Here is a 56,269-nt window from a genome sequence, read left to right on the forward strand (position 1 = left end):
GCCCAAGCCGCAGATCGCCATTCCGCCGCCGCCCAAACCCAAGCCGAAGCCCAAGCCGAAACCGCCCAAGCCGGTCGAGAAGCCGCCGGTGAAGCCGCAGCCCGAGCCGCAGCCGCCCCAGGAAGCGCCGCCGGCGCCGACCGCCGAGGTCGACGAGAAGGCCGCCGCTCCCGAGCAGGCCGCCGTCAGCACGCCGTCCAAGGCCGAGGTCACCTGGCAGAGCAAGCTGCTCAGCCACCTGAGCCGCTTCAAGCGCTATCCCGAGGATGCGCGCCGGCGCGGGTTCGAGGGCGTCAACCGCCTGCGTTTCGTGGTCGATGGCGAAGGCAAGGTGCTGTCCTATTCGCTGGTGGGCAACTCCGGGAGCGCGTCGATCGACCGGGCCACCCTGGAAATGATCCGCCGCGCCCAGCCGCTGCCGCCGCCGCCGACCGAGCTGCTGAAGAACGGCAGCCTGGAGGTGGTCGCGCCCTTCGTCTACTCCCTGGAGCGCAACCGTCGCTGAGTGACGCCGGCATCCGCTCCACGCGGATGCCGGGCGCAGCGCGGGCAGTGCCCGTGGGTGTTGGTTCCATTGAGTGCAGCCGCTATGCTGGGGGCACTCTAATGGAATTTCACTATGACACTCACCGAGCTGCGCTACATCGTCACCCTCGCCCAAGAACAGCACTTCGGACGCGCCGCCGAGCGCTGCCACGTCAGCCAGCCCACCCTGTCGGTCGGCGTGAAGAAGCTCGAGGACGAGCTGGGCGTGCTGATCTTCGAGCGCAGCAAGAGCGCCGTGCGCCTCACCCCGGTGGGCGAAGGCATCGTCGCCCAGGCACAAAAGGTCCTGGAGCAGGCCCAAGGCATCCGCGAACTGGCCCAGGCCGGCAAGAACCAACTCACCGCGCCGCTCAAGGTCGGCGCCATCTATACCGTCGGGCCCTACCTGTTCCCCCACCTGATCCCGCAGTTGCACCGGGTCGCCCCGCAGATGCCGCTGTACATCGAGGAGAACTTCACCCATGTGCTGCGCGACAAACTGCGCACCGGTGAACTCGACGCCATCATCATCGCCTTGCCGTTCAACGAGGCCGATGTCCTGACCAAGACGCTCTACGACGAGCCCTTCTACGTGCTGATGCCGGCCGGCCACAGCTGGACGGCGAAGAAGACCATCGATGCCGAGCTGCTCAACGACAAGAGCCTGCTGTTGCTCGGCGAAGGCCATTGCTTCCGCGATCAGGTGCTCGAGGCCTGCCCGGCCACCCGCAAGAGCGAAGACAGCGCCAAGCACACCACGGTGGAATCCAGCTCCCTGGAAACCATCCGGCACATGGTCGCCTCCGGGCTCGGCGTATCGATCCTGCCGTTCTCCGCGGTGGACAGCCACCATTACGCCCCCGGCGTGATCGAGATCCGCCCGCTGACCCCGCCGGTGCCCTACCGCACCGTGGCCATCGCCTGGCGCGCCAGCTTCCCGCGCCCGCGCGCCATCGAGGTGCTGGCCGACTCCATCCGCCTGTGCTCGGTGGCGCGCCAGCCGTCCCGGGAAGAACCGCAACCGGCATGACCGAACTGTCCCAGGTGTCCGTCACCGCGCTGAAAGGGGTCGGCGCGGCGCTGGCGGAGAAACTCGCCAAGGTCGGGCTGGAAACCCTGCAGGACGTGCTCTTCCACCTGCCGCTGCGTTACCAGGACCGTACCCGCATTCTGCCCATCGGCGCCTTGCGTCCGGGCCAGGACGCGGTGGTCGAGGGAATCGTGGCGGGCGCCGACGTGGTCATGGGCCGCCGGCGCAGCCTGTTGGTGCGCCTGCAGGACGGCAGCGGCACCCTCAGCCTGCGCTTCTATCATTTCAGCCAGGCGCAGAAGGACGGCCTGAAACGCGGTACCGCGCTGCGCTGCTATGGCGAGGTCCGCCCCGGCGCCTCCGGGCTGGAGATCTATCACCCGGAGTACCGCGCGCTGCACGGCGACGAACCGCCGGCGATGGAACAGACGCTGACGCCGATCTACCCGACCACCGAAGGCCTCACCCAATTGCGCCTGCGCCAGCTCAGCCAGCAGGCGCTGGCGCGGCTCGGGCCCCACAGCCTGCCGGACTGGCTGCCCGCCGAGCTGGCCCGGGATTACCGCCTGGGCCCGCTGGACGAAGCGATTCGCTACCTGCACCGGCCGCCCGCCGATGCCGACCTGGAAGAACTCGCCGAGGGCCGCCATTGGGCGCAGCACCGCCTGGCCTTCGAGGAGCTGCTCACCCACCAGCTGTCGCTGCAGCGCCTGCGCGAGAGCGTGCGCGCCCAGCAGGCGCCGGCCTTGCCGATGGCGCAGCGCCTGCCGCAACGCTTCCGCGACAATCTCGGCTTCGCCCCCACCGGCGCGCAGCAGCGGGTCGGCGCCGAGATCGCCTACGACCTCGCCCAGTCCGAACCCATGCTGCGCCTGGTGCAGGGCGACGTCGGCGCGGGCAAGACGGTGGTCGCCGCCTTCGCCGCCCTGCAAGCCCTGGAGGCGGGCTACCAAGTGGCGCTGATGGCGCCCACCGAGATCCTCGCCGAGCAGCACTTCATCAACTTCGGCCGCTGGCTGGAGCCGCTGGGTATCGAAGTCGCCTGGCTCGCCGGCAAGCTCAAGGGCAAGACCCGCGCCGCCGCCCTGGAGCGCATCGCTGGCGGCGCGCCCATGGTGGTCGGCACCCACGCGCTGTTCCAGGACGAGGTGCGCTTCCAGCGCTTGGCCTTGGTGATCATCGACGAACAGCACCGCTTTGGCGTGCAGCAACGCCTGGCCTTGCGCCGCAAGGGCATCGACGGCCGGCTCTGCCCGCACCAGTTGATCATGACCGCCACGCCCATCCCGCGGACCCTGGCGATGAGCGCCTACGCCGACCTGGACACCTCGATCCTCGACGAGCTGCCGCCCGGGCGCACCCCGGTGAACACCCTGCTGGTGGCCGACAGCCGCCGCATCGAGGTGATCGAGCGGGTGCGCGCCGCCTGCCGCGAGGGGCGCCAGGCCTACTGGGTGTGCACGCTGATCGAGGAATCCGAGGAGCTCACCTGCCAGGCCGCCGAGACCAGCTTCGAAGAACTCACCGCGGCGTTGGGGGAATTGCGCGTCGGCTTGATCCACGGGCGCATGAAGCCGGTCGAGAAGGCCGCGATCATGGCCGAGTTCAAGCAGGGCGCCCTGCAACTGCTGGTCGCCACCACAGTGATCGAGGTGGGGGTGGACGTGCCCAACGCCAGCCTGATGATCATCGAGAACCCGGAGCGCCTCGGCCTGGCGCAGCTGCACCAGTTGCGCGGGCGGGTCGGGCGCGGCAGCGCCGCCAGCCATTGCGTGCTGCTCTACCACGCGCCGCTGTCGCAGCTCGGCCGCGAGCGCCTGGGGATCATGCGCGAGACCTGCGACGGCTTCGTCATCGCCGAGAAGGACCTGGAGTTGCGCGGCCCCGGCGAAATGCTCGGCACCCGCCAGACCGGCCTGTTGCAATTCAAGGTGGCCGACCTGATGCGCGACGCCGACCTGTTGCCCGCGGTGCGCGACGCCGCGCAAACCCTGCTGGCGCGCTGGCCGCAGCACGTCAGCCCGCTGCTGGAACGCTGGCTGCGCCAGGGCCAGCAGTACGGGCAAGTGTGAACCGGATCACAGGGTAACCGTCAGTCGGTCGGTCGCGGCCAAGGTCGGCTGGTTATACTCCAGCCAAAGCCCGCTTCCCGGACTCTGCCCATGACCGAACCCGCCCTCGTTCCCGCTAGCGCGCAACCGCCCGCGGTGATCCTTCAGCTCCTGGAAAAGCTCGGCCTGAGCTATGCCATCCGTGTCGAACGCCACGAGGCGGCGGATCCCCGCCGCCTGCAGGCGGTGCTGCTCGACGACGCGGTCGGCGCCTTGCTGGTGCTCTACCCGCGCGACCAGTTGCTCGACCTCAACCGGCTGGCCGAACTGACCGGGCGCAAGCTCACCGCGGTCAAGCCGGAACGCCTGGAGCGCATGCTCGGCAAGCATGACCTGGGCGTCCTCCCCGGCCTGCCGCCGCTGACCAGCTCGCCGTGCCTGTACGACGAGCGCGTGTTGCAGCAGCCCAGCCTGCTGGTCGAGTCGGGGCAGCCCGGCGTGCTGCTGGAACTGTCCAGCGAGGACTATCGCTCGCTGCTCGGCAAGGCCAGCGCGGCGCGCTTCGGCGAACCCCTGAGCGCGATCCGCCTGAACCTCGACCGGCCGGACGACGACCGCGCGGAAATCACCCAGGCGGTCCAGGCCTTCACCGCCCGGCGCATCCAGCAGCGCCTCGAGGAGACCATCGAGATCCCGCCGCTGCCGGAAACCGCGCAGCGGATCATCAAGCTGCGGGTCGACCCCAATGCCACGGTGGACGACATCACCGGCGTGGTGGAGACCGACCCGGCCCTGGCCGCGCAGGTGGTGAGCTGGGCGGCCTCGCCCTACTACGCGGCGCCGGGCAAGATCCGCTCGGTGGAGGACGCCATCGTCCGCGTGCTCGGCTTCGACCTGGTGATCAACCTGGCCCTCGGCCTGGCCCTGGGCAAGACCCTCAGCCTACCGAAGGACCGGCCGCAGCAATCGACGCCCTACTGGCACCAGGCGATCTATACCGCCGCGGTCATCGAGGGCCTCACCCGCGCCATTCCCCGCGCCCAGCGGCCCGAGGCCGGCCTGACCTACCTCGCCGGCCTGCTGCACAACTTCGGCTATCTGGTCCTCGCGCACGTCTTCCCGCCGCATTTCTCGCTGATCTGCCGACACCTGGAGGTCAACCCCCACGTCAGCCACAGCTACGTCGAACAGCACCTGCTGGGCATCACCCGGGAACAGATCGGCGCCTGGCTGATGCGCTTCTGGGACATGCCGGACGAACTCTCCACCGCCCTGCGCTTCCAGCACGACCCGCACTACGAAGGCCCCCACGCGGTGTACCCGAACCTGGTGTGCCTGGCGGTCAACCTGCTGCGCGAGCGCGGCATCGGCAGCGGGCCGCGCATGCAGATCCCGGCGGCGCTCTACGAACGCCTGGAGCTGACCCCGGCGCGGGCGGACGAGGCGGTGAACAAGGTGCTCGAAGCGGAAGTGGCGTTGCGCGATCTGGCGACCCAGTTCAACGGTCACCCGGCCTGACGATCGTCGGGCCTTCTCAAGGCTCGGGCGCCTCCAACCGCGCGCGCCGCTCGGCGAACAGCGCGGGAATGGCGTCCAGGCTGGCATCCAACAGAGTCTTGACCGCCGGCTGCTCGTACAGCTCGGCGTAGGCCTGCAACTGGTCGCTGGGCACCTGCCGGTAGGCATACAGCATGAAGGATTCGACGGCCGAGGCGCTGGAAGTCTGCAAGGCTTCGGCCTGGGTGGCGGTGCGGGCGCTCAGGCTGGCTTCGTCGAGGGTCTCGCCGCGGCCATGGAGGGTCAGCAGCGCCTGGGTCTTGCCGACCTCGTAGCGCAGCAGCGCCGCCAGCCGGGTGGTGTGCGCCGCGCTGTCCAGCCGCCGCACCAGGGCCAGGCGCTCCGGGCGCGGCGGGCGCTCGCCGAGCTGGGCGCGGTAGGCGTTCAGGCCGTCGCCGTTGGCCTCGCCGACGCTGCGCTCGGCGTCGGTGAAGCGTTGCGCCAGCGGGCTGCCGAGCAGCCGTTCGGCCTCGCGCGCCTGGTCTTCCGGCAGCTTGGCGGCGACATCGCGGGCGAGGTCGCGGCACAGGCCGTCGGCGGCGAACAGTTCAGCCATCCGCGCCTGCTGCGCCTCGGGCAGGCCCCGCTGCACCAGCGGCGCGCTCTGGTCGCAGAGCAGGTCGAGACCGGCCAGGCGGAACAGCCGCTGGAAGGCGTCCGGAGCCGCCGGCTCGGCATGGGCGACGGCGCAGGCGAAGAACAGCGGGAACAGGGTGCGGGCACGCATGGCAGGGCCTTCCGTTGGGAAACCCGCCCAGCCTAGCGAAAGCGCCGGACGCCGGCCAGCCGGAGCGCGGCGAAGCGTGGACTAGGCGGCCTTTTTCTCCACCGGCTTTTTCTTCTTCGGCGCGAGAAACTTGGTCAGCCCCTGGAACCAGATCACCAGCGCCGGGTTGCCCTGGATCTGGATGTCCTTGTTCTGGATGCCCTGCATGAAGGCCAGTTGCTTGTTCTTCGCGGTGAAGGTGGCGAACCCATATGCCCCGTCCTTGAAGCCCAGGGCGAAGGCCGGCTCCGTGTAGGGGCCGCTTTTGCTCACTACGCGCTGGTCCTTGACGATGTAGTGGCGGGCGATGCGCCCGTCGAGGGTGTGGAGCTGGAACACCAGGTCCTTGCCCGCCAGTTGCTGCTGGAATGCGGGATCGACGCGGCTGGCCTTGGCCATCAGGCGGCCCATCATCCACAGGAGAAAACGAAATTTCATGCGCACGGCCTCACTGGAGGAAAGAAACGGCGGCGCATTGTAGCGGTTTGCGGACGGGACTACAGCGGGACCTGCATGGAGGTTCGGCGCAGGCTGGTGGTCGGCGGAACGAAAAAGGCACGACGGCGAGGTCGTGCCTTGGGTGCAGCGGAGCGCGCGCGTCCGCTCAGTTGACCGCGTCCTTCAGGGACTTGCCCGGCTTGAAGGCGACGGTGTTGCTGGCCTTGATCTTCACCGGTTCGCCGGTCTGCGGGTTCTTCCCGGTACGTGCGCCGCGATGGCGCTGAATGAAGGTGCCGAAGCCGACCAGGGTCACACTGTCCTTGCGGTTCAGCGCGCCGGTGATTTCTTCGAGCAGAGCGTTGAGTACCCGGTTGGCCTGATCCTTGGTGAGATCGGCTTTCTCGGCGATGACGGCGGCAAGTTCCGGTTTACGCATAGGTGCCTCTTTGACGGTTTGTTGTTGTTGTGTCCGTGCTGCCCATCCAGAACAGCGCCAGGGGCGCCGTAACAGCTCTGCGCTGCGGCAGACCCGGGCAGGATGGCACGGAGGCCGGGCAGGCGCCAGTCTCCAGGTCCCGTTTGCGGCCGGCCGGCCACGGCATTCAGGACAGAACCCAAGCCATTCATGCCAGCAGGGGCGGCAGCTCCCGGTTCAGTGCGAGTTTTTCCTGGGTCGCCGCCCCGGTGAGCGCGTAGCCCAGCAGGCGCCCTTCGTCGTCGCGGTACAGCGCCCTGACGTCCGCGCCGCCGCCGTCGACCTGCCAGGCGCCCCGACTGCCGGCGGGCGGCGGCGAGACCACCAGCGGGCAGGCCGGGGTTTTCACCGTCACCGGCATCGGCCCGTAGGCCACCGGGGTCGGCGTGCCGCTCAGGGTCCGTGCCAGGGCGCGGGCGCAGGTCATCAGCGGCATCACGTAGAGCAGGTTGAGCCCATCCACCTCGGCGCAGTCGCCGATGGCGTGGATGTTGGCGTGGGAGGTACGCAACAGGCGGTCGACCTGGATGCCGCGGTTGACCTGCAGGCCGGCCGCGGCGGCGAGGTCGGTGCGCGGGCGCAGGCCGATGGCGGACAGCACCAGGTCGCAGGAAATCCGCGTGCCGTCGGAGAGGTGCGCCTCCAGGCCCTCGGCGCGGCGCTCCAGGCTGCTCAGCACCGGGCCGAGGTGGAACGCCACGCCCAGGGCTTCCAGGCCGGCGCGCACCGCCATGGCGGCCGCCGCCGGCAGCAAGGTCGGCATGATCTGCTCGCAGGGCGCCACCACCGTCACCTCGAAGCCGCCCTGGCGCAGGTCGTTGGCGAACTCGCAGCCGATCAATCCGGCGCCGAGCACCAGCACCCGACGCTTGCCGCTGGCCGCGGCGCGAAAACCGGCGTAGTCCTGCAGGTCGTTGAGGGGGAATACCGCGTCGGCGGCGTCGCCTTGCAACGGCGCGCGGATCGGCTCGGCGCCCCAGGCCAGCACCAGGTCGCGGTAGGGCACGGCCTCTTCGCCGATCCACAGCTGGCGGTGACCGGGATCGATGCCGGTGACCCGGGTATGGGTGCGGATCTCCGCGCGCAACTGATCGGCCATGGCACCGGCCTCGGCCATGCACAGGCCGTCGGCATCCTTGTCCTTGCCGAAGCCGGTGGACAGCATCGGCTTCGAATAGGAGCGGCCGTCGTCGGCGCTGATCAGCAGCAGGGGCGTGTCGCCGTCCAGCTTGCGAAATTCCCGGGCCAGGTTATAGCCGGCCAGGCCGGTCCCGACGATCACCACAGGTGCATTCATCATCCACTCCCACAAGATCCGCTGCCGCGCGGGCGAAAACCCACGACCCTACCCCATGGCCAGGGGCGGCGCCAGGCGCGACGCCTCAGAACAGCTCGAGCTGGTCCGTCGCGCCGGGCGCCCGTGGCGCCGGGTCCGCCGGCGCGGGGGCGGCGGGACCCGCCAGGGCCAGGCGGCGCGCCAGGCCGGCGGCGCGCTCGGCGCGGCTGAGCACGGCCTCCTCCAGGCGCGCCGGCAGGCCCCAGACGTCCACCCGACGCTTGGCGCGGGTGATGCCGGTGTAGAACAGCGCGCGGGTCAGCAAGGGGCTGGGCTGTTCCGGCAGGACCAGCAGCACCTCGCGGAACTCCGAGCCCTGGCTTTTGTGCACGGTCATGGCGAAGGCGCTGTCGTGGCTCGGCAGCCGCGCCGGGGCGAAACGCCGGTGGCCCTGCTCGCCTTCGAAGAACACCGCCAGGCCGCGCTCGGTCGGCAGGCACAGGCCGACATCGCCGTTGAACAGGCCGAGGGCGTAGTCGTTCTGCCGCACCATCACCGCCCGCCCCGGATACCAGCGCTCGCGGCCGGCGACGCCCAGGCGGCGCTTGATCCGGGTTTCCAGGCCGTCGTTGAGCCCCGCCACGCCCCAGGGGCCTTCGCGCTGGGCGGTCAGCGCGCGGAAGTCGCCGAAGGCGGCGAAGGCGCGCGGCGGATCGCCCGCGCGGGCCGCCGCCAGATAGGGCGCATAGCCGGCGTCGAGGCGGTCGAGCAGGGCACCGCTGCCCGGCGCGGGATTCCAGCCGAGGTCTTCGCGGCCTTCGCGCAACAGGTCGATCACGCCCTGCGCGTCGCCGGCGTTGATCCGCCGGGCCAGCTCGCCGATCCCGCTGGCCTCGGCGAAACGGTGGCTGTGCACGAGCAGCACTACGGCATCCCCGAGCCGCGAGGTCGGCGTCTCCACCGGTACCTGCTGCCCGGTCAGGCGACGCAGGTCGGCCGCCGCCGCGGCGTCGAAGCCGCGCCCTTCGCAGAGTTCGGCGAAGACCGCGCCGGCTTCCACGGCGGCCAGTTGGTCCTTGTCGCCGAGCAGGATCAGCCGGGCGCCGGACGGTAGCGCGTCGAGCAGCTTGGCCATCAGCGCCAGGTCGACCATCGAGGCTTCGTCCACCACCAGCACGTCCAACGCCAGCGGGTTGCCGGCGTGATGGCGCACCTGCGGGCTGTCGCCGCGGCTGCCGAGCAAACGGTGCAAGGTGCGCGCCTCCTCCGGCAGGGCCGCGCGCACCGCCTCGTCCACCGGCAGCGTCGCCTTGGCCGCGCGGATCGCCTCGGCCATCCGCGCCGCCGCCTTGCCGGTGGGCGCGCCGAGGCCGATGGCCAGGGGCCGCTCGCTCGGCTGCTCCAGCAGCGCGGCGAGCAGCCGCACCACCGTGGTGGTCTTGCCGGTGCCGGGGCCGCCGGAGATCACCGCCAGGTTGCGCCGCACCGCCTGGGCCGCGGCCAGGCGCTGCCAGTCGGGTTGCTCGACATTGCCGGCGAACAGCCGGGCCAGGGATTCGCCCAGGCGCGCCTCGTCCACCGGCGGGCGTTCGCCGCTGCGCCGCAGCAATTGCTCGGCCAGGGCGGTTTCGTAGGCGTGGTAGCGCGCCAGGTAGAGCCGTGTGTCGTCGAGGATCAACGGCGCGAAACCGCCCGCCGGCGCCACCAGCGGCGAGGCCCGCAGCACCGCCAGCCAATCGTCCAGGGCCGGCAGGCACAGGCCCTCGCCGTCCTCGTCGAATACCCGCTGCCCGGCCAGCCGCGCCAGCGGCAGGCACACGTCGCCCTCGGCCAGGGCCGCGCAGCACAGCGCCGCGGCGGCCAGCAAGGGCAGCGGGGCCTGGGGGTCGAGCCGGCGCAGGCTGTCGACGAAGGCCCGCTCCAGGGCGCCCAGGCTCAGCTCGGCGAGGTTCATCGGGGGCCTCCGTGGCCGGTCTCGAACAGGCGGTCCAGGGCGTCCAGCAAGGCGTCGTCCGGGCGATGGAAATACACCCCGGCCTCGGGCATGCCCCGCAGGAACAGGTAGTAGGCGCCGCCCAGTTGCGCGTCCTGGAAGTCCGCCAGGCGCAGGCGCAGGAAGCGCCGCAGCGCCACCAGGTAGATCAGGTATTGCAGGTGATAGTGCTCGGCGGCGATGGCCTGCTCCAGGCGCTCGCCGCGGTAGTGACCGGCGTCCGGCCCGAGCCAGTTGGACTTGTAGTCGGCGATGTACCAGCGCCCCTCATGTTCGAAGGTCAGGTCGATGAAGCCCTTCATGAAGCCGCGCAGGCTGTCGAACTCCAGGCGTTCGGCGGCCAGGCGCATGGGGTCCGGCAGGCCGTGGGCCGGGTCGGCGAGCAGGGCGCGCAGGCCGAGCACGTCGAGGCCGGCCACCGGGAAGGTGAAGCCCAGCTCCGGCAGGCGCCGGCTCGGCTCGAGGCCGGACAGGCGCAGGCCGTGGCCGTCGAGGTCGGTGTCGAGCACCCGGCGCAGGTGGGCGCTGGCGATCTCCGTCCAGCTCTCGGGCAGACCGTGGCCTTTCAGGTGCAGTTCCACCAGGGCCGGCAACTCGTCCTCGCCGCGCACCCAGCTTTCGAGGATGGCGTGCAGGCAGGTGCCGGCGCGGGCGCCGCGGGGGAAGGCGAAGAAGCCCTCGCCCGGCTCGATCGCTGCAGGCACCACGAAGGCGTCGCGGTCCGGTGCCTCCATGTGCATGCCGGCGGCCAGCCCGGAGAAGCTGCCGATGCGCCAGGCGCTGTAGAGCGCGCGATCCAGCAGGGCCAGGGGCGCCGGTGGCGCGGCGCGGGACTCGCCCTGGGCACGGGCCTCGTCCTGCAGCGGCGCGACCACCGCCATCTGGCCCTCGCTGGTGGCCGCCAGGCGCTCCAGTTCCTCGCGCAGCACGGCGCCGTCGCGGTCCGCCAGGTGCGCGGCCAGTTCGTCGAGCAGCGCCTCGCCGGGCAGGTGCCGGCCGTGCAGCAGCCAGGCCAGGGCGCTGCTGTGCAGGCCTTCCTCGGGCAGGCCGCCATCGGCCTTCGCCTTGGGCGCGGCGATCGGTCCCCAGTGCAGCCAGAGCCGGTCGCGGGCCCGGGTCAGGGCCACGTAGGTCAGCCGCAGGCGCTCGGCGAAACGCTCACGGCGGGCGCCGAGGCGATGGGTGTCGAGGTTTTCGCCGCCGAAGTCCAGCAGCGGCGTGCCGTCCTCGGCGTGGCAGGTGATGTCTTCCTCGCGGCGCAACAGCGCGCCGTCCCACAGGTAGGGACAGAACACCAGGGGGTACTCGAGCCCCTTGCTGGTATGCACGGTGACGATCTGCACCCGCTCGGCATCGCTTTCCAGGCGCAGCAGCGCATCCTCGCCGTGGGCGTCGCTGGCGCGCTGGGCGTTGAACCAGGCCAGCAGCGGTTCCAGCCCCGGCCGCGCCAGGCTTTCCGCCTGCAGCAGTTCGGCCAGGTGCAGCAGGTTGGTCAGGCGGCGTTCGCCGTCCGGCAGGGCGATCAGCCGCTCGGCGACCCCCTGCTCGTCGAGCCAGGCGCGGAAAGCGCGCATGAAGCCCTGTTGCTGCCAGAGCTGGTGGTAGCGCTCGGCGCTCTCCCGCTCGGCGTCCCAGGCCTGCTCGTCGTCCTGGCAACGCGCCAGGTGCGCGCCGTCGCGACCCAGCAGGCGGCTGGCCAGGGCGTAGCGCAGCACCCCTTCGCGGCCCGGCTCGGCATAGGCGGCGAGCACCGCGGCCAAGGCTTCGGCTTCTTCGCTGTGCCACACGCTGTCGCGGCCGCGGCGCACGCTGGGTACGCCCCGCGCGCCCAGCTCGGCGGCCACCGCCGAAGCCTGGCGGTGGCTGGCCACCAGCACGGCGATATGGCCGCCCTTGAGCGGCGTGCGCTGCCCCGCGTCCTCGAAATAGGCCGCGCCCTCGGCGCTGGCGGCGAGCAGCGCGGCGATGCGCCGGGCGGTGTCGCGGGCCACCCGTTCGCCGGCCTCGCCCTTGCCCAGGGGGTCGTCGCCGAGCCAGACCAGCTCCAGCGGCGCGCCCTCTTCCGGCAACACCAGGCGGGCGCGGGCGCGGTCGCTGGCGCCCACCGGTGGGTATTCCAGGCCGGGCTCGGCGAACGGCAGCGGACGGTCGAACAGGCGGTTCAGCGCGGCGATCAACTGCGGGGTGGAACGGTGGTTGACCGCCAGGCTGTACTGGCGCGCGGCTTCTTCGCGGGCCTTGAGGTAGGTGGCCAAATCGGCGCCGCGGAAGGCGTAGATGGCCTGCTTGGGATCGCCGACGAAGCACAGGTCGCCGGCCTCGGCGTAGATCCGCCGGAAGATCCGGTACTGCACCGGATCGGTGTCCTGGAACTCGTCGATCAGCGCCACCGGGTAGCGCCCGCGCAGGGTCGCCGCCAGGTCCTCGCCGGCCGCTCCGTGCAGGGCGTCGTCGAGGCGGTTGAGCAGATCGTCGAAGGCCAGCAGGCGCTGCGCCGCCTTGCGCGCCGGCAGCTCCAGGTTGAGCGCGTCGAGCAGGCGCACCTGCAGGGCGATCAGCCGCGCCGCGCCCACCGGCTCGGCCTCGGCAAGGGCCTCGAGCAGCCCCTGGAAGGCATCCGCGGGCGCCGCCAAGGGCACCTCGCATCCCTTGCGAGTGGCCTTTTCCAGCGCCGCGCGGGCGAGCTTTTCCAGGCCGGCGGGGGCCGCGAACAAGGCCGCCGGATCGGCGAAATAGCCCTCCAGCTCGCCCTGCCAGAGGCGCAGCTTGAGCGCGTCGTAGCTGCGTTTGTTGAGGCCGTCGAAGGCGCACAGCGCGTCCAGCCAGGCGTCGCCCTCGGCGTGCCAGGCGTCCCGCGCGCGCGTCCAGGCGCCTTCCACGGCGGACAGGTCGCCCTGCCCGGCCTCGCGCGGCTCGATGCGCAGGTAGGGCTTGCCCAGGTGTCCGCGCAGGCGCTGGCGCAGCCACAACGGGGTAATTCGCCGCTGGGCGAGGAAGCGCGCCCAGGCCGGCTCGGCCTCGGCCAGCTCACGTCGCCAGAGGTCGGCGAGCAGGGCGTCGAGCACCTCGCGGTCGTCGCTGGTCAGTTCGCTGTCGAAGTCGCCGCCGGCCTCGAAGGCCGCATCCTGCAGGGCGCGCTGGCAGAAGCCGTGGATGGTGAAGATCGCCGCCTCGTCGAACCCGTGCACCGCCAGCAACAAACGCCGGTGCGCCTCCTCGCCGGGGTAGCGGGCGTGCAGCCGGGCGATCAGCGGGTCCGCCGCCGTGCCGCCCTCGTAGACCGCCAGCAGCGCCGCCAGCCGCGCGCGGATGCGCTCGCGCAACTCGGCGGTGGCCGCGGTGGTGTAGGTCACCACCAGGATCTGCCCCACCGACAACTGCCGTTCCAGCAGCAGGCGCGCGTACAGCGCGGTGAGCGTCCAGGTCTTGCCGGTGCCGGCGCTGGCCTCGATCAGCGAGCGACCGTCGAACGGCGAATCGAGCAGGTCGAGGCTCATGACTCCTCCTCCTCGTCCGCCGCCAGGGCGTCCAGCGCCGGGCCGAGCAGCTCCAGGGCGAGCCGTTCGAAACGCTCGTCCAGCGGGTCGCGGTCGCGGAAGGCCAGGGCGTACCAGGGGTCCTGGGATTCCCCGGCGAAGTGGTCGTTGCCCTCCCAGATCACCCGCGCCTTGGCGCGGGCGGCGTCGAGCGGCTGCTTACGCCCGGGCTTGCGCCAGCCGCTGGCGAAGGCGCGGCTCGTGCGGGTGAGCAACGGCAGCGGCGCGCACAGCGCGTCGCGATAGGCCAGCAACCAGGGTTCCAGGCGCGCCGCAGCGTCGTCCAGGGGCCCCAGGCGCCAGTCGCCGGCGGGAGACATCAGCCGGCTGTGGCGGGCGATGCCGGGGGGCGCGACCAGGTTGAGCAGCAGGTGGCGCAGCCAGAACGGCGCCAGCTCCCAATCGCCAAGGGCGTTCAACCGCCAGTCGAACAGGCCTTCGGCGGTGACCCCGTCGAGCCAGCCGTGCAGGCGCACGCCGGCCAGTTCGAGGTCCACCGGCAGCGGTTGCGGGATGTCCGCCGGGCGCGCCGCCAGCAGCTTCGGCGCGAAGGCCCGCACCGGGCCGCGCAACTGGCCCCACAGGGCATGCCCCAGCTCGCCGGCCGGCAGCCAGCCGGCGGCGCGGGCGATCTCGCGCTCCTGCTGCTCCGACCAGCCGCGCTCCACCGCGTCCAGGCTGAGCTGGCGCAGGCCGCGCAGGGCCGGGCGCTCCAGGGCGAAGGGCTCGTCGAGGGGCAGGGCTTCCTCGCTGTCCGGCAGGCGCAGACCGAGGCGCTGCTCGAGGAGGAAACGCGACGGGTTGCGGAAGCACTGGATCAGCAGCGACGGCTCCAGGGTCGACCAATCGCCCTCGGGCGCGGCCAGGGCCTCGGCGAAGGGCGCGTCGGGCGGCCGTGGCGCGGCGGCGAGGCGCTGGGCGGCGCGATGCCAGGGCGCGGCGAATCCGAGGAAGCCGCCGCCGGCGAAGTTGCCGGGGGCGAAGGGTTGCAGCGGGTGGGCGAAGCTCAGGCGCTGGCTGGCGCGGCCGCGCGTGGCGTCCTCGGCGGCGGTCATGTCGATGCTTTCCAACAGTTCGCTGACCAGCACCGAGGGCGGCAGCGCCGCGTTGTCCCGGGGGTCGCGGCCGACGTAGCTGAGGTAGAGGCCGTCGCGGGCCGAGAGCAGGGTTTCCAGCAGCAGGTAGCGGTCGTCCAGGCGCCGCGCGCGATCGCCGCGGCGCGGATGGCGTGCGATCAGGTCGAAGCCGGCGGCCGGGGTCCGCCGCGGGAAGGCGCCGTCGTCCAGGCCGAGCAGGCAGACCTGACGGAACGGCAGGCTGCGCATCGGCACCATGGTGCAGAAGGTCACCGCGCCGGTGAGGAAGCCGGAGGCGCCGCCGCCCTGGTCGAGGGCCGCGAGCAGGTGCTGGCGCACCAGTTCCAATTCCAGCGGGCGACGGATGCCGGCGGCCTCGGCCTGCTCGCGCAGGGCGCCGCAGGCCTGGGACAGCAGCAACAAGGTGTCGCCGGCCTCGCGTTCGTCGAACAGCAGGTCGATCAGCCCTTGCAGGGTATCCGCCCACTCGTGCAAGGGCCGCGGCCGCGCCAGGTCGGTGGCCAGCGCGGCGAGGCGCTGGACGAAGGCCGCCAGTCGCCCGAGCAATTGCCCGCGGGCGCCTTCCAGGGCATCCAGGGGCCAGACGCCGCCGAGCAGCGGCGGCGCAGCGCCGGCCAGGCGCGGCGGCGCAGCGAAGCCCAGCAGCAGGCGGTCCAGCCCCTGGCGCCAGCCGAAGGCCTCGTCGGACGGTAGGCCCAGGCGTTCGCGGTGCTGGGCGTCGCGGCCCCAGCGCACGCCGGCGTCGCGCAGCCAGTCGCGCAGCAGCGGCAGGTCATCCGCCTCGATCCCGGCGCGCGCGGCCAGGGCCGGCTGTTCCAGCCAGGCCAGCAGTTCCTCGGCACCGAAGCGGCTGTCCGGCAGGCCGAGCAGGGCGATGAACGCCTCCACCAGCGGCAGCTCGGCGCGCAGGCTGCGGTCGGCCAGGCTGTAGGGGATGTGCGGGGTGGCGCGGGTCGCGGCGTCGCGGCTGGCGAACACCGCTTCGATGTAGGGGGCATAGCGCTCGATATCGGGGGTCAGCACCACCACCTGGTCGGGGCTCAGGCTGGGGTCGGCCCGGAAGCGCGCGAGCAACTGGTCGTGCAGTACCTCCACCTCGCGCAGGGCCGAGTGGCAGGCGTGCACCTCCAGGGAGCGGTCGTCGTCGCGCAGGGCGATGCGCTCCCCGGGCAGGCGCGTGCGCAGGCGCAGGATGTCGTTCTGGATCGCGTGCAACAGGCTGTCGTCGCGCAGGTCGGGGTCTTCGGCGTAGAGCCCGATGTCCTGGCCGCCCTCGGCGGACACCAGGGCGAACAACGCATCGAAGAAATCGCGACCCTGCTTGCCGAGGCTGGCCAGCAGCGGATGGCCGACGTCCAGGTACCAGGCGTCCACCCCTTCGGCGAACAGGCCCGGGGAATCGGGACCCGACTCGGACGGCGACCGCGAGGCGATCGCCGAGGCCCCGCCGGCGTCGCGCCGGGCCAGCTCGCGGATGTCGCGGATCTCGCCCCAGGCCTCGCGGCTGGGGTTGAGGGTGAAGAGCACCACCTCGGTGTGCCGCGCCAGCCCTTCGAGCACCCGCAAGTGATGGGGCGGCAGGCTGCTGATGCCGAACACCACCAGCCGCTCGGGCAGGCCGTCCAGCGGCGCGTCGTCGTGCAAGCGCGCCAGCAGGTCGCCGAGCAGGCGCGCGCGGTGCGGGTGGCCATCGGCGGTCAGTTCGCGCCAGAGCAACGCCTGCCAGGCTTCGTCGGGCCCCAGGTCGAGGTGCTCGCCGCGCTCCCAGGCGGCCAGCCAGTCGTCGCGGTACAGCAGGTACTGGTCGAACACGTCGGCGATGCGCGCGGCCAGGGACAGCCGCCGGCGCGCGTCGCCGCCGTCCAGGTAGCGGGCCAGGCGCGGGGTGCGCTGCAGGTTGTCGGCTTCGCACAGCCAATCGTACAGCCGCCAGGTCAGGGTCACCGGGTTGAACGCCGACTGCGGCGGCAACGCGCCGAGCACCTGGCGGGTCAAGTCCCAGACGAAACGCGCCGGCAGGTGGATCTCCAGTTGCATGGCGATGCCCTGGCGGCGCGCCAGCTGCAGGGTCAGCCAGCGGCCCATGCCCTGGCTCGGCACCACCACCCGCGCCGGCGCCAGCGGGTCGCGCTGGGGCTGTGCGAGCAGCGCGCAGGCCAGCTCGCCGAGGCTTTCCAGATCGTTGGCGTGGTAGAGGTTGAGCATCGCGGCGCCGCGGGGAAGGATCGAAGCGCAAGGGTAACAAGAAGCACCGCCGCGCGCCGCCCCGGCGCTTCCCCGTGCCCGACGGCACGGCCGCCGCGCCAGCTACGCTGAGGGAAAGCCGCCAGGGATGGATCGGTCACGCCGGCGAACTCGCGATTGCAATTCGAGACAAATATGACAATCGTGTGACATCCATCCGTACCCCGTCCGTCCCATGGGCGTTCGTCGCGGCTCTATCCTCGTCAGTCCGGAGGGCCACCCATGCTGACCTTGCTCAACCTGCTCTCTGCCGTCGCCCTGCTGGTGTGGGGGACGCACATCGTGCGCACCGGCATCCTGCGGGTCTACGGCGCCAACCTGCGGCGCCTGCTCAGCCGCAGCGTCGAACGCAAACCGCTGGCCTTCATCGCCGGGCTCGGGGTCACCGCCCTGGTGCAGAGCAGCAACGCCACCGCCTTGCTCGCCACCTCCTTCGTCGCCCAGGGGCTGATGGCGCTGTCGCCGGCGCTGACGGTGATGCTCGGCGCCGACGTCGGCACCGCGCTGATGGCGCGGGTGCTGACCCTCGACCTGTCCTGGCTGTCGCCGCTGCTGATCTTCTTCGGCGTGATGCTGTTCCTGTCGCGCAAGCAGACCCGCGTCGGCCAGCTCGGCCGGGTGGCCATCGGCCTCGGCCTGATCATCCTGGCGCTGCAACTGATCGTCGCCGCCGCCACGCCGATGACCGAGGCCAAAGGCGTGCAGGTGCTGTTCTCCTCGCTGACCGGCGACGAGCTGCTGGACGCCCTGACCGGCGCGCTGTTCGCGATGATTTCCTACTCCAGCCTGGCCGCGGTGCTGCTCACCTCGACCCTCGCCGCGTCCAAGGTGATCTCCCTGAAGGTCGCGCTGTGCCTGGTGGTCGGCGCCAACCTGGGCAGCGGCGTGCTGGCGATGATCAGCGCCACCGGGCAGAACGCCGCCGGCCGCCGGGTGGCGCTGGGCAGCCTGCTGTTCAAGGTGGCCGGCTGCGTGCTGGTGCTGCCGCTGGTGCAACCCCTGGCGAGCTGGATGGAGCACTGGCCGATCAGCACCCAGGAACTGGTGATCGCCTTCCACGTGCTCTACAACCTGGTGCGCTGCACCCTGTGCATGCCGCTGACCGCGCCGATGGCGCGCTTCTGCACCTGGCTGCTGCCCGACCGGGTGCTGCCCGATGCCGTGGCGCGGCCGCGCCACCTCGACCCGGCGGCCCTCGATACCCCGAGCCTGGCGCTGGCCAACGCGGTGCGCGAGACCCTGCGCATGGGCGATATCGTCGAACAGATGCTGAACAACCTGCTGCAAGTGATCCAGAGCGGCGACGTGCTGCTGGGCAAGGAAATCCGCCGCCAGGACGACGACGTCGACGCCCTCTACACCGCGATCAAGCTCTACCTGGCGCGGATGCCCCGGGAAGACCTGGGCGAGCGCGACAGCCGGCGCTGGGCGGAAATCATCGAGCTGACGATCAACCTGGAGCAGGCCGGCGACCTGGTGGAGCACATGCTCAGCACCGTGCAGGATAAGAAAACCTCCCGCGGGCGCTCCTTCTCCGCCAGCGGCCTGGAGGAAATCTCGGTGCTGCACGGGCAGTTGCTGGCCAACCTGCGCCTGGCCCTCTCGGTGTTCCTCAACGGCGACGTGGAAGGCGCCAAGCGCCTGCGCCGCGCCAAGCAGCGCTTCCGCCTGCAGGAACGCCGCTTCGCCCATGCCCACGTCGATCGGCTGCACCAACAGATGGTGCAGAGCATCGAGACCAGTTCGCTGCACCTGGACCTGATCAGCGACATGAAGCGCCTGAATTCGCTGTTCTGCGCCATCGCCTACGCCGTGCTGGACAACCCGGACGCCCCGGCGGCGGTGGGCGAGGAGCATTCCACCGAGGACGGCCTGGGCGAGGCGCGCCTGGGCGACACCTGAGGCCCGCGCGGCGGCGCATTTGCCTCCCGCGGCGCCGCTGACCCATCATGGGCGATCCTTCTTCCGACGAGCGCCTGCCCATGGACACCGCCACGCCCACCCGCGAGCCCCTGGACATCCACGCCCTGCTGCGCGTGCTCGCCGAGCGCGAAGGCTCGGACATGTTCTTCAGCGTCGGCGCCCCGCCGCACATCAAGCTCGATGGGCAGAACCAGCCGCTCGACCTGCCGCCGCTAACCCCGCCCCAGTTGCGGCAGATGGCCGACGCATTGATGAGCGAGGACCAGCGCGCCGAGTTCGCCCGCGAACTGGAGCTGGACCTGGCGGTGGGGGTGCCCCAGGTCGGGCGCTTCCGGGTGAACATCTACCGCCAGCGCGGCGAAGTCGGCATGGTGGTGCGCCACGTGAAGAGCCGGATTCCGCCGATCGCCGAGCTGGGTCTGCCGCCGGCGCTGGAAAAGCTCGCGCTGTTCGACCGCGGCCTGATCCTGGTGGTGGGCGCGGCCGGCTCGGGCAAGTCCACCACCCTCGCTGCCATGCTCGACCACCGCAACGCCCGGCGCAGCGGGCATATCGTCTGCATCGAGGACCCGATCGAGTTCATCCACCGGCACAAGCGTTCGCTGATCGACCAGCGCGAGGTCGGCCTCGACACCCACAGTTTCGCCGCGGCCCTGCGCAACGTGCTGCGCGAGGCGCCGGACGTGATCATGCTCGGCGAGATACGCGACCTGGAAAGCATGCAGCACGCCCTGCACTACGCCGAGACCGGCCACCTGTGCATCGCCACCCTGCACGCCACCAGCAGCACCCAGGCCATCGAGCGCATCGTGCATTTCTTCCCGGAGAACGCGCGCCCGCAGGTGCTCGCCGACGTCGCCCAGAACCTCCTGGCGGTGATCGCCCAGCGCCTGGTGCCGGGGCGCGAACGCAAGCGGGTGGTGGCGGTGGAGCTGCTGCTGGGCACCCCATACCTGCGCGACCTGATCAAGCGCGACGAACTCACCGCCCTCAAGGACGCCATCGGCCAGGCGCCGGAGCAGGGCCTGCAGACCTTCGACCAGCACCTGTTCGCGCTCTTCGAGGCCGGCCATATCACCCTGGAGCAGGCGCTCAAGCACGCCGACTCGCGCACCGACCTGTCGCTGAAGGTCCGCCTGGAGGGGCGCGCCGGCGACGAAGCCGAGGCATCGGGCAGCGGGCTCGACCTGTAGATGGCGGCGCAGGCGGCCGGCGAGGCCGGCGCTTCCATCGGTCGATTCGCCGGCCGGCGCCGTGCGCGGCGGCCGGGAAACCCGCTATGCTGGCCGCCTTCAACCGCTCGTCGCCCGCACCCCATGCGTTATCTGCTTAGCCTGCTGCTCCTGCTGACCCTTCCCCTGCATGCCGAAGACCGTCTCCAGGCGGAAGGCTATCTGCTGGAAAACGGTCTGCAGGTGCTGCTCAAGCCGACCGCGCAACGCGGGCACGTGTCGATCCGCCTGGTGGTGGGCGTGGGTTTCGACGATTTCTCCTGCGCCGACCAGGAACTCCCGCACCTCCTCGAACACCTGTTCTTCAGCGGCCTGGACGGCGGCGACGAGGCCGAGCTGGAAACCCGCATGCAGGCCCTCGGCGGCGAATGGAACGCCTTCACCGGCGAAAGCGACACCGCCTACCTGATCGAGGCGCCCGCCGAGCGCCAGCGCCAGGCCCTCGACCTGCTGCTCGACGTGCTCCAGCGCACCCGCCTCACCGACGCCAACGTCGCCGAGGTCAAGCGCATCGTGCAGCGGGAGAGCGGCGGCCATTATTCGCACCTGGAGCGCTGGCTCGACCGCCAGGACCTGGTGGGTCGCGAGGCCCACCAGCAGTTGGCGGTCGAACTCGGCCTGGCTTGCGCCGAGCGCCCGCAGGTGGCCAGCCTCGGCCGCGACCGCCTGGAGGCCCTGCGCCACGACTGGTACGTGCCGAACAACATGACCCTGATCCTGGTGGGCGACCTGGACCCCTTGCTGCCCGCGCACATCGAACGGCGCTTCAGCGACCTGGTGGAAGGCCCGCAGATGGAGCGCCGCGCGCTGCCCCACGTGCGCCACCAGGCTGCCCCGCGGCGGACCCTGCGCCAGGGCCTGTTCGGCGAAAGCGCCAAGCTGCACTGGATCTTCCGCGAACCTGCCCTGGACAGCGCCGACAACCCGACCTGGGAACTGCTGCGCGACTACCTGGAGTGGGCACTGTACCGGCGCCTGCGCATCGAGCGCGGGCTGTCCTACGGCCCCTGGAGCGAGCGCAGGGCCTACGGCGAGGAAAGCTTCATCAGCCTGAACGCCGACCTCGAGCGCGGCGACGTCGGCCGCGCCGAGCGGGTCATGGCCGAATTGCTCGACGAACTGCGCCGGGATGGTCTGGACCCCGCCACCTTCGAACGCCTCAAGGCCGCCGCCGTCGCCCGCCAGGCCTGGGCGATCCAGGGCGACAGCGACCTCGCCGATCATTACTGGTACGCCCTCGGCGACTTCGAGGACGGCCGCTTCGGCGACGACAAGGCCCGCCTCGGCGCGGTCAGCCTCGACCAGGCCAACCGGGCGATCCAGCGGCTGCTGGAACGACCCGGCTACCTGCGCATCGAGAAGCCCTGGCTGGGCTTCACCAGCCTCTACGGGCTGGCCGGCGGGCTGTCGCTGGTGATCCTGATGGGCTTGGCGCTGGGCCTGCGCGCCCGGCTGCGACGCGCGAACCGCGGCTGAGGCTGCCTCGGGGGTGCGCCTGGGACCGGGTGCCGACTTGGGCGTCGGCCCCGGATCGCCGGATACGGCGGCGCGGACCGCAACCGGCGGCCAGCCCTTTCAGCGGCGACGCGTCGCCCGCCGAATCGCCAACCAGGTCAGGATCGCCACCAGCACCAGCGACACGGCGAACATCAGCAGCAACTCCAGGTCGGCCACCTGCTCGCCGCTTCGCGTGCCATAGGCCTCGCTCAGCCAGGCGGCCAGGGAGGCGGGCGGCGTGGGCAACAGGTCGGGATGGCGGGCCCAGAAGGTGGTCAGCAGCAGGGCGGCCAGTACCGCCAGGACCGCGGTGACGAGCTTCTTCATTGCACGGCGATCCTTCCGCAGGCCTTGAGCGATGATTCCGGCACGACGATCTGCGCCAAGTCCTTGGTTACCCCGGCTGGCCATTCAGGCTGGACGTGCGTTCGATCATGTTTCCGCTTCCGTGCCGGTCGATCCGCGCAGGGTCATGCAGGACGACTGCGCGTTAGGCGACGCGCGACACATAATGGCGGCCAAGGCCTTGGCGGATCGACCTTTCGTCTGCCCGGCGCCGACTCACGGGGCCGTTCTCGCGGCGTCCCTGTCATAAAGGTTCCTATCCCGAGAGAGTGCCGCGCAGCCGATCATGACCCCCTCCGCCCTCGCCCCGTCGATCTGGAAAACCCGCGCCCTGGCGCTCTTCGCGCTGATCGAGCGCTATCCGCGGCTCATCGCCCTCTATGGGTTCGTCTCCGGGGTGGCGAGTTTCTTCATGGTGGACCGGGGCGCGCGACTGGCCACCCTGATCGCCGCGATCATGCTGGTGAGCTGGCTGCTCCTGCTGCTGGAAAGCCTGGTTCGCCGCCTGGTGGCGCGCCTGAGCGGCTGGGAGCTGCCGCCCCCGCTGCTGCGTTTCGCCACGCAACTGATTCACCAGGAAAGCCTGTTCTTCGTCCTGCCGTTCTTCCTGGTGACGACCAGCTGGAACAGCGGGCAGTCGCTGTTCACCGGGCTGCTGGTGGTGGCGGCGCTGGTGTCGGTGATCGACCCGCTGTATCACCAACGCCTGGCCAACCGGCGCTGGCTGTACCTGGCCTTCCATACCCTGACGCTGTTCGCGGTGCTGCTCACCGCCTTGCCGATCATCCTGCACCTGAGCACCGCGCAGAGTTACCCGCTGGCCCTGGGCATCGCCGTGCTGTTGTCGTTCGCCAGCCTCTACAGCGTGATGCGCGTGCGTCGCTGGCGCGGCCTGGCGTTGATCGGGCTGACGCTGTTGCTGGGCCTGGGCGGCTGGCTGGCGCGGGTCTGGGTGCCACCGGCCACCCTGTGGCTGACGGAGGTCGCGGTGACCACCCGGATGGACGACGGCAACCGCACCCCCGGCGACAGCGTGCACGACCTGGACATCGCGCAGCTCCGCGCCCAAGGCCTGTTCGCCTACACCGCGATCAACGCCCCGCGTGGGTTGAACGAGCGCATCTATCACGAGTGGTGGCACAACGGCGAGCCGATCGACCGCATCGCGCTGGACATCCACGGCGGGCGCAAGGCGGGCTATCGGGCCTGGACCCACAAGCAGAACTTCCCCGACGACGCCGAGGGCCGCTGGCAGGTGAAGGTGCTCACGGAGGCGGGGCAAATGATCGGCACCCTGCGCTTCCATGTCAGCGGTCCGAACGAAGCCGCCGACGACGCGGCCTCCAGCGACGACCACGCCGCCGCCGTCGTGCCGCTGCCTCAGCCGAAGAACCAGTAGCAGACCCCGATCGACGCCAGGACTCCGGCGAGGTCCGCCAACAGGGCGCAGCCGACGGCGTGGCGACCGCGCTGGATACCCACCGCGCCGAAGTACACGGCGAGTACGTAGAAGGTGGTCTCCGTGCTGCCCTGGACGGTGGCGGCGACCAGCGCGGGGAAACTGTCGACCCCCTGGCTCTGCATGGTCTCGATCAGCATCGCCCGCGCCGCGCTGCCGGAGAACGGCTTGACCAGCGCGGTGGGCAGGGCATCGACGAAGCGCGTGTCCCAGCCGAACCATTCGATCAGCGCGCGGATAGCGTCGAGCCCCAGATCCAGGGCGCCCGAGGCACGCAGCACGCCCACCGCGCAAAGCATGGCGATCAGATAGGGCAGCAACCCCTTGGCCACGTCGAAGCCTTCCTTGGCGCCGTCCACGAAGCTTTCGTAGACCGGCACTTTCCTCAGCGCGCCGGCAAGCAGGAACAGCAAGATCAGGCCGAACAGCACCAGGTTGCCCAGCAACGAGGACAAGGCCGCCAGGGCCGTGGCGGACAGCCCGGCGAGCACCGCCATGAAGCCGCCGAGCAGCAGCGCGCCCGGTACCAGGTAGGCCAGCACCCGCGGGTCCCACAGGCGCAGGCGCTGCATGAAGGCCACCGACAACAGGCCGACCAGGCTGGAAACGCTGGTGGCCAGCAGGATCGGCAGGAACACCAGGGTCGGGTCGTGGGCGCCCTGTTGCGCGCGGTACATGAAGATCGATACCGGCAGCAGGGTCAGCGAGGACGCGTTCAGCACCAGGAACAGGATCTGCGCATTGCTCGCGGTGTGGCCGAGGGGGTTGAGCTCCTGCAGGGCCTTCATGGCCTTCAGTCCGATGGGCGTGGCCGCGTTGTCCAGGCCCAGGCCGTTGGCGGCGAAATTCAGCGTGATCAGGCCGAGGGCGGGGTGGCCGGGCGGTACCTCCGGCATCAGCCGCGAGAACAGCGGGCCCAGCAGGCGCGCCATGACGTCCACCACGCCGGCACGCTCGGCGATGCGCAGGAAGCCGAGCCAGAGCGTGAGGGTGCCGAACAGCAGGACCATCACCTCCACCGACAGCTTGGCCATGGCGAACAGGCTTTCCACCATCGCCGCCCAGACGCCGGGATCGCCGCCGATCCAGCGCACCAGCGCGGAAATCGCCGCCACGGCGAAAAAACCCAGCCACAAGCCGTTGAGCATGAAGGTACCTCGCGAACGGAGAGGCCGGATGATAGCGGCGCCCACCGCCCCACGCCAGGAAGCCGGGGTGGAAGAAACTTTAGGCCGTCGGCGGGGGACGAACGCTCATCGCCCGCTGACGCAGGGGCGGAGGAAGGCGGCCGGGAAAATAGCCCTTTCGAACGCTTCCCGCCGCTCGTTCGACGACTGCTTCGACTCCGGAGACTCCCGATGAAAAAGATCCTGGTGCTGTATTACTCGATGTACGGCCATATCGAACGCATGGCGCAGGCCGTGGCCGAGGGCGCGCGCAGCGTGGAGGGCGTCGAGGTGACGCTCAAGCGAGTGGCCGAGACCATGCCGGAAGACGTCGCCCGTCAGGCCGGCGCCAAGCTCGACCAGGCCGCGCCCGTGGCGACGCCGCAAGAGCTGGCCGATTACGACGCGATCATCTTCGGCAGCCCGACCCGCTTCGGCAACATGACCGGGCAGATGCGCACCTTCCTCGACCAGACCGGCGGCCTCTGGGCCCAGGGCAAGCTGGTCGGCAAGATCGGCAGCGTGTTCACCAGCACCGGTACCGGCGGGGGTTCGGAGACCACCATCACTTCGTTCTGGAACACCCTGGCCCACCACGGCATGTTGATCGTGGGCACGCCCTACATCATCCCGGAGCTATCCGACATCAGCGAACCGCGCGGCGGCTCGCCCTATGGCGCCGCCACCCTGGCGGGGGCCGACGGTTCGCGCCTGCCCAGCGACAAAGAACTGGCCATCGCGCGGTTCCAGGGCAGCCATGTCGCCAAGCTGGCGGTACGCCTGCACTAGGCCGGAAAGCCATCGGTCGAACGATCGATCTGGAAGAGCTGAAAAGAAGGTCGGACGGAATCGCCCTGACCCTGCTGCGATCGGGGTTGGCGCTCGCCAACCCCGACAGCAGTGCCTGACCTGGCCCGCGCAGCGGAGGTACTCCCTGTACCCCTAGGTCGCTCCGAACGGATTCAGAACAACCCGGCCCCTTGGTCGGGTCCCCCACCGGGGACCTGGATTCCAAGCCGATTCAGTACCACTCCGGATCGGCTTTGAGACGTTCGTCGAGCACGCGCTTGACGTTCTCGTCGGGCTTGCCCAGCCAGCGGAAGTCGGCGTGCTTGCTGGGCGACTTGTCGGCGGGCAAGGCCTCCGGGATATGCACGTAGAGCGCGTAGGCCTCGTCCTTGTCCCAACTGAACGCCACATAGAGCTTCTGCGAAGCGCAATGCGGCGTGTCGCACAGGCTGCCCACCAGATACTTGTCGCCTTTGTCGTCGACCGCGGTCATCGGGCTGGCGGTACCCGACAGGTTCATCACCCAATCGGGCAAACGACTCTCCCGCTTGACCAGGGACTGCCATGTCGCGCGGTACTCGGCGTCGCTGCCGAGCAACTGGTTCAGTCGATACTGCCCGTCGTCGTTGGCAGCGTTCGCCTGTGCAGCCGTCCACGCGGCGAACAGCAGGAGCCCGCCGGTACGCCATTTCATCCGCAACTACCCGCGACGGCGGCCGAAGATGAAGGACAGTACGAAGAGCACCAGGAACAGGACGAAGAGGATTTTCGCGATACCGGCCGCGGTACCTGCGATGCCACCAAAGCCCAGGACGCCGGCGACGATTGCGATGACCAGGAAAGTCAGAGCCCAACTCAGCATGATGTATCTCCTTCAACGGTTTTATAGGTAACGCCTTGGCCTTGATGCCCGACAAGGCGTCGGGACAGGCCGGAAATCTTTTCGAACCTCAGAACACCCAGGTGTCCTGCCGTGGCTTGGCAACCCAGGCGACCGGGCTGGACGACCCGACCGTGTCGGCATCGGCCGACTTGGGCTCGGCGCGGCCCTGGCTTTCGCCCGGTACGAACGGCGTCGATACGGGCGGAAGCGTGGGCTGCATCGGTTGCACGGCATTGAGGCGACCATTCAACCGGTGTTCCACGAACACCAAGCTGACCAGCGCGACGATCACCAGAAGGATCCAGATGGAACGCTCGCTGATACGACGGCTTTTCATGGAGCACCTCACAGCGCATCGGCGCGTTCGAACGAAAACAAAGAATCTGTAAAAACCAATAGAAAGCCCTCGGAGCGGATCGGGGCGTCCCTGCCCCGGCTCGGTATTACTGCGCGTGTTTCAGGCTGCGCATGCGATCATGGCAAGCGCGAACCTTGGGCAGCTCGGCGACCAGCAGAGCGCGAACTTCCGGATCGGAGTTTTCCAAGGCGTCCTCGAAGGCATGCAGGATGCGGTCTTCGGCTTCTTCCAGCTGGGCCACGTAGGTGGCGTCTTCGTCGCTGGACATGCTGGCGCGGGTGTCGGCGTAGACCTGACGCAGCTTGCCGGTGAAGGTACCGCCGGTGGCCGGCTCGTCATGGTTGGCGGCGACCTTCACGGCCAGGGCCTGGATGACCTGGGTTTTCGCTTGAGCCATGTCGCGGAACAGGCTCTGCAGTTGCGGATTCTTCACTTCGTCGATGGCATGCTGGTAGAAGCGCTGGCCGTCGCGGGTGATTTCGATCAGTTCGTTGAGTTGCGAAGTGGTGCTGGACATAGTGATTCTCCGATAGGGGTGAAAAGCATTGACCGGTTTCGTTCATCCGGTGTCAGTACTCGATTGCGGCGAGCGTTTCGAATGGAATCCGGCCAGGCCGGAGATCATCGGCGATCCGCCGAACCGGCATCTCGCCGGTCGTTAGCCTAGCTATCGCAAGCCCTGTGCCAGATTTTTGCGTTTAATTTTTACCTTATTAATCAATGATTTGGGTTACAAACAGAAAGTCGCGCTACATGCACCCTGCAAGATCGGTGGAAAAGCACCATGCAACTTGCACGATATTTGTTTGACTAATCGTCACAGTTAGAAAACGGAGCACCGCACATGCAACCAGCCACTGAAAACCAGGGGCGTATCCTGCTGGTGGACGACGAATCCGCCATCCTCCGCACCTTCCGCTACTGCCTGGAGGACGAGGGCTACACCGTCGCCACCGCCGGTAGCGCGGCCCAGGCCGAGGCGCTGTTGCAACGTCAGGTGTTCGACCTGTGCTTCCTCGACCTGCGCCTGGGCGAGGAGAACGGCCTGGACGTGCTGGCCCAGATGCGTGTGCAGGCCCCCTGGATGCGGGTGGTGATCGTGACCGCCCACTCGGCCATCGACACCGCGGTGGACGCCATGCAGGCCGGCGCCGCCGACTACCTGGTGAAACCCTGCAGCCCCGACCAGTTGCGCCTGGCTGCGGCCAAGCAGCTGGAGGTGCGCCAGCTGACCGCCCGCCTGGAGGCGCTCGAAGGCGAAGTGCGCAAGCCCGGCGAAGGCATGGACTCCCACAGCCCGGCGATGATGGCGGTGCTGGAAACCGCTCGGCAGGTGGCGGTGACCGACGCCAATATCCTCATCCTGGGCGAGTCCGGCACCGGCAAGGGCGAGCTGTCGCGCGCGATCCACGGCTGGAGCAAGCGGGCGAAGAAGGCCTGCGTGACCATCAACTGCCCGTCGCTGTCCGCCGAACTGATGGAGAGCGAACTCTTCGGGCATACCCGCGGCGCCTTCACCGGCGCCTCGGAAAGCACCCTGGGCCGGGTCAGCCAGGCCGACGGCGGCACCCTGTTCCTCGACGAGATCGGCGACTTCCCCCTGGCGCTGCAACCCAAGCTGCTGCGTTTCATCCAGGACAAGGAATACGAACGCGTCGGCGACCCGGTGACCCGCCGCGCCGACGTGCGCATCCTCGCGGCGACCAACCTGAACCTCGAGGAAATGGTCCGCGCCGGCAAGTTCCGCGAAGACCTGCTCTATCGCCTCAACGTCATCACCCTCAAGCTGCCGCCGCTGCGCGAGCGCCCGGAGGACGTGATCGACCTGGCCGAGCGCTTCCTCGCCCGCTTCGTCAAGGACTACGCGCGCCCGGTACGCGGCTTCAGCGACAACGCCCGCGAGGCGCTGCTCGGCTACCGCTGGCCGGGCAACGTGCGCGAACTGCGCAACGTGATCGAGCGCGCCAGCATCATCTGCCCGCAGGAGCTGGTGGAAGTCAGCCACCTCGGCCTCGGCGGCGCCCCCAGCGAGAGCAACACCCCGCGCGTCGGCGCGTCCCTGAGCCTGGAGGAATTGGAGAAAGCCCACATCGCGGCGGTGATCGCCACCAGCGAAACCCTCGACGAGGCCGCCAAGACCCTGGGCATCGACGCCTCGACGCTCTATCGGAAACGTAAGCAGTACGGATTATGAGCGCCGCCATCGCGCTGCCGATGACGCTGCGCACTCGCCTTTTCCTGAGCATTTCGGCCCTGATCACGGTGGCGCTGTTCGGGCTGCTGCTGGGCCTGATCAGCGTCATGCAAATGGCCAAGTCCCAGGAGCAGTTGATCCGCTACAACTTCGTCACCTTCGAGATCAGCCAGAGCCTGCGCCAGCAACTGGGCGACCAACTGGTCAACCTGATGGCGCGGAACCCGCAGCCGCAGGCGCTGGAACAGTCCCAGGAGCACTTCCGCAAGACCCTGGTCGACGGCATCGCCACGGCCCCGAACGAACCGACACGGCAGCGCTACCAGCGCATTTCCGAGGAATACGAGGCGTTCCTCGCGGAGCTGGCGAAACCCGGCGCGGCGCGCTGGAGCCTGCAGGGCGACAATGACCTGAGCCAGGCTTTCGACACCCTCCGGCAGAGCATGCTGGAGGTGCATCGCCTGGCGCTGGACAACATCACCGAGGCGGAGGCCCGCGACCACGACCGCGCGTTCCTGATCGCCACCCTGCTCAGCGTGATGGGGATCGCCGTGCTGCTGATCGGCTTCGCCACCGCCCACGGCATCGCCCGCCGCTTCGGCGGCCCCATCGAAGCCCTGGCCAAGGCCGCCGACCAGATCGGCAAGGGCGACCTGCAGGTCAGCCTGCCCGACTCGCCAGTGCACGAGATGGACCTGCTCAGCCGGCGCTTCGGGCTGATGGCGGAGTCGCTGCGGGAACTGAAGACGGTCAACGTGGAAAAGCTGCTGGCCGAGCAGAAACGCCTGCAAGCGGTGCTCGACAGCATCGACGACGGCCTGCTCATCCTCGATCGCCTCGGCCAGGTGGAACACGCCAACCCGGTGGCCCGGCGCCAGCTCAACTGGAACGACGATCACCTCGGCCAACCGCTCGGCCTGGCCCTGGACCACCCGGAACTGGACGACCTGACCCGCCAGGTCCTCGGCGGCGCGCTGATCGACGAGGCGCCGCCCGACCTGGTCATCGAGGCGGAAGGCGAGACCCGCCTGTTGAGCTGGCGCCTGACCCCGGTCAACCTCGGCGAAGGGCGGCCCCTCGGCGCGGTGATGGTGCTGCGCGACGTCACCGAGCAGCGCGCCTTCGAGCGGGTGCGCAACGAATTCATGCTGCGCGCCTCCCACGAGCTGCGCACCCCGGTCACCGGCATGCAGATGGCCTTCGGCCTGCTCCGCGAGCGCCTGGTCTACCCGGAGGAATCCCGAGAAGCCGATCTGCTGGTGACGGTGGACGCGGAAATGCAGCGCCTGGTGCGGCTGATCACCGACCTGCTGAATTTCTCTCGCTACCAGAACGGCCTGCAATCCCTGGAAATGGCGCCCTGTGCCCTGGACACCCTGCTCGAGCAGGTGCGTGACCGGTTCGCCGGCCAGGCCACCGAGCGCTCGATCCACATCGAGATGGACCTGCACCAGCCGTTACCCCGGGTGAACCTCGATCGCGGACAGATCGAACGGGTCTTCGACAACCTGCTGGGCAATGCCCTGCGGCATACCCCCGACGGCGGCACCATCCGCTTGCAGGCCCGCCGCCATGGCGACCGGGTGATCATGAGCGTGGAAGACAACGGCGACGGCATCGCCACCAGCCAGCAGGCGCGGATCTTCGAGCCCTTCGTCCAGGTCAGCAGCAAGAAGGGCGGCGCCGGCCTGGGCCTGGCGCTGTGCAAGGAGATCGTGCAGTTGCACGGCGGCCGCATCGGCGTCTACTCGCGCCCCGGCCAGGGTGCGCAGTTCTACATGGCGCTGCCGCTCTAGGCCGGAAAGCGCGGGCGGGAACGCCTCACTTCCGGGTGTTCAGCACCAGCAGCAGCGCCGCAGTCTGCGCGTCGGGCTCGCCATCGTAGCGGGCCGGGCGGTATTTCATCTGGAACGCCGCCAGCACATTGCGCGTGGCTTGGTCCAGGGTGCCGTTCTGCTCCACCGCGTAGCCCTGGATCGCCAGTTGATGCTGGAACCAGAGCACGTTCGGCAGCTCCGCCGCCAGTAGCACCTGCTTGCGCGCCACCTCGCCGGCATCCGGCCAGGGAATCAGCCCCGCCTCGCCCAAGCGCTTCCAGGGAAACAACGGCCCCGGGTCGACCTTGCGCTGCGGGGCGATGTCCAGGTGCCCGATGATGCTTCCCAGGGGCAACTGGTGGCGCTTCACCAGGTCCTTGAGCAAGCCGATCAGCGCATCGATCTGGGCCTCGGCGAAGGGGTACCAGACCCGTCCGTCCGCCATGTCCTCGTAACCGCGGTTGACCAGCTCGATGCCGATGCTGCTGGCGTTCAGCCAGGTGCGGCCCTGCCACTCGCTCTCCCCCGCGTGCCAGGCGCGACGGTTCTCGTCCACCAGGCGATAGATCGTCGGCGGGTCTTCGTCGATCAGGTAATGGGCGCTGACGTCACCGTGGGTGAGCAGCGCCAGGGAGTGCAGGAAGTCGGTGGAGGTGTAGTGCAGCACGATGTACTGCACCCGGCTGTTCTGGTTGGCGGAGACGAAGCGGGTGTCGATCTGCGGCTGCTGGGCGCAACCGGCGATCAGGAGCAGCAGCAGACTGGACAGGAAACTTTTCATGGGGCGATGTGCAGCACGCTTTGCAGGTTGTCGAGGAGCATATCGATGCTCAGCATGATCAGCAGCATCCCGGTCAGGCGCTCGATCGCGGTCAACCCGCGCGGCCCCAGGAAGCGTTGCAGGAACGCCGCCTGCAACAGGATCAGCGCGGTCCCCGCCCAAGCCAGCAGCACCGCCAGGTACAGCTCCCAGAGCTCGCCCTGGTGGGTGTTGCGCAGGGTCATCAGCACCGCCAGCGCCGAGGGCCCGGCCACCGCCGGCGTGGCCAGCGGTACCAGCATCGGCTCGCCTTCCGGCAGGTCGCCGAGGACGCCTTGCGGGGTCGGGAAGATCAGCCGCAGGGCGATGATGAACAGGATGATGCCGCCGGCGATGGAGATCGCCTCGCGGGACAGGCTGAGGGCGCTGAGGATCTTCTCGCCGAAGGTCAGGAACAGCAGCAACAGGGCCAGGGCGAACAGCAGCTCGCGCAGGGCCACCTTCAGCCGGCGCTCCGGGGCGACGCCCTTGAGCGCCGCGAGGAAGATGGCGATGTTGCCGAAGGGGTCGGTGACCAGGAAGATCAGTACGGCGATGCCGAGGATGTCCATAACGCACTCTGGAAAACGAAATCCCGTTAGTCTACCGGCCGACGCGCGGAAACGCCCGTCCGCCCGCTTGCGCGGATAAAGCCTGACAGCGCGGTGGCCTGCCGGGTTATGGTTGACGGCAGAAGAAGAATCCGTCAGGAGAGCCCGCCATGCGCCGCCAGCTGCTCTGGTTCAAACAGGACCTGCGACTCGACGATCACCCCGCCGTACAGGCCGCGCTGGGGGCGGACCGCGTGCTGCCGGTGTTTATCCTCGATCCCCGCTGGTTGCAGGTCACGCCTTTCGGCACGCGCCCGCTGGGCGTGCATCGCGCCGGGTTCCTCCTGGAAAGCCTGCAGGCGCTGGATGGCGAGCTGCGCCGCCGCGACTCGCGCCTGCTGGTGCTGCACGGCGAAGCCGAGCGACTGATTCCCGAACTGGTGGCGAGCCTGGGCCTCGACGAGGTGCTGACCCTGGACGAGCTGGTGCCGGACGAACTCCAACGCCTCGCCCGGGTTCGCCAGGCCTTGGACATCCCGCTGCGCCTGCTGCCGGACAACGGCCTGCTGCGCGCCGACGAGCTGCCTTGCGCACCGAACCGCCTGCCCCAGACCTTCAGCCGCTTCCGCACGCTGATCGAGCGGCGGCTCCAGGTATTCCAGCCGCCGTCGGCGCCGGAACGTCTGCCGGCGCTGCCGGAAGGCAGCGAAGACTGGCTGCAGCCCTTACCGCTACTGGCCCAGTTGGGCCTGGGCGAGCCCCAGGGCCTCGCCTACAGCGGCTTCCCCTTCGCCGGCGGCGAGCCGGCCGCCCAGGCGCGCCTGCGCGACTACCTCTGGCAAGGCCAAGGCGTGGGCGATTACCAGGCCAGCCAGGAATGGCTGGGCCGCGAATCCTCCTCGAAACTCTCGCCCTGGCTCGCCCATGGCAGCCTCTCGCCGCGCCGGGTGGTGGCCGAGCTGCGCCGTTACGAGGCACAGCACGGGCGCAGCGAATCGACCCAGGCCTTCTGGAGCGCGCTGCTCTGGCGCGATTTCTTCCGCTGGGCGTTGCGCCGGCACGGCGAGGCCCTGTTCGCCCCCGGCGGGGTCAAGGCCACCGTCCGCGCCCCGCGCCAGGTGGACGAACGCTACAGCCGCTGGTGCCAGGGCCGCACCGGCATGCCGTTGGTGGATGCCTGCATGCGCGAACTGGCCGCCACCGGTTACCTGCCCCATCGCGGCCGGCAGGTGGCCGCCAGCTACCTGGTGAGCGACCTGCAGCAGGACTGGCGGCACGGCGCCGCCTGGTTCGCCGAGCACCTGATCGACCACGAGGACGCGAGCAACTGGGGGAACTGGGCGTACCTCGCCGGGGTGGCCAGCGATCCGCGGCGCCAGCAGGCGTTCAACGCGCTGCGCCAGGCACGTCGCTACGATCCCGACGCCACCTATGTCAGCCTGTGGCTGCCGGAATTGCGCACGCTGCCGGTAGCACTGCGCCACACGCCTTTCCAACTCTCCCCGTTGCAGTTGGACGCCATGCGCTACCCGCGCCTGGAACGGATTCCCGACGCCTGGCGGCCCTACCTCGGCGAAGCCGCCTGAGCGGACTCAGCCGAGCTCCAGGCGATCGCGCCCCTCGCGCTTGGCGCGGTACAGCGCCTGGTCGGCGCGCTCGAACACCGCTTCGCTGCCGTCGTCGGCGGTGAAGGCGGCCAATCCGGCGGAAAGGGTGATGGTGACCGGCTCGCCCTTGAAGTGGAACGGGCAGGCAGCCACCGCCTGGCGCAGGGTTTCCAGCAGCTGGATGCCGCCCTCCTGGGGCGTGCCGGGGATCAGCAGGACGAATTCCTCGCCGCCGAAGCGCGCGATGAAATCGGTTTTGCGGGTGCGCTTGGCCAACTCGCCGGCGATGATCTTCAACACCTTGTCGCCCGCCAAGTGGCCATAGTTGTCGTTGATCCGCTTGAAGTGATCGATGTCCATCACCGCCAGCAGCAAGTCGCCGCCATAGCGTTGCCAGCGCGCCACTTCCAGCTCCAGTCGCTCGCTCCAGGCGGCGCGGTTGGGCAGGCCGGTCAGCGGGTCGGACAAGGCTTTCTGCCGTTGCTCCTCCAGGTGCTCGCGGAACCCCTGGGCCTCGCGTTCCATCGACGCCACCCGCTCGACCATGCCTTGCAGGCGGGTGCCGACCTCCTGCTCGTGCTGGTCGCGCTGGCGCTGGTACTCGTTCACCGTGGTGAGCAACCCCTCGAGGCGCTGCTCGACGGTACGCTTGAGGTTCTCCAGGTCGCCGGCATCCAGCACGCTGCTCTGCAGGCCGCTGACCTGCTCGCGCAGTTCCAGGTCCAGCGCCCGCGCGCTTTTCAGCGAATCGGTGTAGCCCTCGTGGGCGGAGGTCAGGGAACCGAGGAAGGCCGCCAGGCGCTCGTTGAGCTGCTTGAGGTAGCCGGCGAACTCATGCTGGTCGCTGTCGGTGACCGCCAGCACCAGCACCGCCACGTCGTCGAGCACCGGCACCAGTTCGTACCAGTTCAAGCCGCCCTGGAGGCGCTGACGCAGGGCTTCACCCTGGGGCTTGTGGCGCTCGGGCAGGTCCAGTTCGTTGAGCAGCCCCAACAGGCTGTTGGCGACGTGCGGCGCGACCGCGCTGTAGCCGGGCTCCGGCAGGGCAGGCAAGGCGTATTCCGGGTCCGCCTGGCCGGTCAGCACGGCGGCGGCCAGCGGCAGGCTGTCCAGGGTGGGGAACGCCCCAGCGCCGGGCCTGCCCGGACGCGCCGCGGCCGGTCGCGGTGGCTCGGCGGTGGCGGCCGGCGTCTCCCCGAGGGCCAGCGTGGCTGCGGCGGGAACGTCCGCACTGGCCGCTACAGGTGCAGGTGCAGGTGCAGGTGCAGGTGCAGGTGCAGGTGCAGGTGCAGGTGCAGGTGCAGGTGCAGGTGCAGGTGCAGGTGCAGGTTGGGAGGGTACGGGGTCTGCCGGGATCGGCCACAAGGGCGACGGCTCGACCGGCTCATCTCGGCCCGCTTCGGCCTCCGGGCCGTCGGGCTGTCCTGCCGCGCCGTCGTCGGCGGGCTCGGCGTCCTCATCGCGCCCCGCGCCGAAGAGTCGCCTGAGCAAACCGGGACGCTCGGCCTCGCCGCTCTCGAGCACTTGCAGGGCCTTCTGCTGCAAGTCGCTCAACTCGCTGAGCAGGGCGGGGATTTCACGGACCTGGCTGGCGCGGCTGTCGATCCGCTTGGCGAACTGCTTGAGCGGTTTGCGCACCTCGCGCGGCAGGTCCAGCTTGAGCAGTTGCCCCGCCAGATTGTTCAGCGCCGCGACATTCTGCTCGGCGCGTTGCTGGCGGCGCTGCTCGGAGTCCAGCACGGCCTTTTCCAGGCGCGGGATCAACCCCGACAGGCCGGCATCCATCTTGTCGCCGCGTATCGTCTCGCGCAGTTCCTGCATGCACTGGTCGACCGCCTTGTCGCTGCCCTCGGCTGCCAGCGAGCTGCGCACCAGGCCGCGTTTGAGCAAGTCGAGACGGGCCTCCCAGCGGCGCTCGAGCTTTTCCTGCTCTTCGAGGCTCGTCAGGTATTTATCTTTCCAGCGCTGGGCGTCGTCGCTCATGGTGAAAGTTCGAAAACCGGTGGCGGGTAGCGGAATCAGCCTTGTAGCACAGGCAGCCGGTCGCCGCTCAATGCATCCGGCAAGCGGATGTCCACGGCCACCGGCAGGTGGTCGGAAATTGGCTGGCTGAGCACCTGCACGCGCTCCAGGGTGAGCCCCGGGCTGAGCAGGATGTGGTCGAGGCAACGCTGGGGCCGCCAGCTGGGGAACGTCGCTTCGACCTGGGGCGCCAGCAGGCCGAGATCGCGCAAGGGGGAATGTTCGAGCAGGTCCGTGGCATGGGTATTCATGTCGCCCATCAGGATCTGGTGGCGATAGCCGCCGATCAGGTCGCGGATGTAGGCGAGCTGGCGGGTTCGTACCCGGGCGCCGAGGGCCAGGTGCATCATCACCACCACCAACGCGTCCTCGCCTTCGCCGAGGCGCAGGAGGATGGCGCCCCGGCCGGAGGGACCGGGAAGCGGATGGTCTTCGAGAAGCGTGGGTTGCAGCCGGCTCAGCAGGCCGTTGCTGTGCTGGCCGAGGCGGCCGAGGTTGCGGTTGAGCTGCTGGTACCAGTAGGGAAACTCACCCAGGCGGGCGAGGTGTTCGACCTGATTGACGAAGCCCGAACGCAGGCTGCCGCCGTCCGCTTCCTGCAAAGCCACCAGGTCGTAGTCGCCCAGCAGCGCGCCGATCCGTTGCAGGTTGGTCGCCCGCCCCGCGGCCGGCAGCAGATGCTGCCAGCCGCGGGTCAGGTAATGGTGGTAGCGCGCGGTGCTGATGCCGACTTGGATGTTGAAACTCAACAGCCGCAGGCGTCCGTCCGGCGGCAGGCGGCTGACTTCGCCGCAATGCGGATTGACCTGCGCATCACGCAGTCCCGGCATCCGCACCCCACCGCCGCGGCGTAGCATGGTCAGCCTCAGTGGGCCGCGCGTTCTTTTTCGATCAGCTGGTTGGCCACGTCCAGCGCGCCGTCCGGGCCGCCGGCGGAGCCCAGGTCGAAGCGATACTTGCCGTTGACCACCAGGGTCGGCACGCCAGTGATCTGGTAGGCCTTGGCCAGGCTGCGGGCTTTCTCGACCTGGCCCTTGACCGCGAAGGAGTCGAAGGTCTTGAGGAAGGCGTCCTTGTCCACGCCCAGCGGGACGAGGAAGTCGGCGATCTGCTGGGGCGTGTTCAGGGGCTGCTTGCGTTCGTGCATGGCGTCGAAGATCGCCTTGTGCACCTTAGGTTCGATGCGCATCAGGTCGAGGGTGATGTAGGTCTGGCCATGGATGTCCCAGGCCCCGCCGAACATCGCCGGTACTCGCACGAAGTTGACGTCGGCGGGCAGTTTCTCGACCCAGGGGTTGAGCGTCGGCTCGAATTCGTAGCAGTGCGGGCAGCCGTACCAGAACAGTTCGACCACTTCGATCTTGCCGGGCTGGGCCACGGGAACTGGGCTCTTGAGTTCGACATACTGCTTACCGGCCTCGATGGGAGCCGCTTGGACAGTGGCACCGAACAGACTCGCGGTGGCGAGCGCAGCGGCAAGGATCAGGTTACGCATGTTTCACTCCTAGAACGGGATAAGGGCACCGCCGCAGGCGGCCATGGTTCGACCGAGGCGCCGGGGGCGGGTTCCCTGGATTGTAGCGGGGCCCTTAATGAAAAAGGGTGGCCGAAGCCACCCTTTTTGTTGCGAACCTCTACGGCCCGGACTCAGTGCAGGCCCTGGATGTAGCTGGAGACCGCCTCGATATCCTTGTTGCTCAGCTTCGACGCGATGGTGCGCATGACCATGGAGTCGCCGTCGTTGACCCGATTGCCCTCGCGGAAATCGGTCAATTGCTTGGCCACGTAGGTCGCGTGCTGACCGCCCAACTGCGGGAAGCCGGCGGCTGCGTTGCCTGCGCCGTTGGGCGAGTGGCACCCGGTGCAGGCGGGCATGCCCTGCGCCAGCTTGCCGCCGCGGAACAGTTCCTCGCCGTGCTTCACCAGCTTGGGATCGGCCGCGCCGACGCCCATCTTCTGGCTGGAGAAATAGGCGACGATGTCCGCCAGGTCTTGATCGCTGAGGTTATCCAGCAGGCCGGTCATCTCCAGTACCTTGCGACCTTCGCCCGGCTTGGCGGTCGGCGCGTTGCCGGCCTTGATGTCCTTGAGCTGCTTGAGCAGGTAGCGCGGACCCTGGCCCGCCAGTTTCGGGAAGTTCGGCGCCGGGCTGTTGCCGTCCGGGCCATGGCAGGCGCCGCACACGGCGGCCTTGCCCTGACCGGCGGCGGCATCGCCGACGATGGCGCCGTCCGCGGCGTTCGCCGAGCCGGCGATACCCAGACCGGAAATGCCCAGGCTCAACAGCAGACTCACGAGTAATTTGTTCATCAGCTAATCCAACTACGGCTAAGGGTGAATAGAGTTAGTACCGGGCACCTTATTTCGCCATCCAGCGGATGACTGCTTGGTAATCCTCGGCAGTGCAGTCCGTGCACATTCCACGCGGCGGCATCGCAGCGAGGCCATTGGTCACGCTCAGCACCAGGGCATCGAGTCCCTTGGGCATCCGCGCGCTCCAGGCGGCTTCGTCGCCTTTTCTCGGCGCAGTCGGCAACTGTCCGTCATGGCAGGCGCCGCAGGCCCGGTGGAAAACCGCTTCGGGATCCTGCGCAGCCGCCACGCCGTTAGCCAGCGCCGCACAACTCGCCGCGAGCAGCATTCTCTTCATGTTCGATCCCGTCGGGTGGAAGCCTACCGCTTTCTGAACGCGCGGCCTGTCTATTTCGCTTCCGTGACGCACCCGATCCTGAGCATAAAGCGCACACTAAATCTGCGGCATTATATACTGGCGCCGCTCAAACGGAAACGAAACCGCCCTCTGCGACACCGAGTCGCACCCGTGGACACCTCATGTCAATCAAGAATCCGCTCCTCGGTCTGTGCCAGCAGGCCCGCTTTCTCATCAGTGCCGCCAAGGTCGATCAATGCCCGCCGGACGAAGGCCTGGAAGTCGCGTTCGCCGGCCGCTCCAACGCCGGCAAGTCCAGCGCGCTGAATACCCTGACCCACGCCAGCCTGGCACGAACCTCGAAGACCCCCGGGCGCACCCAACTGCTGAACTTCTTCGAGCTGGACGAGGATCGCCGGCTGGTCGACTTGCCCGGCTACGGCTATGCCAAGGTGCCGATTCCCCTCAAGCAGCATTGGCAGCACCATCTGGAAGCCTACCTGAGCAGCCGGCGTAGCCTGGCCGGGCTGATCCTGATGATGGACATCCGCCACCCGCTCACCGATTTCGATCGGCTGATGCTGGACTGGTCCGTCAGCAGCGGCATGCCCCTGCATATCCTGCTGACCAAGGCCGACAAGCTGGCCTTCGGCGCGGCGAAGAACGCGTTGCTGAAGGTGCGCCAGGACATCCGCAAGACCTGGGGCGAGGATGTCAGCATCCAATTGTTCTCCGCGCCCAAGCGCCAGGGCATCGAGGAAGCCCACGAGCTACTCGCCCACTGGCTGGGGCTGCTGGGCGACGAGGCCGAGCAGGACGCGTCCGCCGAGAACGCCTGAAGGCGAGCCCGCGGGTACTTTTCCGCGGGCAAAAAAAACCCCGAGCTTCGTATGGGGAGGGGGAAGTTCGGGGTTCAAGACTGAACCGCTAGGGCGGGGTTCAGATATCTGCCAACACTAAAACACAGCAAAAGGAGCATCGAAGGGCTTCACCAGCCATTCCCGTTTTCTGACCGAAGGCTCAGGGAAAGGTTCAATTCTCCCCCGAACGCTCTTCGCCAGCGGCGCTCCCTCGATCAATGCGCCTCGTCCCAGTTGTCGCCGACACCCGCTTCCACCAGCAGCGGCACGTCGAGCTCGGCGGCGGCGCTCATCAGCGGCCGGACCTGGTCGCGGACCTGCTCGACCAGGTCCTCGCGGACTTCCAGCACCAGTTCGTCGTGTACTTGCAGGATCACCCGCGCGTCCAGGCCGGACGCCTCCAGCCAGCCGTCCACCGCCACCATGGCGCGCTTCATGATGTCCGCCGCGGTGCCCTGCATGGGCGCGTTGATCGCGGCGCGCTCCGCCGCCCGGCGGATGCCCTGGTTCTTCGAATGGATGTCCGGCAGGTACAGGCGGCGGCCGAACAGGGTTTCCACGTAACCCTGCTCCACCACCTGGGCGCGGGTGCGCTCCATGTAGGCCAGCACCCCCGGATAGCGCATGAAATAACGGTCAATGTAGGCCTGGGCCTCGCCACGGGCGACGTCGATCTGCTTGGCCAGGCCGAACGCGCTCATGCCGTAGATCAGGCCGAAGTTGATCGCCTTGGCGCGCCGGCGCTGTTCGTTGGACACCTCGTCCAGGCCGACGCCCATCACCTCGGCGGCGGTGGCGCGGTGCACGTCCAGGTCGTTGCGGAAGGCGTGCAGCAAGCCTTCGTCCTGGGCCAGGTGGGCCATGATGCGCAGCTCGATCTGCGAATAGTCGGCGGCCAGCAGCTTGTAGCCGGCCGGCGCGACGAACGCCTGGCGGATACGCCGCCCCTCGGCGGTGCGGATCGGGATGTTCTGCAGGTTCGGGTCGGAGGAAGACAGCCGCCCGGTGGCGGTCACCGCCTGGTGATAGGAGGTATGGATGCGCCCGGTACGCGGGTTGATCTGCTGCGGCAGCTTGTCGGTGTAAGTGCTCTTCAGCTTGCTCAGCGAGCGGTACTGCATCAGTACCTTGGGCAGCGCGTAATCCTGGTCGGCCAGCTCCTGCAACACCGCCTCGGCGGTGGACGGCTGCCCGGACGCGGTCTTCGACACCACCGGCAAGCCCAGCTTGACGAACAGGATTTCGCCGAGCTGCTTGGGCGACCCCAGGTTGAATTCCTGGCCGGCCACCGCGTAGGCCTCCTGCTCCAGGGCGATCATCTTCTCGCCCAGCTCGCGGCTCTGCACGCCGAGCAGGTCCTTGTCCACCAGCGCGCCGTTGCGCTCGATCCGCGCCAGCGCAGGGACCAGCGGCATCTCGATGCCGCGGAACACCTCGGCCAGGGCCGGCAAGGCCTCCAGCTTGGGATAGAGCGCATGGTGCAGGCGCAGCGTGACGTCGGCGTCCTCGGCGGCGTAGGGCCCGGCCTGCTCGATGGCGATCTGGTCGAAGGTGAGCTGCTTGACGCCCTTGCCGGCGATGTCCTCGAAGCGAATGGTGCTGTGGCCGAGGTATTTCAGCGCCAGGCTGTCCATGTCGTGGCGCGTGGCGGTGGCGTCGAGCACGTAGGATTCGAGCATGGTGTCGAAGGCGATCCCGCGAATCTCGATGCCGTAGCGGGTCAGCACGTTCAGGTCGTACTTGCCGTGCTGCATGATCTTCAGCTTGGCCGGGTCCTCCAGCAGCGGCTTCAGCGCCGCTAGCACCGCGTCCAGGGACAGCTGCGCGGGCGCGCCCATGTAGCTGTGGGCCAGGGGCACGTAGGCGGCCTGGCCCTCCTCGACGGCGAAGGACAGCCCGACCAGCTCCGCCTGCTGGGCGTCGATGCTGGTGGTCTCGGTGTCGAAGGCGAAGCGCTCGGCGGCTTGCAGGCGCGCCAGCCAGGCGTCGAACTCGGCCTGTTCCAGAATGGTGGCGTAGTCGGTGTCGATCTGGGTGACCGCCTCGTCCTCGCTCAGCGGCAGGGGCGCGCCGGCGGCCTTGGCGTCGCGCAGCAGGTCGTCGAGCCAGGACTTGAATTCCAACTCGCGGTACAGGCTCATCAGCGCCTCGACGTGGGGCTCGCCGACCGTCAGTTCCTCGAAGGGAATGTCCAGCGGCACGTCCAGCTTGATGGTCGCCAACTGATAGGAGAGGTAGGCCTGCTCGCGGTGCTCGTCGAGCTTGACGGCGAGGGATTTGGCGCCGCGGATGGGCAGCGTGGCCACCTTGTCCAGGTTCGCGTAGAGCACGTCGAGGCCGCCGCCGATGCCGTTGAGCAGGCCGGCGGCGGTCTTCTCGCCGATGCCCGGCACGCCGGGGATGTTGTCGATCTTGTCGCCCATCAGGGCGAGAAAATCGATGATCAGCTCGGGACCGACGCCGAACTTGGTGCGCACCCCTTCCACGTCCAGCACGCTGCCGCTCATGGTGTTGACCAGGGTGACGTAGGGGCAGACCAGCTGCGCCATGTCCTTGTCGCCGGTGGAGATCACCACCGGCCGCTGGGCGGCGGCGCAGGTCCGCGCGAGGGTGCCGATGACGTCGTCCGCCTCCACCCCGTCGACGTTCAGCAGCGGCAGGCCGAGGGCGCGGATGCAGGCGTGCAGCGGCTCCACCTGGCCGCGCAGGTCGTCGGGCATCGGCGGGCGCTGGGCCTTGTACTCGGCGAACAGCGTGTCGCGGAAGGTCGGGCCCTTGGCGTCGAAGACCACCGCGAAGAGGCTGTCCGGGTATTGCTTGCGCAGGCTGAGCAGCATGTTCAGCACGCCCTTCACCGCGCCGGTCGGCTTGCCGTGGGAGGTCATCAGCGGCGGCAGGGCGTGGAAGGCGCGGTACAGGTACGAGGAGCCGTCCACCAGGACGAGAGGGGCTTGGGACATGCGCGGCATCAACCTTTTCCGGGGCCGGGACGCGGATTCCCGGCGACAGTGAATGCGACCGTCTCGGCCTGGGCGCGGTTCGCGCGATGCGTCGGCTCCCGGCGAAAGGGCAATTTCGCCGGGGCCTCGCTAGAATGGCCGGACCATCGACGAGAAAGGGACAAGGTTACCATGGGTACGCTCAATCGCTGGGGCCTGGCCGCCCTGCTGGCATTCGCCCCCCTCGCGGCGCTCGCCGCGGACGATCCGGTCAGCGCCGAACCCGACGTGACCATCCGTCAGGACGGCGACAAGACCATCCAGGAATACCGGGTCAACGGCTTCCTCTACGCGGTGAAGATCACCCCGAAGCACGGCAAGCCGTACTTCCTGGTGCGCGCCGACGGCGACAGCAACTTCATCCGTTCGGACAACCCGGACATGCTCATCCCGCAGTGGGAAATCTTCAGCTGGTAAGCGCCGCCGCCGGGCCGCGCCGTTAAGGACGCTTATGTCGGTCTTCACCCCCCTCGAACGCGAACCCCTGGAAGCTTTCCTCGCCCCCTACGGGCTGGGCCGCCTGGTGCATTTCCAGGGCATCGCCGAGGGTTCCGAGAACAGTAATTTCTTCGTCAGCCTGGAGCGCGGCGAATTCGTCCTGACCCTGGTGGAACGTGGCCCCAGCGGCGACCTGCCGTTCTTCATCGAGCTGCTCGACGTGCTCCACGCGGCCGGCCTGCCGGTGCCCTACGCTCTGCGCAGCGACGCCGGCGAGGCCCTGCGCGAGCTGGCCGGCAAGCCGGCGCTGCTGCAGCCGCGCCTGCCGGGGCGGCATGTGCATGCGCCCAATGCCCACCATTGCGCGGAGGTCGGCGACCTGCTGGCGCGCCTGCACCTGGCCACCCGCGGGCAGATCCTCGAACGCCCGAGCGACCGCGGCCTGGACTGGATGCTCGCCGAAGGGCCGGCCCGGGCGGCGCGCCTGGACGCGACGACGCGGCCCCTGCTGGAGGCGGCCCTGGCGGAAATCGCCGCCCTCGGCGAGCGGGTCCGCGGCCTGCCGCGGGCCAACCTGCACGCCGACCTGTTCCGCGACAACGTGCTGTTCGACGGCGCGCACCTGGCCGGGTTGATCGACTTCTACAACGCCTGCTCGGGGCCGATGCTCTACGACCTGGCGATCTGCCTGAACGATTGGTGCTCCGCCGCCGACGGCCGCCTGGAGCCGGCCCATGCCCACGCGCTGCTCGGCGCCTACGCCGCGCGCCGGCCGTTCGGCGCCGCCGAGGCGGAGCTGTGGCCGGCGCTGCTGCGCATCGCCTGCGTGCGCTTCTGGCTGTCGCGGCAGATCGCCGCCGACGCCTTCGCCGGCCAGGACGTGCTGATCCACGACCCGGACGAGTTCCTGCGCCGCCTGGCCCAACGGCAACGGGTGGAGATCCCGCTGCCCTTCGCCCTGTGACGCCACCCGACGGCGGCGCCCGCCCGCGACGGACGCGCGGCGCGACTCAGTCGGCGAAGCTCGGCAACAGCCCGGCGGGCACGAAGTCGTTGTAGCGGCCGTCGACGATCAGCCGCTGGGCGGCGGCGATGTCCGGGGCGAAATAGCGGTCCTGCTCGTAGAAGGCGACCTCCTCGCGCAGGCGCCCGATGGCCTCCTCCAGCCGCGCCGAACTGCGCAGCGGGCGGCGGAACTCCACGCCCTGGGCGGCGGCAAGCAGTTCCACGGCGAGAATCCCCGAGGTGTTCTCGCACATGTCCAGCAAGCGTCGGCCGGCGAAGGCAGCCATCGACACGTGGTCCTCCTGGTTCGCCGAGGTGGGCAGGCTGTCCACCGAGGCCGGATGGGCCAGGCTCTTGTTCTCGCTGGCCAGGGCGGCGGCGGTGACTTGGGCGATCATGAAGCCAGAATTGACCCCGCCGTTCTTCACCAGGAAAGGCGGCAGGCCGCTCAGGCTGGAGTCGATCAGCAACGCCATGCGCCGTTCCGACAGCGCGCCGATCTCGGCGATGGCCAGGGCCAGGTTGTCGGCGGCGAAGGCCACCGGTTCGGCGTGGAAATTGCCGCCGGAGAGGATTTCGCCGTCCTCGGGGAATACCAGCGGGTTGTCCGACACCGCGTTGGCCTCGATTTCCAGCACCCGCGCGGCATGGCGCAGCTGGTCGAGGCAGGCGCCCATCACCTGGGGCTGGCAGCGCAGCGAATAGGGGTCCTGGACCTTGGCGCAATCGCTGTGGCTGTCCTCGATCTCGCTGCGGTCGAGCAGTTGCCGGTAGACCGCCGCCACCTCGATCTGCCCCGGCTGGCCGCGCACCGCGTGGATGCGTGCGTCGAAGGGCCGCCGGCTGCCCTTGGCCGCCTCCACTGCCAGCGAGCCCGAGACCAGCGCCGCGGCGAACAGGTCCTCGGCGCCGAACAGGCCGCGCAAGGCGAAGGCCGCGCTGGCCTGGGTGCCGTTGAGCAGCGCCAGGCCCTCCTTGGGTGCCAAGGTCAGCGGGCGCAGGCCGGCGATCGCCAGGCCTTCGGCGGCCGGCAGGCGACGGCCCTGGTGCAGCACCTCGCCTTCGCCGAGCAGCACCGCGCTCATGTGCGCCAGGGGCGCGAGGTCGCCGCTGGCGCCCACCGAGCCCTTTACCGGTACGCAGGGATAGACCTCGGTCTCCAGCAGGCGGATCAGCGCGTCAAGCACGACCTGGCGGATGCCGGAATAGCCGCGGGCCAGGGAGTTGATCTTCAGCACCATCATCAGGCGCACCGTCGCCTCGTCCATCGGCGCGCCGATGCCGGCGGCATGGGACAGCACGATGGAGCGTTGCAGGGTCTCCAGGTCGGCGGTGTCGATGCGGGTGTTGGCCAGCAGGCCGAAACCGGTGTTGATGCCGTAGATCACCCGGCCCTGGCCGAGCAGCTCGGTGACGGTGGCGGCCGAGGCGGCGATCACCGCGTGGGCCTCGTCGGCGAGGCGCAGGCGCACCGGCTCGCGGGCCACCCGGCGCAGGTCGGCGAGGCCGAGATGGCCGGGGCGCAGGTTCAGTCGGTACATCTCAGCACTCCTTGGCGAGCATGGGCAGGTCCAGGCCTTGTTCACGGGCGCAGCGTCGCGCGCTGTCGTAGCCGGCATCGGCATGGCGCATCACGCCACTCGCCGGGTCATTGCGCAATACCCGCGCCAGGCGTCGGGCGGCGGCTTCGCTGCCATCGGCGACGATGACCATCCCGGCGTGCTGGGAAAAGCCCATGCCGACGCCGCCGCCGTGGTGCAGCGACACCCAGGTGGCGCCGCCGGCGGTGCTCAGCAGGGCGTTGAGCAGCGGCCAGTCGGACACCGCGTCGGAGCCGTCGCGCATCGCCTCGGTCTCGCGGTTGGGGCTGGCCACCGAGCCGGAGTCGAGGTGGTCGCGGCCGATCACGATGGGCGCCTTCAACTCGCCGCGGGCGACCATCTCGTTGAACGCCAGGCCGAGGCGCGCGCGGTCCTTCAGGCCGACCCAGCAGATCCGCGCCGGCAGGCCCTGGAAGGCGATCCGCTCGCGGGCCATGTCCAGCCAGTTGTGCAGGTGCGGGTCGTCGGGGATCAGCTCCTTGACCTTGGCGTCGGTGCGGTAGATGTCCTCGGGATCGCCGGACAGCGCCACCCAGCGGAAGGGCCCGATGCCCTCGCAGAACAGCGGACGGATGTAGGCCGGGACGAAGCCGGGGAAGTCGAAGGCGTTGGCCACGCCTTCCTCCAGGGCCACCTGGCGAATGTTGTTGCCGTAGTCGAGCACCGCCGCGCCGCGCGCCTGGAACGCCAGCATGGCGCGCACCTGTACGGCCATCGAGCGTTTCGCCGCGGCCACCACCGCCTGCGGGTCGGCGCTGCGCTGCTCGCGCCAGCGCGGCAGGTCCCAGCCCTGGGGCAGGTAGCCGTTGAGCGGATCGTGGGCGGAGGTCTGGTCGGTGACGCAATCGGGGATCACCTCACGCGCCACCAGCGCCGGGTAGACGTCGGCGGCGTTGCCCAGCAGGCCGACGGAAATCGCCCGGCCCTCGGCCATGGCGGCGCGGATCAGCGCCAGCGCCTCGTCGAGGTCGGCGGCCTTGTGGTCCAGGTAGCGGGTGCGCAGGCGGAAGTCGATCCGCGACTCGTCGCACTCCACCGCGAGCATGCAGAAACCGGCGAGGGTCGCCGCCAGCGGCTGCGCGCCGCCCATGCCGCCGAGGCCGCCGGTGAGAATCCAGCGGCCCTTGGGGTCGCCGCCGAAATGCCGGTCGGCCACCGCGAAGAAGGTCTCGTAGGTGCCCTGGACGATGCCCTGGGAGCCGATGTAGATCCAGCTGCCGGCGGTCATCTGGCCGTACATCATCAGGCCCTTGCGATCCAGTTCGTGGAAGTGCTCCCAGGTCGCCCAATGGGGCACCAGGTTGGAGTTGGCGAGCAACACCCGCGGCGCGTCGGCGTGGGTCTGGAACACCCCCACCGGCTTGCCGGACTGGATCAGCAGGGTCTGGTCGTCCTCCAGCCGGGTCAGGGTCTCGAGGATGGTCTCCAGGCAGGCCCAGTCGCGGGCGGCGCGGCCGATGCCGCCATACACCACCAGTTCCTCCGGGTGCTCGGCCACCGCCGGGTCGAGGTTGTTCTGCAACAGGCGGTAGGCGGCCTCGGTCAGCCAGCTCTTGCAGTGCAGGGTGGTGCCGTGGGGCGCGCGCAGGCTGCGCGCGGCGGGGTGGTGGGCGTGGTCCATGGGATCTCCGGTCAGCGCGCGAGGCGCCACAGCAGGCGGGCAGCGCTGCGCGCACCCTGGTTGTCGATGTCGAAACGCGGGTTGAACTCGACCACTTCGGCCAGGGCCAGGCGGCCGCTGGCCTTGACCCGGTCGAGGATCGCCTCCAGATGCTCCAGGGCCACGCCGCGGGCGGCCGGTGCGCTGACCGCCGGCATCACTGCGGCGGGCAGCACGTCGAGGTCGATGGACAGTTGCACGGCGTCGACCCCGGCGCAGAAAGCCTCGACCCGTTCCAGCAGCGCCGGCAGGCGCGCGGCGTCGATGTCCTCGTCGAGGCACCAGCCGGCGCCGAGGGCCTCGGCCCGATCGAACAGCGCGGCGCTGTTGGCGGGTTCGGCGATGCCCAGGCAGAGGTAGCGGAAGGCTTGCCCCCGGGCGTGCTGCCAGTCGGCGATCTGCGCGAAGGGCGTGCCGGAGCTGGGCCGCTCGGCGTGGCGCAGGTCGAAATGCGCATCCAGGTTGAGCACGCCGATGCGCGCCTGCGGGCGGCCCCGGACCAGTCCCTGGAAACTGCCCCAGGCGGTCTCGTGGCCGCCGCCCAGCAACAGCGGCAGGTGGCCCTCGTCGAGCAAGCCGGCGACCCGCGCGGCCAGTTCCGCCTGGGCGGCTTCCAGATCCTCCCCCGGGCACGACACGTCGCCGGCGTCATAGACCGCGCGGCGGCCGTGCCAGGCCAGATTGGCCAGGGCCTGGCGCAGGACGCGCGGGCCGGCGGCGGCGCCGATGCGCCCCTGGTTGCGTCGCACCCCTTCGTCGCAGGCGAACCCCAGCAAGGCCACGCCGGGCTGGGCCGCGGGAGCGTGGGCACGCACGCACTGGTGCCAGCGCAGCGCCCGCTCGCCCTCGGCGGCATCGATGCGGCCCTGCCAGACGCTCATGTCCGGGCTCATACCGGCACCCCGCCCAGTACCCGCTGCCACAGCCGCGGAGTCAGCGGTTCGTAGACCAGTTGCGCGGGGTGCTCCACGTCCCACAGGGCGAAGTCGGCGCGCAGGCCGGCGCGGATCGTCCCGCAATCCGCCAGGCCGAGGGCGCGGGCGGCCTCGCGGGTGATGCCGGCGAAGGCTTCCTCCGGGGTCAGGCCGAACTGGGTGCAGGCCAGGTTGGCCATCAACCGCAGCGAGGCGAAGGGCGAGGTGCCGGGATTGAGGTCGCTGGCCACCGCCATCGCCACACCGGCCTCGCGCAGCGCACCGACCGGCGGCTTGCGCGTTTCGTTGAGGAACAGGAAGGCGCCCGGCAGCAGCACCGCCACGGTGCCGGCGGCGGCCAGGGCGGCGACGTCCTCGGCCTCCAGGTATTCCACGTGGTCGGCGGACAGCGCGCCGAACTCCGCGGCCAGCCGCGCGCCGCCCATGTGCGAGAGCTGCTCGACGTGGGCCTTGCGCGGCAGGCCGAGTTCGCGGGCGCGCTGCAGGACCCGCCGCGACTGAGCCAGGTCGAAGCCGACGCGCTCGCAGAACAGATCCACCGCGTCGGCCAGGCCGGCCTCGGCGGCGGCCGGGAGGATTTCGGCGCAGACCCGGTCGATGTAGCCGTCCGGGTCGCCGGCGAACTCCGGCGGCACCGCGTGGGCCGCCAGCAGGGTGGTGCGCACCCGCACCGGCAGGCGCTCGCCGAGGGCGCGGGCGACGCGCAGTTGCTTGAGCTCGTGCTCGACGTCGAGGCCATAGCCGGACTTGATTTCTACGCAGGTGACGCCTTCGGCGAGCAGCGCGCGCAGCCGCGGCAGGGCGGCGGCGTAGAGGGTGGGTTCGGCGGCGGCGCGTGTGGCGGCGACGGTGGCGCGGATTCCGCCGCCGGCCGCGGCGATCTGCGCATAGCTGACACCGCGCAGGCGCTGCTCGAACTCCTGGGCGCGGTCGCCGCCCCAGACCAGGTGGGTATGGCAGTCGATCAGGCCGGGCGTCAGGCAGCGGCCCCCGGCGTCGATCACCTCGGCGTCCGCGGGCGCGCGCCAGTCGGCCATGGGGCACAGGCGCCGGATGCGGCCGTCCACCACGTCCACGGCCATCGACTCCAGCAGCCCGTAAGGTGCGGGGACGGCGTGGTCCAAGGTGGCGACGCGCAGGTTGATCCAGCTGAGGGGGCGGGTCATGGGGCAGTCTCGTTCTTATTTGTACATACAAATAGGCAGTTATCCGGGCAGAGTCAACCGTTACGCCCTCTAATGACTATACAAATGACCGAAAGCCCGTTGCGCCCCTCCTCGCTTGGCCGCTGACGGCGGCCGCGCGCCGCCGGTGCCATCCGGTTTGCCGGCACCCGCCCCGCCCCCTAGAATGCCGCGATGCTCACAGACGACCTCTCCCCCCTGCTCAACTCCCTCAACGATGCCCAGCGCCAGGCCGTGACCGCCCCGCTCGGCCGTCAGTTGGTTCTCGCCGGCGCCGGCTCCGGCAAAACCCGCGTGCTGGTGCACCGCATCGCCTGGCTGATGCAGGTGGAACGCGCCTCGCTGCATTCGGTGCTGTCGGTGACCTTCACCAACAAGGCCGCCGCCGAGATGCGCCACCGCATCGAACAGTTGATGGGCATCAGCCCCCAGGGCATGTGGGTCGGGACCTTCCACGGCCTGGCCCACCGCCTGCTGCGCGCCCACTGGCAGGAAGCCAAGCTGAACCAGAACTTCCAGATTCTCGACAGCGACGATCAGCAGCGCCTGGTCAAGCGGGTGATCCGCGAGCTGGGCCTCGACGAGCAGCGCTGGCCGGCACGCCAGGCGCAGTGGTTCATCAACGGCAAGAAGGACGAAGGGCTGCGCCCGCAGCACATCCAGACCGGCGGCGACCTGTTCCTGGTGACCATGCTCAAGGTCTACCAGGCCTACGAAGAGGCCTGCGCGCGCGCCGGGGTGATCGACTTCTCCGAGCTGCTGCTGCGCGCCCTGGACCTCTGGCGCGACAACGCCGGCCTGCTGGCGCATTACCAGCGGCGCTTCCGCCATATCCTGGTGGACGAGTTCCAGGACACCAACGCCGTGCAGTACGCCTGGCTGCGGCTGCTCGCCCAGGGCGGCGACAGCCTGATGGTAGTGGGTGACGACGACCAGTCGATCTACGGCTGGCGCGGGGCGAAGATCGAGAACATCCACCAGTATTCGGCGGATTTCCCCGACACCCAGTTGATCCGCCTGGAGCAGAACTACCGCTCCACCGCCGGCATCCTCAAGGCGGCCAACGCGCTGATCGCGAATAACCAGGGGCGCCTGGGCAAGGAGCTGTGGACCGAGGGCGAGGACGGCGAGCCGATCGGCCTGTACGCCGCCTTCAACGAGCACGACGAGGCGCGCTACGTGGTGGAGAACATCGAGCGCGCCCTCAAGGACGGCCTGTCGCGCAGCGAGATCGCCATCCTCTACCGCTCCAACGCCCAGTCGCGGGTCCTCGAGGAAGGCCTGCTGCGCGAGCGCATCCCCTATCGGATCTACGGCGGCCAGCGCTTTTTCGAGCGCGCCGAGATCAAGAACGCCATGGCCTACCTGCGCCTGCTCGACGGCCGCGACAACGACGCCGCCCTGGAACGGGTGATCAACGTCCCGGCCCGCGGCATCGGCGAGAAGACCGTGGAAACCCTGCGCGCCCTGGCGCGCCAGCAGCAGACCTCGATGTGGGCCGCGCTGCACCAGGCGGTCGGCGCCAAGCGGGTGTCGGGGCGGGCGGCCAGCGCGCTGAATGCCTTCGTCGAGCTGATCGACACCCTGGCGCTGAAGGTCGAGGACATGCCGCTGCACACCATGACCCAGACGGTCATCGAGCAGTCCGGGCTGATCACCTACCACAAGGAAGAAAAGGGCGAGAAGGGCCAGGCCCGGGTGGAAAACCTGGAGGAACTGGTCAGCGCCGCCCGCGCCTTCGAGAGCGGCGACGACGACGAGGGGCTCACGCCCTTGCAGGCCTTCCTCTCCCACGCCTCCTTGGAAGCCGGCGACACCCAGGCCGACGCCCACGAGGACAGCGTGCAACTGATGACCCTGCACAGCGCCAAGGGCCTGGAATTCCCCCTGGTATTCCTGGTGGGCATGGAAGAAGGGCTGTTCCCGCACAAGATGAGCCTGGAGGAGCCGGGCCGCCTGGAAGAGGAACGCCGCCTGGCCTACGTCGGCATCACCCGCGCCATGCGCCGCCTGGTGGTGACCTACGCCGAGACCCGCCGGCTGTACGGCAGCGAGACCTACAACAAGGTGTCGCGCTTCATCCGCGAGATCCCGCCCGGGCTGATGCAGGAGGTGCGCCTGTCCAACAGCGTCAGCCGGCCGATGGGCAACCTCACCCGCGGCGGCGGCTCGATGTTCGCCGGCGCCGAGGTGCCCGACACCGGCTTCAACCTCGGCCAGCGCGTGCAGCACGCGCTGTTCGGCGAAGGGGTGATCCTCAACTTCGAGGGCGGCGGCGCCCAGGCGCGGGTCCAGGTGAAGTTCGAGAGCGAAGGCAGCAAATGGCTGATGCTGGCCTACGCCAAGCTGCAACCGCTCTGAGGCCAGCCCGTCCCCGCCCGGTCCTCCGCGGCCGTGCGGGCCGCGCTCGTTACCGGCCGTGGGGCCGGGGGCAAAAATCCGGAAACATTCTATGGCTGGCCAAGCCCGGCCCGAATGGGCAGCATGGCGCGCGTGAACTCATAACCGTGAGATGCCTAAGATGCAGCGTTTCCTCAGTATCGCCCTGGCCTTCTGCGTCGCCCTGACGCTGAGCCTCGACGCCAATGCCAAGCGCATGGGCGGCGGCAAGTCCTTCGGCTCCGCGCCGACCCACCAGACCCGCCAGGCCCAACCCAACACCCCGGCCGCCACGCCCAACGCCCCGGGCCGCACCCCGGCCGCCGGCGGCGCCTCGCGCTGGCTCGGCCCGCTGGCCGGCCTCGCCGCCGGCGGCCTGCTCGCCTCCATGTTCATGGGCGGCGGTTTCCAGGGCCTGCAATTCTTCGACATCCTGATCTTCGGCGTCCTCGCCTTCCTGCTGTTCCGCTTCCTCGCCGCGCGCAAGCGCCAGCAGCAGGGGCAACCGGCGATGGCCGGTCCGCTGCAGCGGCAGATGCCGGACATCCAGCCGCCGGTGTTCGGCAGCGGCGCCGCGCCGGCTTCGCGCCCGGCGATCGTCGCCCCGGCCTGGTTCGACGAGCAACGCTTCGTCGAAGCCGGCCGCGAGCACTTCATGACCCTGCAGCAACACTGGGACGCGGCGGAGATGGACAAGATCGCCGAGTACGTCACCCCGCAGATGCTCTCGTTCCTCAAGGAAGAGCGCGCCAGCCTGGGCGACGGCTTCCAGTCCACCTACATCGAGAACCTGCAGGTGCAACTGGACGGCCTCGACGAGCTGGCCGACAAGACCGTGGCCACCCTGACCTTCAACGGCGTGTCGAAGAACAGCCGCTTCGACCAGGGCGAGCCGTTCAGCGAAAGCTGGCGGATGGAACGCGCCCATGGCGACAACCAGCCCTGGCGGGTCGCCGGGATCCGGCAGAACGCCTGACCGCGGCGATTACAGCGAGAACCCGGGCATGCCCGGGTTTTTCGTGTCCGCCGCCGGTTCAGGCCGGCCGCTCGAGCAGCGCCGCCAGCCGCGCCTCAACGCCCGGCAGGTCGCGCACCCGCAGGCCGAAGGGGCCTTCCAGCACTTCCAGCAGCGCCTCGACGCTGTCCAGCATGCGGGTGCGTTTTTCGCCGCCCAGCGGCTGCACGCTGTAGCGGCCATTGAGCAGGGTATGCCGCACCCCCGGCAGGGGCCGGGCGGCGATCAGGTTGTCGACGAACAGGGAGGTGGGGCAATGGGCCAGGTACCAACTCGCCAGTTCGTAGTCCGCCTGCACCTGTTCGCTCAGGTCGAAGCGGTAGAGGGTCTTCCATTCGCCGGCGGAAAACCCCTGGAGGACGAAGTCCTCGCCCGCCGCCAGCAGGCGGAACGGTTCGTGGGGGGTCTCCTGCTCGAGGCCGATCTGCAGGCGCAGGGGCCCGGTGGGCGTGAGGCCGCCGAAACCGACATCAGCAATGTAGGCGCCCTCTTCCAGCTGCACCAGCACCAGCATGTGGGTCCGCGGCGTCGGCGGCGCGTCCTCGGCCAGGTTCCAGCGCACCCGGCCGGCCAGGCCACGGGCCTGGAAACCGCAGGCGTGGAGCATCCGCAGGAACAGCAGGTTGTGCTCGTAGCAGTAGCCGCCGCGCTGGCCGTGCACCAGCTTGTCGAGCAACGCGGCCGGGTCCAGGCGCACCTCCTGGCCGAGCAGCGGGGTGAGGTTCTCGAAGGCGATGGACTGGGCGTGGGCCGCCTGCAAGGCGCCCAGGGTGGCCAGGGTCGGTGTGCGCGGGCCGGCGTAGCCGATCCGCCGCGAATAGGCGTCGAGGGCTGTCATGGGGGGGTCTCCGGGGGTCGGGCGTCCGTGCGGCCGGGAAATCCGTCGCCGGGTTCAGTCCCGGCGCATGCCGATGTGAGGGATATCGTCTTCCAGGTAGACGCCGGTCACGGCAGCGAAACCGTAGCGGCCGTAATATTCCTGCAGGTGCGCCTGGGCCGACAGATAGAGGGGTTGTCCCGGCCAGCGTTGCGCGGCGACCTCCAGGGCATGGGCCATCAGGCCGTGACCCAGGCCGCGGCCACGGGCTTGCGGCGCGGTCACCACGCGGCCGAAGATCACCTCGCCGTCGTGGCGCGCGGGGTCCAGCAGGCGCAGGTAGGCGAGCAGCTGGCCGTCTTCCCAGGCGGACAAATGGCAGGTGTCTCCCTGCAGGTCCTCGCCGTCCACATCCAGGTAAGGGCATTTCTGCTCCACCACGAAGACTTGCGCGCGCAGGGCGAGAATCGCGTAGAGCGTGGCCGTATCGAGTTCGCGGTGGGGGTGGCTGAGCCAGGTGATCGACATGGGGACTGTCCTGCTTCGCGGGAACCAGCCCCGATGGTAGGGGGTCGATGTGCAGGCGTCGAGCCATGGAACGGGAAGATTCCACAGCACTTGACCTGTGAGCAACTCAATCGGTTAACCTATTGCGCACCCGAGACGGCGCGTCGCGGGGTTGGCCCACCGCCTGGCGACGCCGCGCACCACGGCGCCTCGCCAGGCGACCCAGACATCAACGGACGACGACATGAGCCAGGTACGGCACGACACTCCAGGCGCCTCGGCGAAGAGGCCCGGCCTCCGCAGGACCCGCACTCCCTCCACCCCTCCCGGCATCCGCCCGGCAGGCCGGCGTTGAGGCGAAGCGCATGCTGAGTTCCTTCTTCCTCAAGCGCAGGTCCGGCCGGCTCTGCCTGCTGGCGCTGCTGCTCGGCCCGCTGGGGCTGACGTCCTTCGTCATGCCCTTCCAGGACGCGCCGGCCCAGAGCATCTTCCCCGGCCAGCCGAGGCACCTGCCGCCCGGCGAGGACCGCCGCTTCATCGACCCGCGCCGGGAAATGCGCCTGCTCCTGCAGGAGGCGAAAGCCAACCAGCACACCAACCATTTCTGCCTGATCGCCTATGCCTGGCCGGATGGCCGGGTGCGCGCGGCGGTGCACTGGCTGGAAGGCAAGCGGCTGATCCCCTGGGAAGGCCGCGACCCGCGCTCCTGGCAGGCACGCCAGGCCGACAGCCTGCTGGCCGCGCCCTACATCGACCTGACCCGCGACCTGGTGGACACGCCCCAGGAAAAGGCCCGGGAAAGCTACTACCACCTGCGCGCCGAGGCCGAGGGCACCCTCGAGGACTGCCAGGCCAACGGGGTGCGCTACACCATCCTGCCGTTCGACGTCGGGCCCAACGAAGCGCATAGCTGGAGCGGTCGCTAGCTCCGTAGCGCGACCCTCGCCGCCGTCGCGGGCATCCGCCCGGCGCCCTTCCTCCGCCAGCCCCGAGCCTGCCATTCGTCGCCCCGGCTGGAGCGGCGCGCCCCGCGGACGATCACAGCGGAGGGCGCGGGGGTTTTTCCCCGGTACCGCCTCTGCTGTATAACGCGCGTGGGTAAACAGGAGCTGTCGCCGTGGAAGAAGTCATCGAACAGTTACGCGAATTGAACGAGCCGGTACCGGTGCCGCTGGAACTGCCGGACGACGACGTGCTGGTGGAGATCGAGGAGCAGTTGCTGATCAACCTGCCCTTCGAATTGCGGGAATTCCTGCTCAAGGTCAGCGACGTGGTGTACGGCCGGCTGGAGCCGGTGACCGCCACCGACCCGCAGTCCCACACCTACCTGCCGGATGTGGCGGCCAACGCCTGGGACGCCGGGGTGGCGCGCGACCTGCTGCCGATCTGCCAGGACGGCCGCGACTACTACGTGGTGGACCTGGAAGGCCAGGTCACGCTGTTCGACGGCGACGACGGCGAGCTCACCGACGAAACCTGGGACTCGGTCTGGCACTGGGCCCGCGACGTCTGGCTGGAGAGCTGAGACGCCCCGGCCGCGCCTCAGTGGGGCGGCGGCTCGGGCTTGTCGAGGGTTTCCATCAGGGCGATCTGCATCCGCGAGTGCACGCGGATGAACCAGCGCCAGGACAGGGTGATCACCCCGGCGGCCAACAGGCCGATGATCAGCAGCAGTTCCAGGGTCGGCAGGATGCTCGCCGACAGCGGCACCAGTAGCAGCAGGATGCCGGCCAGGGACAGCAGCGGGATCACCTCGGCGATCACCCGGCGTACCCGGGTGGTGTGCCGGCCGGCTTTTTCCGGGGTCACGCTCAGTTCCGCCAGGAGCATCGAGAGCGCCTTCAGCTTGCGGTAGGCGGCGATCAGGAAGGGCAGCGAGAGCAGCAGCGCGGCCCCCCAGATCAGCGCCTTCTGCAGGTTCTCCTGTTCCACCCAGGGGCTCAGGCGCACCGCCAGGGTGCCGGCGAACCAGGCGCTGCCGAGGAAGATCGCCACCACCAGGGCCAGGTTGACCCCGATCTGCAGCAGGATCTTGCGGATCATCCCCGCCAGCAACGCGCTTTGCCCCTGGGGCTGGATGCTGCGCAGCCATTCGCCGTAGAGGCCGAACACCCGTGCCACGCGGGCCGGCACGATGCGCCCGAGGTGCCGGGTGAGGGGGTCGGCGGCGCGGATCTGGTAGGGCGTGGTCAGGGTGGTGATGGCCGACACCGCCACCACGATGGGATAGAGGAAGTCGCTGGTCACCCCCAGGCTCATGCCCAGCGCGGCGATGATGAAGGAGAACTCGCCGATCTGCGACAGGCCCATGCCGACCCGCAGCGAGGTGCGCCCGTCGTTGCCGGCGATGAACGCGCCCAGGCCACAGGAGACCATCTTGCCGAGGATCACCGCGACGCTGATCAGCAGGATCGGCCAGGGGTGCTCGAGGAGGATGCGCGGGTCGATCATCAGCCCGATGGCGACGAAGAAGATCGCGCTGAACAGGTCGCGCACCGGCTCGATCAGCCGCTCGATCTGCAGCAGTTGCCGCGACTCGGCCATGATCGCGCCGACCAGGAAGGCCCCCAGCACCATGCTGTATTG

Annotated in this window: 47 protein-coding genes (1 of these 47 cut by a window edge); 19 read left to right on the top strand and 28 right to left on the bottom strand. The window is 69.5% G+C overall.

Features of this window, described 5'->3' with window-relative positions:
- The 4 genes from OGL92_RS18255 to OGL92_RS18270 all read left to right on the top strand — a co-directional run.
- On the top strand, window positions 1–505 hold a 505-nt coding region (locus OGL92_RS18255; protein ID WP_263146299.1), incomplete at its 5' end, for an energy transducer TonB.
- 114 nt (window positions 506–619) lie between these two features.
- A complete protein-coding gene (locus OGL92_RS18260) occupies window positions 620–1,555 on the top strand; it encodes a hydrogen peroxide-inducible genes activator (protein ID WP_263146301.1) in 936 nt (311 codons plus the stop codon).
- Window positions 1,552–3,627: an ATP-dependent DNA helicase RecG gene (gene recG / locus OGL92_RS18265; RefSeq protein ID WP_263146303.1), complete on the top strand. Its 2,076-nt coding sequence runs from the start codon at window positions 1,552–1,554 to the stop codon at window positions 3,625–3,627. Before OGL92_RS18260 ends, recG begins: the two co-directional genes overlap by 4 nt.
- 90 nt (window positions 3,628–3,717) lie before the next feature.
- Window positions 3,718–5,124 (top strand): aminoacyl-tRNA deacylase and HDOD domain-containing protein, encoded by a 1,407-nt coding sequence (locus tag OGL92_RS18270; RefSeq protein WP_263146305.1) that lies wholly within the window; start codon window positions 3,718–3,720, stop codon window positions 5,122–5,124.
- 16 nt (window positions 5,125–5,140) lie between these two features.
- Here the strand turns inward: OGL92_RS18270 and OGL92_RS18275 are convergent, their stop codons facing one another.
- The 7 genes from OGL92_RS18275 to recC form a co-directional block, all read right to left on the bottom strand.
- Window positions 5,141–5,890, bottom strand: coding sequence for a hypothetical protein (locus OGL92_RS18275; RefSeq protein ID WP_263146307.1), 750 nt, complete (start codon window positions 5,888–5,890; stop codon window positions 5,141–5,143).
- Window positions 5,891–5,971: 81 nt separating this feature from the next.
- A complete protein-coding gene (locus OGL92_RS18280) occupies window positions 5,972–6,367 on the bottom strand; it encodes a helicase (RefSeq protein ID WP_263146310.1) in 396 nt (131 codons plus the stop codon).
- Window positions 6,368–6,533: 166 nt separating this feature from the next.
- Window positions 6,534–6,806, bottom strand: a complete 273-nt coding sequence (locus OGL92_RS18285; RefSeq protein ID WP_263146311.1) for an HU family DNA-binding protein — start codon at window positions 6,804–6,806, stop codon at window positions 6,534–6,536.
- Between the two features lie 187 nt (window positions 6,807–6,993).
- A complete protein-coding gene (locus OGL92_RS18290; protein WP_263146313.1) occupies window positions 6,994–8,142 on the bottom strand; it encodes an FAD-dependent oxidoreductase in 1,149 nt (382 codons plus the stop codon).
- An 85-nt stretch (window positions 8,143–8,227) separates the two neighbouring features.
- On the bottom strand, window positions 8,228–10,075 hold the full coding sequence (gene recD / locus OGL92_RS18295) for an exodeoxyribonuclease V subunit alpha (RefSeq protein WP_263146316.1): 1,848 nt from the start codon (window positions 10,073–10,075) through the stop codon (window positions 8,228–8,230).
- Entirely contained in the window at window positions 10,072–13,611 is a 3,540-nt protein-coding gene (recB, locus tag OGL92_RS18300; protein ID WP_263146319.1) for an exodeoxyribonuclease V subunit beta, read from the bottom strand. Before recB ends, recD begins: the two co-directional genes overlap by 4 nt.
- Window positions 13,608–16,952, bottom strand: coding sequence for an exodeoxyribonuclease V subunit gamma (gene recC / locus OGL92_RS18305; protein WP_263146322.1), 3,345 nt, complete (start codon window positions 16,950–16,952; stop codon window positions 13,608–13,610). The genes recB and recC overlap by 4 nt, the downstream gene beginning before the upstream one ends.
- Before the next feature lie 261 nt (window positions 16,953–17,213).
- Between recC and OGL92_RS18310 the strand changes: the two genes are divergently transcribed.
- The 3 genes from OGL92_RS18310 (at window position 17,214) to OGL92_RS18320 (ending at window position 21,622) form a co-directional block, all read left to right on the top strand.
- Window positions 17,214–18,893 (top strand): Na/Pi cotransporter family protein, encoded by a 1,680-nt coding sequence (locus OGL92_RS18310; protein ID WP_263146325.1) that lies wholly within the window; start codon window positions 17,214–17,216, stop codon window positions 18,891–18,893.
- Window positions 18,894–18,940: 47 nt separating this feature from the next.
- On the top strand, window positions 18,941–20,107 hold the full coding sequence (locus OGL92_RS18315) for a PilT/PilU family type 4a pilus ATPase (protein ID WP_263146326.1): 1,167 nt from the start codon (window positions 18,941–18,943) through the stop codon (window positions 20,105–20,107).
- A 123-nt stretch (window positions 20,108–20,230) separates the two neighbouring features.
- Window positions 20,231–21,622 carry a pitrilysin family protein gene (locus OGL92_RS18320; protein WP_263146328.1) on the top strand — a complete coding sequence of 464 codons (1,392 nt, stop codon included), beginning with the start codon at window positions 20,231–20,233 and terminating at the stop codon, window positions 21,620–21,622.
- Window positions 21,623–21,721: 99 nt separating this feature from the next.
- Here OGL92_RS18320 and OGL92_RS18325 read toward each other — a convergent pair whose 3' ends face one another.
- Entirely contained in the window at window positions 21,722–21,970 is a 249-nt protein-coding gene (locus OGL92_RS18325; RefSeq protein ID WP_263146330.1) for a hypothetical protein, read from the bottom strand.
- A gap of 304 nt (window positions 21,971–22,274) precedes the next feature.
- Here OGL92_RS18325 and OGL92_RS18330 point away from each other — a divergent pair, with 304 nt between their 5' ends.
- A complete protein-coding gene (locus tag OGL92_RS18330; RefSeq protein WP_263146332.1) occupies window positions 22,275–23,387 on the top strand; it encodes a DUF2914 domain-containing protein in 1,113 nt (370 codons plus the stop codon).
- Here OGL92_RS18330 and OGL92_RS18335 read toward each other — a convergent pair.
- The gene (locus tag OGL92_RS18335; RefSeq protein ID WP_263146334.1) at window positions 23,369–24,595 is read right to left on the bottom strand and encodes a spore maturation protein; all 1,227 of its coding nucleotides are present in this window, start codon (window positions 24,593–24,595) and stop codon (window positions 23,369–23,371) included. The genes OGL92_RS18330 and OGL92_RS18335 overlap by 19 nt on opposite strands.
- 210 nt (window positions 24,596–24,805) lie before the next feature.
- On the opposite strand from OGL92_RS18335, the gene wrbA reads away from it, so the two are divergent.
- Window positions 24,806–25,402 (top strand): NAD(P)H:quinone oxidoreductase, encoded by a 597-nt coding sequence (gene wrbA / locus OGL92_RS18340; protein ID WP_263146337.1) that lies wholly within the window; start codon window positions 24,806–24,808, stop codon window positions 25,400–25,402.
- 232 nt (window positions 25,403–25,634) lie between these two features.
- Here the strand turns inward: wrbA and OGL92_RS18345 are convergent, their stop codons facing one another.
- The 4 genes from OGL92_RS18345 to OGL92_RS18360 form a co-directional block, all read right to left on the bottom strand.
- Window positions 25,635–26,096 (bottom strand): inhibitor of vertebrate lysozyme family protein, encoded by a 462-nt coding sequence (locus OGL92_RS18345; protein ID WP_263146339.1) that lies wholly within the window; start codon window positions 26,094–26,096, stop codon window positions 25,635–25,637.
- Window positions 26,097–26,102: 6 nt separating this feature from the next.
- The gene (locus OGL92_RS18350; RefSeq protein ID WP_143488357.1) at window positions 26,103–26,264 is read right to left on the bottom strand and encodes a DUF1328 domain-containing protein; all 162 of its coding nucleotides are present in this window, start codon (window positions 26,262–26,264) and stop codon (window positions 26,103–26,105) included.
- A gap of 88 nt (window positions 26,265–26,352) precedes the next feature.
- The gene (locus OGL92_RS18355) at window positions 26,353–26,622 is read right to left on the bottom strand and encodes a hypothetical protein (RefSeq protein ID WP_263146342.1); all 270 of its coding nucleotides are present in this window, start codon (window positions 26,620–26,622) and stop codon (window positions 26,353–26,355) included.
- 106 nt (window positions 26,623–26,728) lie between these two features.
- Window positions 26,729–27,160 (bottom strand): PA2169 family four-helix-bundle protein, encoded by a 432-nt coding sequence (locus tag OGL92_RS18360; protein WP_263146345.1) that lies wholly within the window; start codon window positions 27,158–27,160, stop codon window positions 26,729–26,731.
- Window positions 27,161–27,487: 327 nt separating this feature from the next.
- Between OGL92_RS18360 and algB the strand changes: the two genes are divergently transcribed.
- Both algB and OGL92_RS18370 read left to right on the top strand, forming a co-directional pair.
- Window positions 27,488–28,837 (top strand): sigma-54-dependent response regulator transcription factor AlgB, encoded by a 1,350-nt coding sequence (algB, locus tag OGL92_RS18365; protein ID WP_263146346.1) that lies wholly within the window; start codon window positions 27,488–27,490, stop codon window positions 28,835–28,837.
- A gap of 8 nt (window positions 28,838–28,845) precedes the next feature.
- Complete coding sequence (locus tag OGL92_RS18370) at window positions 28,846–30,633, top strand: KinB sensor domain-containing domain (RefSeq protein ID WP_263146405.1); 1,788 nt, start codon at window positions 28,846–28,848, stop codon at window positions 30,631–30,633.
- Window positions 30,634–30,658: 25 nt separating this feature from the next.
- On the opposite strand, the gene OGL92_RS18375 is transcribed toward OGL92_RS18370, so the two are convergent.
- Entirely contained in the window at window positions 30,659–31,435 is a 777-nt protein-coding gene (locus OGL92_RS18375) for an N-acetylmuramoyl-L-alanine amidase (protein WP_263146347.1), read from the bottom strand.
- Complete coding sequence (locus OGL92_RS18380; RefSeq protein ID WP_263146349.1) at window positions 31,432–32,025, bottom strand: MarC family protein; 594 nt, start codon at window positions 32,023–32,025, stop codon at window positions 31,432–31,434. Before OGL92_RS18380 ends, OGL92_RS18375 begins: the two co-directional genes overlap by 4 nt.
- Window positions 32,026–32,174: 149 nt before the next feature.
- Between OGL92_RS18380 and OGL92_RS18385 the strand changes: the two genes are divergently transcribed.
- Complete coding sequence (locus tag OGL92_RS18385; RefSeq protein WP_263146351.1) at window positions 32,175–33,590, top strand: DASH family cryptochrome; 1,416 nt, start codon at window positions 32,175–32,177, stop codon at window positions 33,588–33,590.
- 6 nt (window positions 33,591–33,596) lie between these two features.
- On the opposite strand, the gene OGL92_RS18390 is transcribed toward OGL92_RS18385, so the two are convergent.
- The 5 genes from OGL92_RS18390 to OGL92_RS18410 all read right to left on the bottom strand — a co-directional run bounded on the left by OGL92_RS18390 (window position 33,597) and on the right by OGL92_RS18410 (window position 38,283).
- Window positions 33,597–35,594 carry a GGDEF domain-containing protein gene (locus OGL92_RS18390; RefSeq protein WP_263146352.1) on the bottom strand — a complete coding sequence of 666 codons (1,998 nt, stop codon included), beginning with the start codon at window positions 35,592–35,594 and terminating at the stop codon, window positions 33,597–33,599.
- Between the two features lie 35 nt (window positions 35,595–35,629).
- The gene (locus tag OGL92_RS18395; RefSeq protein WP_263146355.1) at window positions 35,630–36,490 is read right to left on the bottom strand and encodes an endonuclease/exonuclease/phosphatase family protein; all 861 of its coding nucleotides are present in this window, start codon (window positions 36,488–36,490) and stop codon (window positions 35,630–35,632) included.
- Between the two features lie 8 nt (window positions 36,491–36,498).
- A complete protein-coding gene (locus OGL92_RS18400; RefSeq protein ID WP_263146357.1) occupies window positions 36,499–37,128 on the bottom strand; it encodes a thiol:disulfide interchange protein DsbA/DsbL in 630 nt (209 codons plus the stop codon).
- 152 nt (window positions 37,129–37,280) lie between these two features.
- Window positions 37,281–37,943, bottom strand: coding sequence for a cytochrome c4 (locus tag OGL92_RS18405; protein ID WP_263146358.1), 663 nt, complete (start codon window positions 37,941–37,943; stop codon window positions 37,281–37,283).
- A gap of 49 nt (window positions 37,944–37,992) precedes the next feature.
- Complete coding sequence (locus tag OGL92_RS18410; protein ID WP_263146360.1) at window positions 37,993–38,283, bottom strand: c-type cytochrome; 291 nt, start codon at window positions 38,281–38,283, stop codon at window positions 37,993–37,995.
- Window positions 38,284–38,465: 182 nt separating this feature from the next.
- On the opposite strand from OGL92_RS18410, the gene yihA reads away from it, so the two are divergent.
- Window positions 38,466–39,122 (top strand): ribosome biogenesis GTP-binding protein YihA/YsxC, encoded by a 657-nt coding sequence (gene yihA, locus OGL92_RS18415; protein WP_263146361.1) that lies wholly within the window; start codon window positions 38,466–38,468, stop codon window positions 39,120–39,122.
- A 236-nt stretch (window positions 39,123–39,358) separates the two neighbouring features.
- Here yihA and polA read toward each other — a convergent pair whose 3' ends face one another.
- Entirely contained in the window at window positions 39,359–42,103 is a 2,745-nt protein-coding gene (gene polA / locus OGL92_RS18420) for a DNA polymerase I (RefSeq protein WP_263146362.1), read from the bottom strand.
- Window positions 42,104–42,274: 171 nt separating this feature from the next.
- Here polA and OGL92_RS18425 point away from each other — a divergent pair, with 171 nt between their 5' ends.
- Together OGL92_RS18425 and OGL92_RS18430 are read left to right on the top strand one after the other, a co-directional pair.
- Window positions 42,275–42,559: a DUF2782 domain-containing protein gene (locus OGL92_RS18425; protein WP_263146365.1), complete on the top strand. Its 285-nt coding sequence runs from the start codon at window positions 42,275–42,277 to the stop codon at window positions 42,557–42,559.
- 34 nt (window positions 42,560–42,593) lie between these two features.
- Complete coding sequence (locus tag OGL92_RS18430) at window positions 42,594–43,544, top strand: homoserine kinase (RefSeq protein ID WP_263146368.1); 951 nt, start codon at window positions 42,594–42,596, stop codon at window positions 43,542–43,544.
- A 46-nt stretch (window positions 43,545–43,590) separates the two neighbouring features.
- On the opposite strand, the gene hutH is transcribed toward OGL92_RS18430, so the two are convergent.
- The 4 genes from hutH to hutI are packed head-to-tail and all read right to left on the bottom strand — an operon-like array spanning window position 43,591 to window position 48,947.
- On the bottom strand, window positions 43,591–45,126 hold the full coding sequence (hutH, locus tag OGL92_RS18435) for a histidine ammonia-lyase (protein ID WP_263146371.1): 1,536 nt from the start codon (window positions 45,124–45,126) through the stop codon (window positions 43,591–43,593).
- Between the two features lies 1 nt (window position 45,127).
- A complete protein-coding gene (gene hutU / locus OGL92_RS18440; protein ID WP_263146374.1) occupies window positions 45,128–46,807 on the bottom strand; it encodes a urocanate hydratase in 1,680 nt (559 codons plus the stop codon).
- An 11-nt stretch (window positions 46,808–46,818) separates the two neighbouring features.
- Window positions 46,819–47,727, bottom strand: coding sequence for a formimidoylglutamase (gene hutG / locus OGL92_RS18445; RefSeq protein WP_346659502.1), 909 nt, complete (start codon window positions 47,725–47,727; stop codon window positions 46,819–46,821).
- A gap of 8 nt (window positions 47,728–47,735) precedes the next feature.
- Complete coding sequence (gene hutI, locus OGL92_RS18450; RefSeq protein ID WP_263146378.1) at window positions 47,736–48,947, bottom strand: imidazolonepropionase; 1,212 nt, start codon at window positions 48,945–48,947, stop codon at window positions 47,736–47,738.
- Between the two features lie 192 nt (window positions 48,948–49,139).
- Here hutI and uvrD point away from each other — a divergent pair, with 192 nt between their 5' ends.
- Complete coding sequence (gene uvrD, locus OGL92_RS18455; protein WP_263146380.1) at window positions 49,140–51,326, top strand: DNA helicase II; 2,187 nt, start codon at window positions 49,140–49,142, stop codon at window positions 51,324–51,326.
- 160 nt (window positions 51,327–51,486) lie between these two features.
- On the top strand, window positions 51,487–52,320 hold the full coding sequence (locus OGL92_RS18460) for a TIM44-like domain-containing protein (protein ID WP_263146382.1): 834 nt from the start codon (window positions 51,487–51,489) through the stop codon (window positions 52,318–52,320).
- A gap of 58 nt (window positions 52,321–52,378) precedes the next feature.
- Here OGL92_RS18460 and OGL92_RS18465 read toward each other — a convergent pair whose 3' ends face one another.
- Window positions 52,379–53,197, bottom strand: coding sequence for an arylamine N-acetyltransferase (locus OGL92_RS18465; RefSeq protein ID WP_263146384.1), 819 nt, complete (start codon window positions 53,195–53,197; stop codon window positions 52,379–52,381).
- Between the two features lie 54 nt (window positions 53,198–53,251).
- Window positions 53,252–53,704 carry a GNAT family N-acetyltransferase gene (locus OGL92_RS18470; RefSeq protein WP_263146386.1) on the bottom strand — a complete coding sequence of 151 codons (453 nt, stop codon included), beginning with the start codon at window positions 53,702–53,704 and terminating at the stop codon, window positions 53,252–53,254.
- Window positions 53,705–54,048: 344 nt separating this feature from the next.
- Here OGL92_RS18470 and OGL92_RS18475 point away from each other — a divergent pair, with 344 nt between their 5' ends.
- Window positions 54,049–54,609, top strand: coding sequence for a hypothetical protein (locus OGL92_RS18475; RefSeq protein ID WP_263146388.1), 561 nt, complete (start codon window positions 54,049–54,051; stop codon window positions 54,607–54,609).
- Between the two features lie 191 nt (window positions 54,610–54,800).
- The gene (locus OGL92_RS18480) at window positions 54,801–55,208 is read left to right on the top strand and encodes an SMI1/KNR4 family protein (RefSeq protein ID WP_263146390.1); all 408 of its coding nucleotides are present in this window, start codon (window positions 54,801–54,803) and stop codon (window positions 55,206–55,208) included.
- A gap of 17 nt (window positions 55,209–55,225) precedes the next feature.
- On the opposite strand, the gene OGL92_RS18485 is transcribed toward OGL92_RS18480, so the two are convergent.
- On the bottom strand, window positions 55,226–56,269 hold the 3' portion of the coding sequence (locus OGL92_RS18485) for a cation:proton antiporter (protein ID WP_263146394.1). 717 nt of this gene lie beyond the right edge of the window; only the last 1,044 of its 1,761 coding nucleotides appear in the window; the start codon falls outside the window, past its right edge; its stop codon occupies window positions 55,226–55,228.

Origin of the sequence: Pseudomonas sp. RIT-PI-AD, assembly GCF_025642785.1 — a bacterium.
In the GTDB taxonomy this organism is placed as follows: Bacteria; Pseudomonadota; Gammaproteobacteria; order Pseudomonadales; family Pseudomonadaceae; genus Pseudomonas_T.

Excerpts from the sequence above, each read along its gene's own strand:
- OGL92_RS18260 (WP_263146301.1), top strand. The coding sequence starts at position 620 with ATGACACTCACCGAGCTGCGCTACATCGTCACCCTCGCCCAAGAACAG.
- recG (WP_263146303.1), top strand. The coding sequence starts at position 1,552 with ATGACCGAACTGTCCCAGGTGTCCGTCACCGCGCTGAAAGGGGTCGGC.
- OGL92_RS18270 (WP_263146305.1), top strand. The coding sequence starts at position 3,718 with ATGACCGAACCCGCCCTCGTTCCCGCTAGCGCGCAACCGCCCGCGGTG.
- OGL92_RS18275 (WP_263146307.1), bottom strand. The coding sequence starts at position 5,890 with ATGCGTGCCCGCACCCTGTTCCCGCTGTTCTTCGCCTGCGCCGTCGCC.
- OGL92_RS18280 (WP_263146310.1), bottom strand. The coding sequence starts at position 6,367 with ATGAAATTTCGTTTTCTCCTGTGGATGATGGGCCGCCTGATGGCCAAG.
- OGL92_RS18285 (WP_263146311.1), bottom strand. The coding sequence starts at position 6,806 with ATGCGTAAACCGGAACTTGCCGCCGTCATCGCCGAGAAAGCCGATCTC.
- OGL92_RS18290 (WP_263146313.1), bottom strand. The coding sequence starts at position 8,142 with ATGAATGCACCTGTGGTGATCGTCGGGACCGGCCTGGCCGGCTATAAC.
- recD (WP_263146316.1), bottom strand. The coding sequence starts at position 10,075 with ATGAACCTCGCCGAGCTGAGCCTGGGCGCCCTGGAGCGGGCCTTCGTC.
- recB (WP_263146319.1), bottom strand. The coding sequence starts at position 13,611 with ATGAGCCTCGACCTGCTCGATTCGCCGTTCGACGGTCGCTCGCTGATC.
- recC (WP_263146322.1), bottom strand. The coding sequence starts at position 16,952 with ATGCTCAACCTCTACCACGCCAACGATCTGGAAAGCCTCGGCGAGCTG.
- OGL92_RS18310 (WP_263146325.1), top strand. The coding sequence starts at position 17,214 with ATGCTGACCTTGCTCAACCTGCTCTCTGCCGTCGCCCTGCTGGTGTGG.
- OGL92_RS18315 (WP_263146326.1), top strand. The coding sequence starts at position 18,941 with ATGGGCGATCCTTCTTCCGACGAGCGCCTGCCCATGGACACCGCCACG.
- OGL92_RS18320 (WP_263146328.1), top strand. The coding sequence starts at position 20,231 with ATGCGTTATCTGCTTAGCCTGCTGCTCCTGCTGACCCTTCCCCTGCAT.
- OGL92_RS18325 (WP_263146330.1), bottom strand. The coding sequence starts at position 21,970 with ATGAAGAAGCTCGTCACCGCGGTCCTGGCGGTACTGGCCGCCCTGCTG.
- OGL92_RS18330 (WP_263146332.1), top strand. The coding sequence starts at position 22,275 with ATGACCCCCTCCGCCCTCGCCCCGTCGATCTGGAAAACCCGCGCCCTG.
- OGL92_RS18335 (WP_263146334.1), bottom strand. The coding sequence starts at position 24,595 with ATGCTCAACGGCTTGTGGCTGGGTTTTTTCGCCGTGGCGGCGATTTCC.
- wrbA (WP_263146337.1), top strand. The coding sequence starts at position 24,806 with ATGAAAAAGATCCTGGTGCTGTATTACTCGATGTACGGCCATATCGAA.
- OGL92_RS18345 (WP_263146339.1), bottom strand. The coding sequence starts at position 26,096 with ATGAAATGGCGTACCGGCGGGCTCCTGCTGTTCGCCGCGTGGACGGCT.
- OGL92_RS18350 (WP_143488357.1), bottom strand. The coding sequence starts at position 26,264 with ATGCTGAGTTGGGCTCTGACTTTCCTGGTCATCGCAATCGTCGCCGGC.
- OGL92_RS18355 (WP_263146342.1), bottom strand. The coding sequence starts at position 26,622 with ATGAAAAGCCGTCGTATCAGCGAGCGTTCCATCTGGATCCTTCTGGTG.
- OGL92_RS18360 (WP_263146345.1), bottom strand. The coding sequence starts at position 27,160 with ATGTCCAGCACCACTTCGCAACTCAACGAACTGATCGAAATCACCCGC.
- algB (WP_263146346.1), top strand. The coding sequence starts at position 27,488 with ATGCAACCAGCCACTGAAAACCAGGGGCGTATCCTGCTGGTGGACGAC.
- OGL92_RS18375 (WP_263146347.1), bottom strand. The coding sequence starts at position 31,435 with ATGAAAAGTTTCCTGTCCAGTCTGCTGCTGCTCCTGATCGCCGGTTGC.
- OGL92_RS18380 (WP_263146349.1), bottom strand. The coding sequence starts at position 32,025 with ATGGACATCCTCGGCATCGCCGTACTGATCTTCCTGGTCACCGACCCC.
- OGL92_RS18385 (WP_263146351.1), top strand. The coding sequence starts at position 32,175 with ATGCGCCGCCAGCTGCTCTGGTTCAAACAGGACCTGCGACTCGACGAT.
- OGL92_RS18390 (WP_263146352.1), bottom strand. The coding sequence starts at position 35,594 with ATGAGCGACGACGCCCAGCGCTGGAAAGATAAATACCTGACGAGCCTC.
- OGL92_RS18395 (WP_263146355.1), bottom strand. The coding sequence starts at position 36,490 with ATGCTACGCCGCGGCGGTGGGGTGCGGATGCCGGGACTGCGTGATGCG.
- OGL92_RS18400 (WP_263146357.1), bottom strand. The coding sequence starts at position 37,128 with ATGCGTAACCTGATCCTTGCCGCTGCGCTCGCCACCGCGAGTCTGTTC.
- OGL92_RS18405 (WP_263146358.1), bottom strand. The coding sequence starts at position 37,943 with ATGAACAAATTACTCGTGAGTCTGCTGTTGAGCCTGGGCATTTCCGGT.
- OGL92_RS18410 (WP_263146360.1), bottom strand. The coding sequence starts at position 38,283 with ATGAAGAGAATGCTGCTCGCGGCGAGTTGTGCGGCGCTGGCTAACGGC.
- yihA (WP_263146361.1), top strand. The coding sequence starts at position 38,466 with ATGTCAATCAAGAATCCGCTCCTCGGTCTGTGCCAGCAGGCCCGCTTT.
- polA (WP_263146362.1), bottom strand. The coding sequence starts at position 42,103 with ATGTCCCAAGCCCCTCTCGTCCTGGTGGACGGCTCCTCGTACCTGTAC.
- OGL92_RS18425 (WP_263146365.1), top strand. The coding sequence starts at position 42,275 with ATGGGTACGCTCAATCGCTGGGGCCTGGCCGCCCTGCTGGCATTCGCC.
- OGL92_RS18430 (WP_263146368.1), top strand. The coding sequence starts at position 42,594 with ATGTCGGTCTTCACCCCCCTCGAACGCGAACCCCTGGAAGCTTTCCTC.
- hutH (WP_263146371.1), bottom strand. The coding sequence starts at position 45,126 with ATGTACCGACTGAACCTGCGCCCCGGCCATCTCGGCCTCGCCGACCTG.
- hutU (WP_263146374.1), bottom strand. The coding sequence starts at position 46,807 with ATGGACCACGCCCACCACCCCGCCGCGCGCAGCCTGCGCGCGCCCCAC.
- hutG (WP_346659502.1), bottom strand. The coding sequence starts at position 47,727 with ATGAGCGTCTGGCAGGGCCGCATCGATGCCGCCGAGGGCGAGCGGGCG.
- hutI (WP_263146378.1), bottom strand. The coding sequence starts at position 48,947 with ATGACCCGCCCCCTCAGCTGGATCAACCTGCGCGTCGCCACCTTGGAC.
- uvrD (WP_263146380.1), top strand. The coding sequence starts at position 49,140 with ATGCTCACAGACGACCTCTCCCCCCTGCTCAACTCCCTCAACGATGCC.
- OGL92_RS18460 (WP_263146382.1), top strand. The coding sequence starts at position 51,487 with ATGCAGCGTTTCCTCAGTATCGCCCTGGCCTTCTGCGTCGCCCTGACG.
- OGL92_RS18465 (WP_263146384.1), bottom strand. The coding sequence starts at position 53,197 with ATGACAGCCCTCGACGCCTATTCGCGGCGGATCGGCTACGCCGGCCCG.
- OGL92_RS18470 (WP_263146386.1), bottom strand. The coding sequence starts at position 53,704 with ATGTCGATCACCTGGCTCAGCCACCCCCACCGCGAACTCGATACGGCC.
- OGL92_RS18475 (WP_263146388.1), top strand. The coding sequence starts at position 54,049 with ATGCTGAGTTCCTTCTTCCTCAAGCGCAGGTCCGGCCGGCTCTGCCTG.